Origin of the sequence: Pantoea sp. KPR_PJ, from assembly GCF_041386365.1 — a bacterium.
Taxonomy (GTDB): domain Bacteria; phylum Pseudomonadota; class Gammaproteobacteria; order Enterobacterales; family Enterobacteriaceae; genus Pantoea.
In genome coordinates, this window is record NZ_JABMIK010000008.1 from 114,804 (window position 1) to 172,474 (window position 57,671).

Here is a 57,671-nt window from a genome sequence, read left to right on the forward strand (position 1 = left end):
AAGACTCCCGCATTCTGTATAAAGCCAACCCGGACTTCTGGGGTACCAAACCGAAGATCGATCGTCTGGTGTTCTCCATTACGCCAGATGCGTCCGTGCGTTATGCCAAACTGCAAAAAGGCGAGTGCCAGGTCATGCCGTATCCGAACCCGGCTGACATCGCCAGCATGAAGAAAGATAACAAGATCAACCTGATGGAACAGCCAGGCCTGAACGTGGGCTATCTCTCGTTTAATACCGAGAAAAAGCCGATGGATAACGTCAAAGTGCGTCAGGCGCTGACCATGGCGGTAAACAAGCAGGCAATTATTGACGCCGTTTATCAGGGTGCAGGCCAGGCGGCGAAAAACCTGATCCCGCCGACAATGTGGGGTTACAACGACGCCATTCAGGACTACGCCTACGATCCGGAAAAAGCCAAAGCGCTGCTGAAAGAGGCGGGTCTGCCAGACGGTTTCTCAATCGACCTGTGGGCGATGCCGGTTCAGCGTCCTTACAACCCGAACGCACGCCGCATGGCGGAGATGGTTCAGGCTGACTGGGCGAAGATTGGCGTGAAGGCCAAAATCGTGACCTACGAGTGGGGCGAATACCTGAAGCGCGCCAAAGCGGGTGAGCACCAGTCGGTAATGATGGGCTGGACCGGCGACAATGGCGACCCGGATAACTTCTTCGCTACGCTGTTTAGCTGCGCAGCGGCAAAAGATGGCTCCAACTATTCACGCTGGTGCTACAAGCCGTTTGAAGATCTGATTCAGCCAGCGCGTGCGGAATCTGACCACAACAAACGTATTGAGCTTTATAAGCAGGCCCAGGTCGTAATGCATGACCAGGCACCGGCGCTGATTATCGCGCACTCCACGGTGTATGAGCCGGTCAGCAAAAAAGTCTCTGGCTACGTGGTCGACCCGTTAGGTAAACACCACTTCGAAAACGTCGATATTCAGGAATAATTCCAGCGGTCTGGGCCGAACTCTTCGGCCCATGAGCGGGCGCTTGCCCGCTCAGACACCGCGCATGTTCGGCTAACTTCTTCGAATTACACCCAACATCTTCGCGCTGCAGGAAGGCGGCGAGCTGACCAGTCTCCGACGTTTAGCGGAGAGAAGGTCAGGGCTACCCTGCCTGCACAGTGAAAGATGACGGTTAAACGCATTTTGCGTCGCGTCCGGGCTGTTACCGGATGCGAGTTGTGAGCAATAAATCCCGTGCATGAAAACGGCGGGATACGACTGAGAATCCGGCTTATGCTGCAATTCATACTCCGACGTCTGGGACTTGTCATCCCGACTTTTATCGGTATTACCCTGCTGACCTTTGCGTTTGTCCATTTGATCCCCGGCGATCCGGTGCTGATCATGGCCGGTGAACGCGGGATCTCCCCGGAACGTCACGCGCAACTGATGGCGGCCTTTGGCCTGGATCAGCCGCTGTGGAAACAGTACGTCAACTACATTTACGGCGTGCTGCATGGCGATTTGGGCATATCACTCAAGAGCCGCATTCCGGTTTGGGATGAGTTCGTTCCACGCTTTAAAGCGACGCTGGAACTGGGCATCTGCGCCATGATCTTCGCCGTTGCCGTTGGTATTCCGGTGGGCGTCATCGCGGCAGTAAAACGCGGCTCTGTCTTCGATCACACGGCGGTGGGCATCTCCCTGACCGGCTATTCGATGCCCATCTTCTGGTGGGGCATCATGCTGATCATGCTGGTATCGGTGCAGCTTAACCTGACGCCGGTTTCCGGGCGCGTCAGCGACACGGTATTCCTTGACGACAGCAATCCGCTTACCGGCTTTATGCTGATTGACACGCTGATCTGGGGCGAGCCTGGCGACTTTAAGGATGCGGTCATGCATATGATCCTGCCTGCGATCGTACTCGGGACAATTCCGCTGGCGGTGATTGTTCGTATGACGCGTTCGGCCATGCTGGAAGTACTGGGCGAGGATTATATCCGCACCGCACGCGCGAAAGGCCTGACGCGGACGCGTGTGATTGTCATCCATGCGTTGCGCAACGCCATGCTGCCGGTGGTGACGGTGATCGGCCTCCAGGTCGGCACGCTGCTGGCGGGCGCTATCCTGACGGAAACCATCTTCTCCTGGCCGGGCCTTGGTCGCTGGCTGATTGAAGCGCTGCAGCGCCGTGACTATCCGGTGGTGCAGGGCGGCGTGCTGCTGGTGGCTATCCTGATTATCCTGGTCAACCTGCTGGTTGATCTGCTCTATGGCGTGGTTAACCCGCGCATACGACATAAGAAATAAGGGGCGATCATGTCTGTTGTTGATCCCGCAAGCGTACCCGCTGCACCTAAGCCGATGACCCCAGTTCAGGAATTCTGGCACTACTTTAAACGCAACAAAGGCGCGGTTATCGGTCTGGTCTATGTGGTGCTGATGCTGCTGATCGCCGTTTTTGCTGGCGTACTGGCTCCTCACGCGCCCGCTGAACAGTTCCGTGATGCGCTACTGCATCCTCCAGTCTGGCAGGAGGGCGGCAGCTGGAGCTACATCCTCGGCACTGACGATGTGGGCCGTGATGTGCTGTCGCGCCTGATGTACGGTGCACGTCTTTCGCTGCTGGTAGGCTGTCTGGTGGTGGTGCTGTCGCTGATCCTTGGTGTGGTCTTTGGCCTGATGGCGGGCTATCTCGGTGGCGTTGTCGACGCCACGATTATGCGTCTGGTAGACATTATGCTGGCGCTGCCGAGCCTGCTGCTGGCGCTGGTGCTGGTGGCCATTTTCGGCCCGTCGATTGTGAATGCGTCAATCGCGCTGACTTTCGTTGCGCTGCCGCACTATATCCGTCTGACCCGTGCGGCGGTGCTGGTAGAGGTAAACCGCGACTACGTGACGGCCTCCAGCGTCGCTGGTGCGGGCACGCTGCGCCAGATGTTTGTCAATATTCTGCCTAACTGCTTGGCACCGCTGATCGTGCAGGCCTCGCTGGGCTTTTCCAACGCCATTCTTGATATGGCGGCGTTGGGCTTTCTCGGTATGGGTGCGCAGCCGCCGACGCCGGAGTGGGGCACCATGCTCTCCGACGTGTTGCAGTATGCGCAGAGCGCCTGGTGGGTAGTGACCTTCCCCGGATTGACCATCCTGCTCACCGTTCTGGCGTTTAACCTGATGGGCGACGGTTTGCGCGACGCCCTCGACCCGAAACTTAAGCAGTAAGAGGCACCGAGATGGCGTTATTAAATGTAGATAAGTTATCGGTGCATTTTGGCGACGATAACGCACCTTTCCGTGCGGTTGACCGCATCAGCTATCAGGTTGAACAGGGGCAGGTGGTCGGAATTGTCGGTGAGTCTGGCTCCGGTAAGTCGGTCAGCTCGCTGGCAATCATGGGCCTGATCGATTTTCCCGGCAAAGTCATGGCCGAAAAGCTGGAGTTTAACCAGCGCGATCTGAAACGCATCTCCGAAAAAGAGCGCCGCCAGCTGGTGGGCGCGGAAGTGGCGATGATTTTTCAGGATCCGATGACCAGCCTGAATCCGTGCTACACCGTTGGTTACCAGATCATGGAAGCGATCAAGGTGCATCAGGGCGGCAACCGCCGTACCCGCCGCCAGCGCGCTATCGATCTGCTGACGCAGGTTGGCATTCCCGATCCGGCCTCGCGTCTTGATGTCTATCCGCATCAGCTGTCGGGCGGCATGAGCCAGCGCGTGATGATTGCGATGGCCATTGCCTGCCGACCTAAGCTGCTGATTGCCGATGAGCCGACAACAGCGCTGGACGTGACCATTCAGGCGCAGATTATTGAGCTGCTGCTCGAGCTGCAAAAGCAGGAGAACATGGCGCTGATTCTGATTACGCACGATCTGGCGCTGGTGGCGGAAGCTGCACAGCACATCATCGTGATGTATGCCGGTCAGGTTGTGGAAAGCGGTAAGGCGAACGATATTTTCAAAGCGCCGCGCCACCCCTATACCCAGGCGCTGCTGCGTGCGCTGCCTGAGTTCGCGGCCGATAAAGCGCGTCTGGCTTCGCTGCCGGGTGTCGTGCCGGGCAAATATGACCGTCCGCTGGGCTGTTTGCTCAATCCGCGCTGTCCGTATGCGACCGATCGCTGCCGTAAAGAAGAACCCGCCCTTCGCGACATTCCGGGGCGTCAGTCCAAATGTCACTATCCTCTGGATGATGCCGGGAGACCAACCTATGAGTCTTGATAATACCAGGCAGGATTACCTGTTGCAGGCCATTGACCTGAAAAAACATTACCCGGTGAAAAAAGGACTGTTTGGCCAGCAGCGCCTGGTGAAGGCGCTGGACGGCGTCTCCTTTAATCTGGAGCGCGGTAAAACGCTGGCGGTGGTCGGTGAATCGGGCTGCGGCAAATCCACGCTGGGCCGCCTGCTGACCATGATTGAAACGCCAACTGAAGGCGAACTTTACTGGCACGGGCAGGATCTGCTGAAGCACGATCCGCAGGCGCAGAAGCTGCGTCGTCAAAAGATCCAGATTGTTTTCCAGAACCCCTACGGTTCGCTCAACCCGCGTAAAAAAGTGAGCCAGATCCTCGAAGAGCCGCTGCTGATTAACACCGCGCTGAGCAAAGCGGAGCGCAAGGAAAAGACGCTGGAGATGATGGCGAAGGTCGGCCTGAAAACCGAGCACTACGATCGCTATCCCCATATGTTCTCTGGCGGCCAGCGACAGCGTATCGCGATTGCACGCGGGCTGATGCTCGAACCTGATGTGCTGATTGCCGATGAACCCGTGTCGGCGCTCGACGTCTCTGTGCGCGCTCAGGTGCTTAACCTGATGATGGACTTACAGCAGGAGATGGGGCTTTCTTACGTCTTTATCTCGCACGATCTTTCGGTGGTCGAGCATATCGCTGACGAGGTAATGGTGATGTATCTGGGACGCTGCGTGGAGAAGGGCAGTAAAGAGGCGATTTTTAACAACCCGCGTCATCCCTATACCCAGGCGCTGCTGTCAGCCACTCCGCGCCTTAACCCGGATGATCGACGCGAACGTATTAAACTGACCGGCGAGCTGCCAAGCCCGCTTAATCCGCCGCCAGGCTGCGCCTTCAATGCACGCTGCCGCCGTCGTTTCGGCACCTGCGTGCAGCTACAGCCAAAGCTGAAGCGCTACGGCGACCAGCAGATCGCCTGCTTCGCCGTTGACCAGGATGAGAACCAGCCGGTCGGCGCGGCAGAAGGAATACGCTAAACCCAGAGGCTCCGCACGGAGCCTTTTATTTATTCTCTCCCTGCGCCGTCTGATGTCCCTCAGCGAAAAAAGCACCCGGGCAATTTATCTTATCGCCTGTGTGAAAAGAGGCGTCATTCCCTCTGGCCTGCCGACTTTTCGATAGCCTTCACGCAAGAAAATAGTCTGCCAATAATGGTTAAGTCATTAACAAGAGAAAGGCAAAACAGCAGGCTGGAAACAAGAGAGTAGCTTACACATCGTACTTAAATTGCATTTAACAGATTTATTCATTAATTAACGGCAGTAAGGCATTTAAAACATTATTCTGAATCATAAAGATAAATTTATTTTATTGTGTGCGGCTTTGCGTAATAAGATTTTTCTCACTTTGCCTAAATGAATGTGATATATTTTGGCGAATTTTGCTCCTGTTGCAGGCCATGTCCCGATGAAAAGCTATGACGATTTGCAGCGTTTCAAAGAAAAGACGCAAACGCTCGATATCGCCTTCAAAGATATGTCTGGCCAGCTACAAGAGTCTGCCGGAAATAGCCAGTGGGCGCTTATTCGCCAGCTGGCGAATGACGACGCGTCTACCCCTTTTAGCGGCAGCCAGCGTATCGATCTGCCGCAGCCGCAGCCTTTGCGGGGGGATGAATTCCAGCCGCCAGCCGCATCAACGCTGATGCGCCAGTCAGCGGTAGCCCAGCCTGCAATGGCCACGCGCAGCGCAATGCTTAATAGTCTGGCGGACAGCGCGCCAGCCACCGCCACATCGGTTTCATCACTGTTTCCGCCGCCGCCTGAGACAACGCCATCTCGCGCATCGCAGCCGGTAATGGCCGCGGGGCAGCCCGTCTTCGCCTCTGCGCCTCAGCCTGTCGCGCCTGCCGCGGGGCAGTCTGTTTTCGCCTCTGCGCCTCAGCCTGCCGCGCCTGCCGCGGGGCAGTCCGTCTTCGCCTCTGCGTCTCAGCCTGTCGCGGGGCAGTCTGTTTTTCCCTCTGCGCTTCAGCCTGTCGCGCCTGCTGCGGTGCCGTCTGCCTTTCCCTCTGCCGCACCTGCCACGCATGCCGCGTCACCGCGTCGCTTTGGCGGCCTGTTCCGCACACGTCACAGCGAGCCGGCCAGCCCGCCAAAAGAGACCTTACTGAAACCGTTACTGGAGAAGATTGCGTTATGCCGTTAGTTTGTGTGTGCTCGCCAAAAGGCGGTGTCGGAAAAACCACGCTGGCGGCTAATCTGGCCTGGAGTCTGGCGCGGGCGGGCAGCAAGGTTTTAGCGATCGACTTTGATGTGCAGAACGCACTGCGTCTGCATTTTGGCGTGCCGCTGAATGACGGACGTGGCTTTGTCGCGCGCTCGGAAGAGCAGGCTGACTGGAGCCAGTCAATCCTGACCACCGGTGGCAATATCTTCGTGCTGCCCTACGGCGATGTCACCGAGCCGCAGCGTGAGCGCTTTGAAGAGAAGCTGGCGAAAGATCCCCATTTCCTGCTTCGTGGCCTGGATACGGTGCTGAACTATCCTGGTCTGGTCATTGTTGCCGACTTTCCGCCTGGTCCCGGCCCGGCGCTAAAAGCGATGAGCACGCTGGCGGAAATGCATTTGGTAGTGATGCTGGCGGATACCGCCTCGGTCTCGCTACTGCCCCACATTGAAAATAACCGCATGATTGGCCAGCCGCTGAACAATCAGCTTGGTCACTTTTTTGTGCTTAACCAGAGCGATAACCGCCGCAACATTAGCCGCGATGTCACTGCCTTTATGCAGCAGCGCCTGGGCGACAATTTACTGGGTGTGATCCATCGCGATGAAAGCGTCGCCGAAGCGAATGCTTCCCAGCAGTCCGTTTATGATTTTAGCCCCGCGTCCGCCGCAGCGTTTGATATTGAACTGATTGGGAAACGTGTGGCAAACATCCTGAATATTTCCGTCGGCAATGGCGAAGTTCAGGCATCGATCCGCAGCAGTCATTATTAATTGTCTGGCATTTGCAGGCCATAAAACAGAGCCTTTCCAAAGGTAGATCATGAATAAAATCGGTTTTTACCTGTTGCTGCTGGTGCTTGCGCCAGTTGCAGCAGTCATCGTTATTACGCCGATGGATAGCCAGAAACAATATATATTTGGCTTGATCAGCATTGTAATGATGTTTGTGCTGGGCTTTAGCAAAAGCCGGAAAATAACGGTGGTCATGGTTATTCTCTCTGCGCTGATGTCGACCCGATATATCTGGTGGCGCTCCACTGAAACACTGCATTTTAATTCTGAAACAGAAGCGATCCTGGGCATCGGCTTATATCTTGCCGAACTCTATGTCTGGCTGATTTTAATTCTCGGCTTCCTGCAAACCACCTGGCCATTGAAGCGCACTATCGAGCCGCTGCCGGATGACGTCAGCCTCTGGCCGACCGTGGACGTCTACGTGCCTACTTATAACGAAAGCCTCGATGTCGTCCGCGATACCGTACTGGCTGCGCAGTGCATCGACTACCCGCGCGACAAGCTCAAGATTTATCTGCTCGATGACGGCAAGCGGGCGGAGTTTGCGGTGTTCGCCGCCGATGCTGGCGTTGGCTACATTACGCGCGACGACAACAGCCATGCCAAAGCGGGCAACCTTAACCATGCCATGAAAATTACCAAAGGCGAGCTGATCTGCGTTTTTGACTGCGACCACGTGGCTACACGCACCTTCCTGCAGGCCACCGTCGGTCCGTTTCTGAAAGATCCGAAGCTGGCGCTGTTACAGACGCCGCACTATTTTTACTCACCCGACCCCTTTGAGCGCAACCTGCGCGCTGCGCGCAGCATTCCCAACGAGGGCGCACTGTTTTACGGTCCCGTGCAGCAGGGCAACGACAACTGGAACGCCACGTTCTTTTGCGGCTCCTGTGCGGTGATCCGGCGTTCGGCGCTGGAGGAGATTGGCGGGTTCGCGGTCGAAACGGTCACCGAAGATGCGCACACCGCGCTGAAGATGCAGCGTCGCGGCTGGGGATCGGCATTTCTGGCGATTCCGCTGGCGGCGGGGCTGGCGACCGAGCGTCTTGGCCTGCACGTTATTCAGCGTACTCGCTGGGCGCGCGGCATGACGCAGATTTTCCGCGTCGATAACCCGCTGCTGGGAAGGGGCCTGAAGTGGCAGCAGCGTCTCTGCTACCTGAACGCCATGCTGCACTTCCAGTTTGGCCTGCCGCGCGTGGTGTTTCTCACCGCACCGCTCGCCTATCTGCTGTTCGACCTGAATATTATTCACTCCTCAGCGTCGCTGATCTTCGCCTATGTGTTGCCGCACCTGGTGATGTCGCTCTACGTCAACTCGCGCATGAACGGTCGTTTTCGCTACACCTTCTGGGGTGAAATTTATGAAACCGTCATGTGTTTCCATCTGGTCATCCCGACGCTGCTGACAATGCTGTCGCCAAAGCACGGCAAATTTAACGTAACTGACAAGGGCGGGCTGCTGGATCAGGGCTTCTTCGATTTCCACATCGTGCGCCCGCACGTCATTGTGGCGGTGCTGCTGGGTGCAGGTATTACGGCTGGCGTGGTGCGGGCCGTAATGCACGACTACTTCGGCGTCGATCCCTGGGTAATCGCGCTGAACGTCGGCTGGGCCATTTTCAGCCTGATTATCCTGATGGCGGCGATTGCCGTAGCGCGTGAAACCCGTCAGGTGCGGAAAACTATCCGTATTGAGGTGCAGATCCCGGCGATTATTCACTACGCCAGCGGGATCTCCTCGCGCACCCGCACCAGTGATTTGTCGATGGGCGGCGCGCAGCTGGATGCGCCCGATAACCGCCACGAAACGGATGAGATTGAAGAGATCGATCTGCTGCTCCAGTCCGGAGCGATTACCATTCCGGTGAGTAAAATCTCGGGTGACAAGGCATCCATTCGTCTGCGCTTTGCCGCCATGCCGCTGGCGCGCCGTCGTGAGCTGGTACGCGTGGTGCTGGCGCGCGCTGACGCCTGGCTCCAGCCGGAATATAAAAAAGACAACGCACTGTTGTCGCTGGGCACGATTATTCGCACCGTATTTGAGCTGTTCTGGCTGAGCTGGAAAGATCGCCGCAACAGCCGCAAACAGGGCGCTAACGCACCGGTAAAAGAGGACAGCGCAGCATGAAAAGCCTGAAATACTCGCTGCTGGCCTCCTCGCTGGCGGCGGCGCTGTGGCTGACCGCAGGCTGGGCGGAAATGTCCGATGATGCGGCTGCGCCGGACAATAGCGCCGCGCCCGCCGTACCAGAATCCACGGCATCTGCGTCTGGGTCTGCGGCGCTGCAATCAACTGCGTCCGCCGCGCCATACGTTACCGCGCCAGAGCCAACTGCCTCTGCTGCGCCAGAATCTACAGCATCTGCTGCGCCAGCAGCATCCGCGTCTGTCGTGCTGCAATCAACCGCATCTACTGCGCCAGCATCGACAGCATCTGCTGCGCCAGCAGCATCCGCGTCTGCCATGCTGCAATCAACTGCATCTACTGCGCCAGCATCGACAGCATCTGCTGTGCCAGCAGCATCCGCGCCCGCCGCGCCAGAATCAACCGCATCCGGCACGTCAGAATCCACGACGCCTGCTGCGCCAGCATCCGCTGTGCCCGCCGCGCCAGTGACACAGGAAAGCAGCGCGCTGTCAGATCTCCCGCTGCCCGAGGGACTGGAACAGGCCGACCCGCAGCTGTCCTCTGCGGCCTCCGCTGCGCCATATGTCCCCGGGCAGCCCGTTACTGCGCCTGTTGCCGCGCTGAACCAACCGATCAGCACTGCCATTTCTGTCGCGCAGATGGGTCAACAGCAGGGCATTACCCTGACCGGTGGCCAGCTACAGTCCGGCATTGTCTTCACTCTGCCGGGTGATGAAGTGGTGACCAATGCCCGTCTTAATCTGTCGCTGCGTGTCTCCCAGGCGCTGGCCGCGCGCAACACCTCGCTTCAGCTGATGCTGAACGGCCAGCCGCTCGGCACGCTGCCGCTTGGTGCCAGCGACAGCGATGTCAGCGACTATCAGCTGGAGATCCCCCCGGCGATGGTGGTTGCCAGCAATAATCTCAGCTTCAAAATTAACGATGCGGATAAGCTGCTGTGCGAGAAAGAGCGCGCGCAGAACTATCAGGTGACTATTCTGCCGAAAACCACGCTGAGCCTTGAAGGGCAGCAGCTCAATATCGGCACGCGCCTGCGTAATTTCCCGCGGCCCTTTATTGACCCGCTGCGCATGACGCCTGCCTCTGTCACCATGGGCTTTACCCGCAACCTGACGCCAGATGCCATCAGCGCCGCCGCGCTGGTAGCCTCATGGCTCGGCATTCAGAGCGACTATCGCGGTATTCGCTTTCCGGTAACGCGTGGCGAGCTCCCTGAGCAAAACGCCATCCTGTTCGGTCATCCGGGCGATCGCATTGGCACGCTGACCTTCCCACCCGGCAACGGACCCCAGCTGACGCTGGTGGATAACCCAGACAACCCGGTCTACAAGCTACTGCTGGTTTCAGGAGCAGACGATCTTCAGCTGCGCCAGGCGGCGTTGCGTCTCACCACGCAGCCGTTGACTACCGATGCCAGCACGCTGGCCGTCCAGCCGCAGCAGCTGGCGCGGCGCAAACCCTACGATGCACCGCGCTGGATTAACACCCGTCGTCCAGTACGCCTCAGCGAACTGCTTGACCCCGGACAGAGCCTGACCTCCACCGGGATCTGGCACGATGCTCTGCGCGTTAACTTCCGCGCTGCACCCGACCTCTTTCTGTGGGATGGCGATACCGTGCCGGTGAACCTGAACTACCGTTTTCCGTCAGAGGGCTGGATCGATGAGGAGAACTCCTTCCTGAATGTGACGCTCAATGGCACTTTCCTGCGCAACCTGACGGTGAACAAAGTCGGCATGCTGGAACAGGCCTGGCATCGTCTGGGCGGCGATGCACGTCAGGAGCAGTATCAGCTGCATCTTGAACCCTGGCTGATTTATGGCGACAACCAGCTGGCACTCTATTTCAATATCAGACCGAAGGCGGATGCGCCCTGCGGCGTGCTGCTGAACAACAACATCAAAAGCCGTATTGAAGATGAATCCTGGATCGATCTGAGCCACACGCGCCATTTCACCCTGCTGCCGAACCTCTCCTATTTTGTTGGCGCCTCCTTTCCCTTTTCGCGGCTGGCCGACTTCAGCGAGACCACGCTGCTGATGCCGGAAAAACCGGGCGATGCAGAGATTGCCACGCTGCTCGATCTGGCCGCGCGAGCGGGTAATGCTACCGGTGTCGCGCTGGCACAGAATCAGGTGATCTTTGGCCTGCCGAACGGCGGCACGCATCTGGCGCGGCTGAAGACAAGCGATGTGCTGGCGATCACCACCACTGCTGACAGCGCCTTTAACCAGCTGATGCTGGCGCGCTCGCCGTTTGAAGCCAACGGCAGCACGCTGGGGGTGAAAACACCGACCACCACAGACAAGCTGCGCAGCTGGCTGACGGGCGACTGGTATCGTCAGCCGCTGGACGCCGATCGCTATTTCTCATCGAACGAGGCGTGGCGCGGCTTTATCAGCTATCGCTCGCCCTGGAACCCTGACCGCACGGTGGTGATGGCGGTGGCAACCAGTGACGAGCAGCTGCTACGGCTGCACAGCGACCTGAATTCCGCGCGCATCAATGCGGCAATCCGTGGTGATACCGCCATCATCACCGATGAAAACGGTATCCGCAGCTTCCGCGTTGGCCCGCAGTTTCCGAGTGGCGAAATGCCCTGGTACATGATGGTGGTGTGGTATGCCAACCAGCATTCGGTGCTGATGGCGCTGGCGGCGCTGGTGCTGGCAGCGCTGGCGGGCCTGGCGACCTTTGCCATGCTGCAGCGCCATGCGCGGCGTCGCCTCAACCCGCCGCGCTCAGGTGATTCCGGTAAGACGTCAGGATAAAAACAATGAAAAGAACACGGTTAAGTACCGGTATCCGTCGCACGCTGCTGCTGGGTGGCGTGCTGACCTTCTCTGGGCCGCTACTGGCGGCGGAAAGCGCCAATCCTGCACTACAGGCGCTGTTCGATCAGGCAGCCTACTGGCATCAGAAGGCGCATGATGATTTAGCCAAATCCGCGCTGCAAAAAGTGCTGATGGTCGAGCCGAACAACGCTCAGGCTCTCTATCTGCTGGCACTCTATTCGCAGCAGGGAGGCAATGACGCAGAGGCGACGCGCTATCGGCAACAGCTGAGTAATGCCTCGCCGCAGGATGCACGCCTGAGCGAGCTGGACAACGCACGTCAGCTGCAGACTATTCCACAGGCGCAGCTGTCGCTGGCGCGCCAGCAGGCTCGCAGCGGCAACATCGCCGCATCATTGCAGACCTGGCGTAATACCTTTAACGGCAACACACCGCCTGCCAGCGTGGCGGCCGAATACTACCTGACCATGGCGGGCGATCGCACACTGCTGCCCCAGGCAATCGAGGCGCTGCGGCAGTTTACGGCTTCACATCCGCAGGATACCCACGCGAAGCTGGCGCTGGGTAAAGTCCTGACCTATCAGGACGCAACGCGTCGTGAGGGTATCGAGCTGCTCGGTACGCTGGCGGATGGCAGTCAGGAGGCGGACCGTTCGCTGCGTCAGGCACTACTGTGGCTCAGCCCGCAGGCATCTGATGCTGCTTTTTATCAGACCTGGCAGCAGCGCCATCCGCAGGATGTTGCAGTGATGGCGTATTACCGCAAAAACGCTGGCGGTGCAGAGAAGGGCGCGGGATTCAGTGCGCTAAACAGGGGTGACGTCATTGCTGCACAAAACAGTTTCGAAAAAGTGCTGGGTGCCAATCCGCAGGATGCTGATGCGCTGGCGGGCATGGGTTACGTCGCGCAGCGCGGCGGCCACTACAGCGAGGCGGCAGACTATCTGCAACGTGCGGCACAGCTTGGCGGCGATCGGGGGGCCGAGCGGCAGCAACAGGCCAGTGACGCGCGCTTCTATGCCCAGCTGGCAGCCGCGCAGCAGGCACTGAAAAACGGTGACAGCGCCCAGGCGCTCTCGCTCAGCGAACCCCTGACGCAGGCGGAGGGAGAAAAGGGGACGGCCGCAAAGTTGTTCCGGGCTGACGTGCTGCGCCGTAACAGCCAGTTCAGCGAGGCGGAGCAGGCGTACCGCGCCATTCTGCAAAGCGATGCGGATAACCGCAGCGCGAAAGAGGGGCTGTTCTACGTGCTGCGTCAGCAAAATCGCAGCGGTGAAGCCAGCCAGCTGCTTGCCTCGCTGCCTGACAGCGTGCGTCAGAGCGTCGCGCCGCGCGGCAGCAGCAGCGATCCGGTGCGCCAGCAGGCGAAGCGTGAGCAGCAGGCGGGCAACCGCGAGGCGGCCATCGCGACGCTGCAACAGGGTATTCAGCGCTATCCTCATGACGGCTGGCTGCGGCTTGACCTGGCGCGCCTCTACCGCGCGCAGGGCGATACGCTGCAGGCTGCCAGCGTGATGGAGACTTCCATGCGCAACGGCGCGGGTGTCAGCGAGCTTTATGCCGCTGCCATCAACGCCAGCGAAAGTAACGGCTGGCAGCAGGCCAGTGCGCTGCTGGCGCGTATTCCCGCCAGTGCACAGACGCGCGATATGCGCGAGCTGGCACAGCGCGTTAATTTCAATCTGCAAATGGCGACCGCCGACCAGTATCTGTCGCAGGGCGCGAACGCGGCGGCGGCCAATACGTTGAAGGCGCTGGCACAGACGCCACCGGCCAATCCGGTAGATGCGGGCAATCTGGCGCAGAAGCTGCTTCGCGCAGGCGACGTCACCACTGCCGTGGCCATCGTGCGCGGTAACATGCAGCGTGGCGTACAGGGCAACGCGGGCGATTATGCGTCGCAGGTCGCGGTACTGAATCAGGCCGGGCTGGGCAACGAAGCGCAGCGCTTTCTCAGCGATCCCGCCTTGCAGGCGCGCAGCACGCCGACGCAGCTGGCAGGCATTCGCAACGGCTACGTGATTAACGAGGTGGATCGACTGCGCGAGCAGAAGCAGTATGCCGCCGCTTACGACAAGCTGATTGGCGCATTGCAGCACGATCCACAAAACCGTGATCTGATGTTTGCCATGGCCCGTCTTTACCAGGACGGCAAGATGAACAAAGAGGCGGGCGTGGTCTACGACTATCTGATGACCCAGGATACCGCCACGCAGGACGCACGCGTCGGCGCCATTAACGTGGCGCTGGCGCAGAACAATCTGCAACGCGTCAACGATCTCGCGCGCGGCCTGCAGGCACAGCACACTCCGGAGCGCTTGCTGCTGATGGCGCGCGTTGCCGATGCCAATGGCGATCGCGCTCAGGCGCTGAGCTATCTGCGTGGCGCACGCGGTCAGCTTATCGGTTTGCAGGGCGTGCAGGACGGCGAGACGCCGACCATCGGCGGCCTGGCGCTGACTGACAATCCGTTTATCAACCGCAATACCTCACCGGTGGGGCGCTCGCCATCTCGCTACGGCACGATCCTGCCGTGGCAGCGTGCACCGGCCGGCATCAGCAGCAGTGCTGATGGCGTCACTCTGGCGAGCGGTGACACGTTGCCGCTTCAGCAGGCGCGCACGCTGCGTCAGATAGAGAGCATGATGGAGGGGCTGGAAGAAAAAACCGGCACCTGGCTACAGGGCGAGGTGGCGATACGCGGGCGCGATGGCGAATCGGGTCTCAGCAAGCTAACGGAAGCCAAAGCGCCACTGACCTTCTCCACCGTCCCCTTTGGCGATGCGCGTTTTGACTTCACGATGACGCCGCTTTCCCTCACGGCGGGCAGCGCAGCCGGAGAGGCGTGGCGCCGCTTTGGCAGCAACGCGCTGGAACAGGCAAAGGTAGTTGCGGCGGGCGGTGCCAACGTTACCGATGTCCCGAGCGCCTCTACTGATTCGCAAACGGCCTCGGGCGTTGAGTTAAATCTGGCGCTGAAAGGGGAAAGCTACAAAATTGACCTGGGCAGTACGCCGCTGGGCCAGGATCTCAGTACGCTGGTAGGCGGTGTGCAGTGGTCGCCAAAGCTGACCGATTTCCTGACGCTTATTCTCACCGGCGAGCGTCGTGCGATGAACGACAGCCTGCTCTCTTATGTCGGCGCGCAGGATAAAGCAAGCGGCAAACGCTGGGGTGGAGTAACCAAAAACGGCGGCAATGCGCTGTTGAGCTACGACAATGGTGATGCCGGTTTCTACGTGGGGGGCGGTGCCTACAGCTACCAGGGCGAGAACGTCGCGAACAATAACAGCCTGAACGCCACGGCGGGTGCCTATGTGCGGCCCTTCCACACGGACGATCGCGAGCTGAAGGCGGGCATGAGCCTGTCGTGGATGGATTTCTCAAAAAACCTTAGCTATTTCAGCTACGGCCAGGGCGGCTACTTCAGCCCGCAAAACTATGCCTCCGTCTCTTTTCCGATTGATTTTACGCGCAAGTTTAGTGACCTGAGCGTGAAGATTGGCGGCGCGGTGGGCTACCAGTCCTACAGTCAGGACCGAAGCGCCTATTTCCCGAACGATCCTTCCCTGCAGGCACAGCTTGAGTCTTATGCGGCGAGCGGGGCGGTGAAGAGTGCTTACTATAGCGGCGACAGCAAAAATGGCATTGGCTACAACCTGCATGCCGGCGCGGACTACAAAGTGAATAAAGATGTGACCATCGGTGGCCAGCTCGGTTACGACACCTTTGGCGATTACAACGAAAGTACGGCGCGGCTCTACTTCCGCTACCTGTTTGGAGAGAACGAATGAGTGAGCTTTCGTGCACAGTCAGCCATACGCATCAGCCTGGCTGGTTCGATTTAGTCAGCGTGATGATAGAGGGTATGATCGCCAACGCGGGTAAAGAGGAGGCCGAGGCTTTTCTCATCAGCATGGGCGATTCGCTTGCCGGGCGCTATCCTTTGCCTGAAGCGCGTACCGTGCAGGATCTGGAGCGTGAATGTAACCTGCAACTGGCCCGTTTTAACTGGGGCTTTGTGCAGCTACAGCCGCAGGATGCGGCTATTTTACTGAAGCATCATGCCCTTCCGGCAGGCGACAGCATGCTGGAGAAAGAGAGCTGGCAACGGGCGCTGGCGGCTGTGCTGGCGGGTCTGTATAGCGGCTGGCTACGTGCCCAGGGCGGCGGCGCTGCCGTGGCGGTAGTGCTGGAACGTAATGACGGTCATACCCTGCATTATCGATATTAACGGAGCGACGAGATGATAAAGCCAGCCTGGCTACGATGGACGATGTTTTTTATGGTGATGATGGTAAGCGTGCAGGCGTCGGCGGACGGCTGGAGCACCTTCAAAAGCCGTTTTTTTACTCCGGAAGGGCGCATTGTCGATAATGCCAATAACAATGTCAGCCATACCGAAGGGCAGGGCTACGGCATGCTACTGGCGGTGGCAAACGACGACCGTGTGACCTTTGATCAGCTGTGGAGCTGGACGCGGCAGCATCTGCTCAACACGCAGAACGATCTTTTTTACTGGCGCTATACGCCAGGGGCGAGCGATCCGGTGGCGGACAAGAACAACGCGTCTGATGGCGACGTGCTGATCGCCTGGGCACTTCAGCGCGCCGCCAGCAAGTGGTCAGCGCCAGGCTATCAGCAGGCATCGGATCGTATTCAGCGCGCCATTGTGAAGCACAACGTGGTGACATTTGCCGATCGCACGGTGATGCTGCCTGGCGCGCAGGGATTCAACAAGAGCAGCTATGTCGTGCTCAACCCCTCCTATTTTATTTTTGAGGCCTGGCACGATTTTGCCGCGCACAGTCATCTCAAAGTCTGGAATGCTTTGATCAATGACGGCATGGATCTGCTGGGCGAGATGCATTTCGGCAAAACCGGCCTGCCGCTCGACTGGGTGGCGCTGAATGCTGACGGCTCGGTGGCACCCGCGGTGGGGTATTCAAACCGCTTTAGCTATGACGCGATTCGCGTGCCGCTTTACGTCTGGTGGTATGACCCGCAGAGCCTGCGTCTGGTGCCGTTTCAAAACGTCTGGCAGCGTTACGGTCGCCTGACAACCCCCGCCTGGTTTGATGTGCTAGGCAACAGTCCTGCGCCGTATAACCTTGATGGCGGGCTGCTGGCGATCCGCGATCTGACGCTGAATGAGACGGGCTATATCAGCGATCGGCTCGCGCCGGACCAGAATTATTTTTCTGCCAGTTTGCAGCTACTGGTGTGGCTGGCGTTTCAGGAGAAACGCTAACGGGCAGCTCTGCTGCGCAGCGGATGTTGAGCGTTTGACTGCGCAACGGGCGGCGGGCGCGAACGCCCGGCTGGCTTAACCTGTTTACAGCGCTGTGCAGCAGGTTAAGCCTGTCGGTGCGGGAATAACGCCATCTACTGCGGATAAGCGACCCAGTCGCCGCCGTTCAGGCGGATCCAGGGCTTGCCCTGATACATCATCACTACCGCATTGTCATTCTCTGACACCACTGGCGTCTGTGGTAGCTTGTCCGCCAGCACCGACATATTCACGTTTGGCGCATTGAACACCTGTCCATCCACCACGCGCGAAACCAGCTCAGAGATTGCCAGCAGGCTGGTTGGGGCATCAATGGTCAGCGGCTGCCCCTGATAGGGCGCTTTCATTCCGACAAATTTAATGCCGACCGGCACATGGGTTATGTTCGGGCTGGGAATATCGCGCAGGCCGGACATCTGCATTTTATCGCCCTGTAGGGCCGCGCCGTGCTCCGGCACGACCAGCACCATAACGCGGCGGCCTGATTTCTCAAGGTTAGTCAGGAAGGCGTCAAGCTGATCGAACAGCAGCTGAGCGCGCGGCTTCCACGGGGCGGTTTTGGTGCTGCCCAGTTCGCGCGTGCCGTCGTGCAGCGGGATCAGATTGTAGAAGGTCGCACTGCGCGCATCGCTGCTCTTGCTGCGATCGTCCAGCCAGCGCTGCATCAGCTGTGCATCGTTAAACACTGGCGAGCCGTCAAACGAGGTCAGCTCCGGGGCAATCCCCGCCTGCGACATCAGTGGAGCCTGAATATTGCCATCTTCACGCAGCTCCTTGAGATAGTCACCAAATACGCCGGTATGGTCCATCATCAGCTGCTGTTTAAAGCCAAGCTTTGCCAGGTTATCAAACAGATAGCAGTGCGCATCAGTGGGCTTATAGAGATCGCTGTGCGAGGTCTGCCCGCAGCTGGCGCGCAGCAGACGAATACCTGCCGGACCGCTGTAGCCGGTCGCCGAGTTGTAGTTGTTCAGCACAATATCAAAGTGCTGCCACAGCGGATGGCTGCGCAGCTGGGAGGCATCGACATCGGCCCAGGCAAGTGAGCAGATATTTACCACCAGAATATCGAACGGCTGTGAATCGGCGGGCAACGTGTCGGGAAAATGCGTGACTCGCTGGCGTTCGCTGGCGTAAAAGCGATTCAGCCAGGCGGTAAGGTTAGCGCTGGTGGGAGGCGCGGACTGGTCAAGCCCCTCGGGTGCGCTGGCCGCCTGCGTCTGACCAGCGGCTGGTGTCTGGTTCAGCACCACTTCCGGCGTAGCGGCTTTAGTCGGCAACAGCGACAGCGCGGGGCCCGCGATAGTCAGCACGTTAAGCCAGATGAGCATCAGCGACACCAGCACCGTAACGCGGATCCACTGCGACACAAACAGATAGAGCACCAGCAGCACAAAGGCTGCGCCAATCATCTGCCAGTTAATAAAACGCTCAACCAGATCGAGCAGGTAAGCCGTGGAGAAACCTGCCACCTGGCTGCCCTGGCTGAGAATACTCTCCGGGCCAGGCAGCCAGGTATCATGCCAGAACAGGGCAAAGCCCACCGGGACAGAGAGCCAGCTGCGCAGGCGGTGCAAACGCGGCGAGGGCAGCGGAAAAAGTAGCCAGGCGAGAAAGACCAGATTGCTCAGAGCATGAAAATTGAGATAGCCATACCACAGCAGGCCAAACTTGAGCAAAAAGTAGAAATTCCAGCCGCCCAGCCCGCGCCAGTAAGACCACAGGCGGGAAGCGTGGGCGGAAGTCGGTTGATCGTTATTCATTAATGATTTGCATCCGTTTTCGAGGATTGACGCTGCCAGTAACCTTCAGACTTCAGCGCGCGCGCGGGCAGCAGGCGATTCAACATGCCGTTCCAGCGGCGCGGCAGCCACTGACGATATAACGGCTTTAAAAACAGCAAAATAACCAGTATCAGAAGCGCAATTTGCACCCAGTCCATCAGATTCATGGCGTTTTTCCCTCAGGCAACAGGGAGAAAGGCTGGGGTGACTGACGCTCGCGCACTTCGGCCGGTGCCGCAGCGGCGGGCACTGGCTGAAGCGGTAGCGTCACATCCTGAAGAGCATTCGGCGTCAGATTTTTTATATTGTTGATTTCTGAAAGAATTTGCGTGTCCTCAAACCAGACCAGCCGGTTAGCAAAGAGTTCGTCATGCGGTAGTGAAAAGATAAATTTCAGTGCCTTATTGAGATCGTTATAGCGGCAGGAGGAGAGAAACAGGATTATGCGATCGTCCAGTACCGTAACCAGATCGCCAAAGCGACGCGGCTTACACAACGTCAAAATCTGCTGCGGTTTCAGCTGCGGCACCGGGCGCAGCGCGACCAGCAATCCTTTATCGTTTTCGGGCAGCAGCGTATTACCGATCAACTGGCCCACCGCCTGACAAAAGGCATCAAGACGCAGATAGCCTTTTTGCTGCAGGGGCTGCAACGCGGCGGTCAGCGCATCCAGGCTGGCAGGCACGTGCCGCTTAAACATCTGACCCTGAACGCCCTCCAGCATGGTAAGCAAACGCGACATCGGTGCTGCTGCCGGAACAACGGTATTTGCTCCGCAGGCCATCAGCAGGCGTTCATCGTTATGACGCAGTGCAGTGCCGGTTTCACGTACCACAATTTTTAATCCGTTGCCGCGTCCACGCCGCAGGCTGTGCGTCATTTTAGCCAGCTCGCCAATCTCATCGCTGCGAGAGAGGCTAAAAATGACCGTGGCTGAGTTTGCCTGCTGGGCACGTGCATAAACCTGTGCATTGCCCTCAAAAAGATGCCACTGCCGCGAAAGAGGAGGCGCGCCTTCCAGCACTATTTTATCGGCAAGATAATCGTGCTCATCGTTAAGGCTGAGAGGTTCATGATTTTCATTTTCATTTAAAGTATAAAAGCCGCTGTCGCCACAGCCAAAGCGAATCGCGCGATCGGCAAGTAAGCGATCCGTGGCGTACCACCAGTTAATTCGGTATTGCCAGCTGTCCTGCTGAAATGTTAAATCTGCCAGTCCATCAAGCTGGCGAAAATAACGCTGAAGATTATTTCGCAGGGTAATTATTGTGGCACCAGAGGTAACGATTAAAAGCGTCATCTCTTTTTTATTTAGCAAGCGCCGCATACGCTTCAGCCAGTCGGTTAACTCTGGCTGACTGAGTTTATCCCACTGTGTCGCGCTGCTGTTAAAAATCACCAGCCCATTTTTACTGCTGAGCGAACGGGAAAAATCGCTGTCGAGATGGAGCAGGCCTTTTTTGTTTTTGGGTAATGAAAACAGGGGGATACGGTCTGGGCCGCCCACGGGGTCGGGCGTCAGCAATTCGCGCGGGGTTTCAGCGTTGCTGATAAGCGTTACAGCCTGCTGCTGCGCAATTACCTGACGAATAAAGGCACGGGCGTCTTCCTGCCGTGCGCAGGTCAGCCAATAACAGCCAGGGGTTTGCAATGCCGTTAATTCAGGCTGAACCTGTAACAGCCCTAGCGCAAAGGAATTTTTCATGTTGAATTCGCGATTTGTTCAGTCCAGGCTAGCTTATTATAGACAGGGCAGGATGCAACCTGCGAAATTTAAAAAATACGTTATGACAGACGGGTTCACATTGTTCTATCATCGCGCCGATTGAATGGGAACGCTTTAATACCCGCACAAATATCACCGCCTTTTATCTGACGTTGTTTTATCCGTGGCGAAAAGTAATGAAAAAAGAGAATGCTTACACTCTGGTCGCGTCCGACGGGGAACGTCAGGATGATATTAGCGCCCTGCGCGATGCCTTTTCCTTACGGGCTTTCCGCTATACAGATATTGCCCGCGAAGAGCGTCTGGCCGCGATCATCGCGCGCTGGCCGCTGCTGGTGGAAACGGCGACTGAACAGCCGGGACGGACGCGCTAATGCCCGTTATTGCCCTTCAGGGCGTGCGTGGAGGTACCGGTGCAACGTCGCTTAGCGCAGCGCTGGGGTGGGCGCTGGCGAGGCTGGGCGAAAGCGTACTGCTGATTGACGGCACGCCGGCCAGCCAGCTTGGTACACATTTTAATATGCCCACCCGATCGGAAAAGGGGTGGATGCAGGCGCTGTGCGACGGCGATGCCTGGCAAGCGGCCGCACTGCGTTATCCGCATGGTCCTGATCTGCTGCCGCATGGCCAGCTTTCTCATCAGCAACACTTCACTGTGCTGCGGCAAAGTGCCGCGCTCGCCGCCCCTCTGCTTGATGCCCTGCCGGATCTAACGGGCCGCTATCAGTGGATAATCTTTGACCTTCCGGCAGAGTTGCAGCCCTGGCATGACGCGCTGATGGCGCACATTGATAACCTGCTGTGCGTGCTGACGCCAGATGCAAACTGCCATCTGCGCCTGCAACAGCAGCGTTTTTTGCCCTGCACACGCTTCCTTATTAACCAGTTTAATGCCAACAGCCAGCTGCAACAGGATCTCCATCAGCTCTGGATTGCCTCGCTGAACAATCTTATTCCGCTGCTTATCCACCGTGATGAAGCGCTGGCGGAAGCGCTGATGATGAAGCAGCCGGTAGGGGAGTATCGACCGCACGCGCTGGTCAGCGAAGAGATCACCACGCTGGCGAACTGGCTGATGCTGCACCTGAACGGAGATCGCCCGTGAACCCGCTGCGCTGGCTGTTGACTACCACGGTGTGGCAGGCGCTGCATCAGCGCTATGTGACGGCGCACGGCAACGGCGCGTCCCGCTTCGCCAGCGGCCTGAATCTGATCTGGTGTACGCTGGGCTGGATGCTGCTGCGTTTTGAAATGCCGGGCTGGCAGCGCATCATTCAGGATCGTCGCCGACTCTATCCGCATATTTCGCCGGAGCGTCCGCGGCCACTCGATATTGTGCGTTATCTGATTCAGACTTTGTGGCTGGTCGTGATGCTGCCGCTGGATGAGAGCGGCCGCAGCGAGCGCCAGCGCTTCAGAGGATTTCAGGCCCTGTTTCGCTGGCGTCAGCAAGGCTACCAGTGGCTCGATAACCTTGCCTCGCGCGTCCAGGCGGGTCATGTCGATGTACGCGTAGAACAGCGGCTACAGCGGCTATCACCGCTGGCGCGCCGCCTGATCTTTACCGGCGTCGCGCTCTTCGCCTCTGTGCTGGCGCTGCTCTGTATTAGCCAGCCGTTTGGACTGATGACGCAGTTTATCTTTGTGGTGCTGCTCTGGAGCCTGGCGATGCTGGTCAGACGTATTCCGGGCCGCTTTCCAACCATGATGCTGATTGTTCTGTCGCTCACCGTATCGTGCCGCTATTTGTGGTGGCGCTACACCTCAACGCTGAACTGGGACGATCCGCTCAGCCTGGTGTTTGGTCTGCTGCTTATCGCGGCTGAAACCTACGCCTGGGTGGTGCTGGTACTGGGCTATTTCCAGACGCTGTGGCCGCTAAACCGCCAGCCTGTCTCCATGCCCGAAGGACTGGATTTAGCACAGTGGCCAAGTGTTGATCTGCTGGTGCCTACCTACAATGAGCCGCTTAGCGTGGTGAAGCCGACCATTTATGCGGCGATGGGCATCGACTGGCCAAAAGACCGACTGAATATCTATCTGCTGGATGACGGCAGTCGTGAAGAGTTTCGCGAGTTTGCCGCCAGCGTCGGCGTTAACTATGTGGTGCGCCCGACGCACGAGCACGCAAAGGCGGGCAACATCAACCATGCGCTGAAAACGCGCTGCCGCAGCGATTTCGTCGCCATCTTTGACTGCGACCACGTGCCGACGCGTGCCTTTTTGCAGATGACCATTGGCTGGTTTATCAAAGATCCCAAACTGGCGATGCTGCAAACGCCGCACCATTTCTTCTCGCCCGATCCCTTTGAGCGCAACCTGGGTCGCTTCCGCCGCACCCCCAACGAAGGTTCGCTCTTCTATGGCCTGGTGCAGGATGGCAATGACACCTGGGATGCCACCTTCTTTTGCGGCTCCTGCGCCGTGCTGCGCCGCAGTGCGCTCGATGAAATTGGCGGGATTGCGGTAGAAACCGTTACTGAAGATGCCCACACCTCACTGCGCCTGCACCGGCGCGGCTACGCCTCGGCCTACATTCGTATCCCGCAGGCGGCGGGGCTGGCAACCGAAAGCCTGTCGGCGCATATCGGCCAGCGTATCCGCTGGGCGCGCGGCATGGTACAGATCTTTCGTCTCGACAACCCCCTGTTTGGCAAAGGGCTGAAGTGGGTGCAGCGCCTCTGCTACGCCAACGCCATGCTGCACTTTCTTTCAGGCATTCCACGCCTGATCTTCCTGCTGGCGCCGCTGGCGTTTCTGCTCTGCCACGCCTACATCATCTATGCGCCCGCGCTGGCCATCGCTATCTACGTACTGCCGCATATGCTGCATACCAGCCTGACTAACTCCCGTATTCAGGGACGCTGGCGGCACTCCTTCTGGAGCGAGGTGTATGAGACCGTACTGGCCTGGTATATCGCCCGGCCAACCACGGTCGCGCTGTTTAACCCGCACAAGGGGAAATTCAACGTCACCGCAAAAGGCGGGCTGGTTGAGGAGCATCACCTCGACTGGGTTATCACCAGGCCCTATATGTTCCTGGTGCTGCTTAACCTGGCAGGTGTCGGAATGGCGTTCTGGCGTATGCATCATGGTCCGGCCAACGAAGTGCTGACGGTGTGGGTCAGCCTGATTTGGGTGATATACAACATGATTATCCTGGGTGGTGCGGTAGCCGTCTCCGTTGAGGCGCGGCAGATCCGCGAGGCGCATCGCGTAGAGATCGCTATGCCTGCCGCCATCGCACGTGAGAATGGCCATATGTTGCCCTGCACGCTGCGCGACTACTCTGACGGCGGCGTCGGCGTAGAGATGCGCGAACCGGATGCGCTGAATGAAGATGAAAAAGTCTGGCTGCTGTTACGTCGTGGTCAGCAGGAGTTCAGTTTTCCGTGCCGCGTGCAGCGCGTATTTGGCCTGCGCGCCGGGATCCGTCTGCATCAGCTGACCACTCAGCAGCATATCGAATTTATCCAGTGTACTTTTGCCCGCGCCGATACCTGGGCGCTGTGGCAGGACGGTTTCCCGGAAGATAAGCCAGTGCAGAGCCTCGCCGATATTATGATCCTTGGTTTCAAAGGTTACCTGCGCCTGGCGGAGTATGGTCCGCCGCAGTTACGTCGGCTGTTTAACCTGCTCACCACGGCGGTGAGCTGGCTGGCCTCGCTGTTGCCACAGGGCATCGGACGGACGCCAGCTTCAAAAAACGCATTGAGTTGATGATATGACGATAAGAAGAGTGAACGGTTGGTTTACCGCCCTGCTGCTGGGCACTGTAACGCTGAGCTGCAGCGCCGCCGCTGATCAGGCTGCGCCAGTCACTGCTGGCGAAACGGCTCCGCTGCAGGCCGCGACGCCGATTCCCGGCGCACCAGTGCGCAACAGCCAGCTCGCCTTTACCCGGCTTGCGCCGCCGCCGGGTAGCATGACGCTGCGCGGCACGCAGCCAACTGGCCAGATTGAGTTTGGCGTACGCAGTGATGAAGTGGTGACGCGTGCGCTGCTTAATCTCAGCTTCCGTCCGTCGCCCGCGCTGCTGCCGACGCTGTCGCAGCTTAAGGTCTATCTCAACGATGAGCTGGTCGGACTGATTACCGTTACGCCAGAGCAGTTAGGTAAAGAGACCCAGACGCAGCTGACGATCGATCCGCGCTTTATTACCGACTTTAACCGCGTGCGTTTTGAGCTGGTAGGGCACTACGCGAACCTGTGTGAGAATCCAGCCAACAGCACTATCTGGCTCGATATTGGCAAAGAGAGCGGTATCGACCTGACGCTGCAAAAACTACCGCTGAAAAATGATCTGTCGCATTTCCCCGAGCCGTTTTTCGACGAGCGTGACAAGCGTCCGCTCACGCTGCCGATGGTCTTTGCCGCCCAGCCGGATGTCACGCAACAGCGTGCCGCCGGGATGCTCGCCTCCTGGTTTGGCAGCAAAGCGGCCTGGCGCGGCCAGAATTTCCCGGTACTGTATAACGCGCTACCGGAGCAGCAGCACGCCATTGTGTTTGCCACTAACGACGCGCGCCCAGACTTTCTGAAAGACCTGCCGCCGGTGAATAAGCCAACGGTGGAAATAGTCAGTCAGCCCGATAACCCTTATGAAAAAATGCTGCTGGTGCTGGGACGCAATGACGAAGATTTGCTGACGGCGGTGCAGGGGATTGCGCAGGGTGAGCTGCTGCTGCGTGGCGATACCTCAACCATCGACAGCGTTAAATCGGGTGCGCCGCGGCAGGCCTACGATGCGCCAAACTGGGTGCGTACCGATCGCCGTACCACCTTTGCTGAACTGACGCAGTATGAGAATCAGCTACAGTCTGACGGCCTGCAGCCGAATCCGGTGAGCCTGACGCTGAATCTGCCGCCCGATCTTTTCATGGTGCGCGCGCGCGGTATTGATATGGATGTGAGCTACCGCTACACCGCGCCGTTTCAGCAGGATGGCTCGCGGCTGGCGGTAAATCTCAATAATCAGTTTATCCAGGACTATCCGCTACCGCCGAAGAACACCGTCGGTCAGCAGCTGCTGCATATTCCGCTGATCCAGGGCTTGCAGGATAACAGCCGTCAGCTCACCATCCCGGCGCTGCGCCTGGGCGTGGTGAACCAGCTGCGTTTTGACTTCGACTATGCCAATACCTTTATAGGCGGCACGTCAGACGGACGCTGCGAAACCGTGACGCCGGTCAGCCATCATGTGGTCGTGGACGAAAGCTCCAGCGTCGATTTTTCCGGCTACCGTCACTATATCGAGATGCCTTCACTGCGCGCCTGGTCTGGTGCGGGCTTCCCGTTCAGTCGCTATGCGGATCTGGCTCAAACGCTGGTGCTGGTGCAGTCGAAGCCGAACGCGCAGCAGGTCAGTACCCTGCTGAATGCACTGGGCAACATCGGCGCACAAACCGGCTACCCGGCGCTGAGCGTGCAATTTAGCGATGACTGGAGCAAGGCGAAGTCGCAGGATGCCGATCTGCTGATGATCGGCAACATTCCAAAAGATCTCCAGGATGATCGTCGGATTGGTGCGCTGGTGGATGCCGCCGCCAGCTGGATAAATACCCCGGTACGTCAGGCTTCCTCCGAGGATCGACAGCTTAACGACCGCGATCGCGCGGTGGAGAGCACCACAACCATTAGCTCCCGCGGCCCGCTGGCGACGGTGATTGGCTTCCAGTCGCCTTTTAACGATCAGCGCAGCGTAGTGGCGCTGCTGGCGGACGGCACGCCGCGCGCGTGGCAACTGCTGAATGAGGCCCTGACCGACAGCGGCAAGCGCAGCGCCATTTTTGGCTCTGCGGCCATTATCCGTGAGTCAGGCGTTAACAGCCTGCGCGTTGGCGACACCTACTATGTTGGCCACCTGCCGTGGTGGGAGCGACTATGGGCAACGCTGGCAACGCATCCGTTCTGGCTGGCGCTCTGTGCGGTGATTGTCGTCGTGCTGTTTGCATTAATCACCTGGCGTCTGATGCGCATCATCACCCGCCGTCGTCTGCTTGATGATGAAGATGAATAAGCCTGTTGCACTGCGCGCAGGCCTGTTGCTGAGCAGCGTGCTGGGCGCGCTGCCGCTGCTGGCTGCACCCGGGCCGGAAGTCTCCCCGGTGGAGTGGTTGCTGACGCAGGTGCGCGCTGGTGAATCCACCAGCAAATATGACCTGGTGCAGCAGTCGCTTTATCGGCTGGAAAAAATCGATCCCGATAATCCGCAGGTTATCGCAGCGCGCCTGCGTCTGGCGCTGCATCAGGGCGACACGGCGGCCGCGCAGACGCTGTTCGAGCGCCTGAAAAAGGTGGCCCCCGATTCGGCGGCCGCGCGTGAATCTGCCATCGGGCTGGCGCTGGCCTCCCCTGACGGACGGCAAAAGCTGCAGGAGGCGCGCCTGCTCGCCACCTCGGGCCGGCTGGCGGAGGCAAAAAACGCCTATGATGCGCTGTTTAACGGCGTCTTTCCCGATGCCAACAGTGCGCTGGAGTACTGGCGGCTGCTGGCACGTATACCGGGCCAGGACGGCGTAGCGTATCAGCAGCTCCAGGCGCTGGAGCAGCGCTATCCCGGCAATACTGGCGTTGAGCTGCAAATCGCCCGTATGGCGTTTGAACGTGAGCAGCCCGCGCTGGCGATTGCACAGCTAAAACAGCTGGCGAACAGCAGTGCCGGACGCGACCCCGCGGCGCAACTCTGGCTGCAACAGATCAACAGCCAGCCGGTCAGCGACAGCAGCGTGGCGCAGCTGAAAGATTATCTCAGCGTCTTTACCGAAGGGGATGCGCAGAAACAGGGACTGGATGCCCTGGCGAAGCAGCAGACGCTGCTCGCCGATCCCGCTTACCGCAAGCGTATGCGCGGGCTGGCGCTGGTGGATGCCGGCGGCGGTGCTAACGCTATTGCGGCGCTGGATGTGGCGCTGAAGGCCAACCCTGATGATGCCGATTTAATGGGCGCGATGGGTCAGGCGCAGGCGCGCGCAGGTCATCGCGCCGCGGCTGTTCTCTGGCTACAGCGTGCGATTCAGGCGGGCCAGCAGAGCATCCTGCTCGGCAAGTGGCAGTCGCTGTTACAAACCAGCCGCTACTGGCAGGCAATAGACGAAGGAGATAAAGCGCTGGCGCAGCATGACCTCGAGGGTGCAGAGCAACACTACCGCGAGGCGCAGACGCTGGACAATACCGACAGCTATGCACTGATTGGCCTCGGCGATGTGGCGATGGCGCACGGTAATGCACCACGTGCCGAACAGCTCTGGCTGCGCGCCCGACAGCTTGACGGCAGCAATACCACCGCGATTCGTCGTCTGGCAACACTCTATCAGGCAGAGTCACCCGCACGCGCCATGCAGTTTATTAACACCTTGCCCGCCTCTCAGCAGCGCGAACTGGCGGAGACGCTGCGCGCCCTGCGCAGTGACAGTCTGCGCGCCGAGGCGGATGCGCTGGCCCAGCAGGGGCGCTGGACCGCCGCCGCGGATAAATATCGTCAGGCGCAGGCGCTCTCGCCAGAGGATGTCTGGCTCAGTTATCGGCTGGCGGGTGCGCTGCGCAACGGCGGTGCGCCGCAGCAGGCTGATGCGGTGATAGCCGCGCTGCTGCAACAGCACCCACAGGATGCCACCGCGCTGTATGCCTCGGCGCTCTATCTTTCGGGTCAGGACGACGACGACGCGGCGCTGGCCGCGCTGCACCGGCTGCCTGAGGCGCAGTGGAGCAGCAACATGCGTGAGCTGTCCGCACGCCTGGAGCAGGATAAGCTGTTTGCACGCGCGGAGGCGCTGCGGGCGGCAGGGCAGGAGCGCGCGGCCATTGCCCTGCTGCGCCAGCAGCCCGCATCTGTTCGTCGCGATCTGACGCTGGCGGACTGGGCGCTGGCGCGTGGCGATGCCTCGCAGGCGCTGAATGCCTATCAGCAGGTGCTTGAGCGGGAGAGCCGCAATGGGGACGCGGCGCTGGGACGTATTGAGGCGCTGGTGGCGCTGAAGCGTAACGGTGAGGCTCGCCAGGCGCTGAAAACCTTACCGCCTTCACCGGCCAGCCTGAATGCCGATCGCCGCGTGGCGCTGGCGTGGCAGTCGGTTGGCGAGACGACCCAGGCCGCCGCGCTGTTTGCGGGTCTCAGGCAGCGCGCGGCCGTGCAGCCGCCGTCGCAGGATAAAGCGCTGGTGTTTCGCGATGCAGCGCGGCTTGAACGCGCACAGCAGCAGCCCAGCGCCGCGCTGGCGGACTACCAGCAGGCGATGATCGCCAGCGGCATTGGCGGCAGTGATAATCTGAGCCGGTTAACGCGCAATAATGCGCAGGACGACTGGCTAAAACGCAGCATCCGCAGCGATACCGCCGATCTCTATCGCCAGCAGGACACCACGCTGATGCTGGAACAGGACTACTCGCGTAACAAGGGCACCGGCGGCATTTCCGATTTTACTGCTCATACCACGATGTTACAGGCAGATACGCCGCTTGCCGACGGACGCGGCTTTGTGCGCCTCGATCGCGTTGAGGTCTCAGCAGGCACCTTCTCCACCAGTAACGGCAGCTTCAGCGAGCAGTTTGGCAGCTGTAATGACGCTAACGCTGGCGGGTGTAGTCGCGACGCTAACCAGCGTGACGAAGGGACTGCGCTGGGCGTGGGCTGGCACAACGACGTCTGGTCAGCGGATCTCGGCACAACGCCGCTCGGCTTTGACGTCACTAACTGGGTGGGCGGACTGAGCTGGGAAACGGACGTCCAGCAGGTGGGCGTCACGCTGACCGCCTCGCGGCGGCCTATTTCCAGTTCGCTGCTGGCTTATGCAGGCGCGCGCGATCCGGCGACCAACGGCGGGAAAAGCTGGGGCGGCGTGGTGGCCACCGGCGGCAGTATCGGGCTGAGCTTCGACCGCGGCGGGGCGCACGGTGTCTGGGCTGATATCAGCGCGCATCAACTTACCGGTAAGAACGTGGCAGACAACAGCCGCGAGCGCCTGATGGCAGGCTATTACTATAAGCTGATTAACAGCGATAATCGCCGTGCCACCGTTGGGCTTAACTCTATGCTGTGGCACTATCAGAAGGATCTCAGTGATTACACCTTTGGCCAGGGCGGCTACTACAGCCCGCAGCAGTACCTGTCGTTCTCCGTACCGGTGACCTACCGCCAGCGCACTGACAACTGGTCATTCGATCTGGGCGGCTCGGTCTCCTGGTCACATTCGAAAACCCGTGCACAGCAGCGCTATCCGGTTAACCCTGGCTTTGCCCTGGCCAGCAATCGTGCTTCCGACAGCAGCAGCGGTGGTGGCGTGGGTTACACTTTACAGGCGGTGGTTGAGCGCCGCATTACGCCGCACTGGTTTATCGGCGCGGGCATGGATATCCAGCAGGCGAAGGACTACACCCCCAGCCATGGACTGCTCTATATACGCTATTCTGCCGCAGGCTGGGATGGCGATCTGGATATGCCGCCGCAGCCGCTGGTTCCCTATGCGGATTTTAAATAAGCAGACCGCGTAAAACTCAGACTCCAGCAGGCAGTAAAAAAAGCGAGTTCCAGGATATACTTGCTGCGCATTGCCCTGTCTGATAGCTCTGCTTTTTAAGTCTGGAGAAGATTTTGCGCGTAAGTCGTTCGCTTACGATAAAGCAAATGGCGACGGTATCAGCTGTGGCGCTGATTACGGTCTCTGTCTTTATCGTCATTCAACTGTTTCATTTTGTGCAGCAGCGCAGGATTGACTACGCCCAGCAGATGGAAAATATCGCACATACCGTGCGCCAGCCGCTTTCTGAGGCCGTACTCAAAGCCGATATCGCCCAGGCCGAGCGTATTCTGCAAACCCTGAAGCCCGCTGGCGTGCTGTCGCGCGCTGACGTGGTGCTGCCTAACGCTTTTCAGGCGCTGCATGCCAGTTTTGAAAATGAAAAGCCTGTTCCGCGCCTGATTGCCCGCGTGTTTGAACTGCCGGTGCAGATCACGCTGCCGCTCTATTCGGTGGAGAGCAGCGGCTCGCCTAAGCCGCTCGCCTATCTGGTGCTCCAGGCCAACTCAACGCGCGTTTATCAGTTTATCCTCAGCACCGTTTCTACCATGATCACCACCTATCTGCTGCTGGCGCTGATCCTGTCAATTGCCATCAGCTGGTGCATCAACCGGCTGGTGGTGCATCCGCTGCGCAATATCTCACGTGAACTTCAGGAGCTGCCGCCGCAGGCGATTCTGACGCACAAGCTGGCGCTGCCCGCGCGCCATCGCGATGATGAAATCGGCATGCTGATCCGCAGCTATAACCGTAATCAGCAGGTGCTGGAATCGGTTCACGATGAGATGAGCCGCCTGACCACGCACCATGCCGTGACCGATTTGCCTAACCGCGCGCTGTTCCTGGCGCTGCTGGAGCAGCATCTTCGCAGCCACAGCAAAGGCTTTGGCCTGATGGTGATCCGTATTGAAACCCTCCAGGAAGCGAATGGCGTATTGAGCGACGAGCAGCGCGACATTTTGATGCTGACCCTGGTGGAGAAAATTCGCAGCACCGTTGATGAGCATACGCTGCTGGCGCAGACCGGCGTGAGTGACTTTGCGCTGCTGATGAAGCGTGCCAGTACACCGTTTCGTGCGATGCGTCTTGCGCGCAACCTGATGATACGTCTTAACCAGCCGGTAACGCTGCAGCAGCTTCAGCTGCGCCCCAACGCCAGCATAGGTCTTGCGCTAAATAATGAAGAGCATCTCTCTGCCAGTGAGCAGCTCGATCGCGCCACCTCAGCCATGATGTCGGCACGTCACTCAGGTAAAAATCAGATTCTGTTTTTTGACGCGGCGCTGACCGAGCGTGCGCAGAAACGCCTGACGCAGGAGCATGACATTCTTCAGGGATTGCAGGATGAGCAATTCCGGCTCTATCTGCAGCCGCAGATCGATATGCAAACCGGCGAGCTGGCCGGCGCGGAAGCGCTGCTGCGTATGCGCCTGCCAGACGGCAGCTATGGCCTGACGGAAGAGTTTATCGCCAGCGCGGAAGAGCTTGGCGTCATTGCCGCTATCGGGCGCTGGGTATTTGAAGAGGCGTGCCGCATTCTTGCAGGCTGGCAGAAGCGAGGTATTACTATCCCGCTGAGCGTCAATATCTCTGCAGTACAGCTGCGTGACGCCAGCATGGTCAGCCATTTGCAGGGGCTGCTGGAGCGTCACCATATTGCGCGCGGCAGCTTTGTACTGGAAATTACCGAAACGGCGCAAATCGGTGACGCTGAGAGTGCGATGGCGCTGCTGCGCTCGCTTCAGTCTGCGGGCGTGGCGGTCGCGCTGGACGATTTCGGCATGGGCTACTCTAATCTCAACTATCTGCACCAGTTTAAAGCGCTGCCGGTAAACAAGCTGAAGATGGACCGCAGCTTCGTTGCCGCTCTGCCAGATGACGACACTATGGTGCGCATCGTGGCGGCCATTGCCGAGATTATCGATCTTGACGTGATCGCCGAAGGAGTAGAGACGCCGGAGCAGCGCGACTGGCTGCTGGCACGCGGTATTCATATCGGACAGGGCTACCTTTATGCCGAGGCGCTGCCGCTGGAACGTTTTACTCAAACCTGGCTTCCTGAACTCGCATCTGATGAAGAAAGCCTCTGATTCTTTGATTTCCTGCGTTTTTTAGTTACAAAAGCCGGGGCTGAAGCGTTTCAGTTCATAGTTGCGTTGGTCAGAATACCTTAGCCTTTGTGAGCCTGTATTAATCCCGTTAACAGGGTGTTATTTTTTGCCAACCAGCAGCAGCGCCCCCGCTGCGCTGGCAGAAATATTAAAAACGACAACCTCACAACCCTGTTGTAGTGGACACCTGTTATGAAAACCTCACTCTTTAAAAGCCTCTATTTCCAGGTGCTGTTAGCCATCGGCGTCGGCGTCCTGTTAGGCCATTTCTACCCTGAGCTCGGCACGCAAATGAAGCCGCTAGGGGATGGCTTCGTCAAACTGATCAAGATGATCATCGCGCCCGTGATTTTCTGTACGGTCGTGACCGGGATTGCCGGCATGGAGAGCATGAAAGCAGTGGGGCGCACCGGTGCGGTCGCGCTGCTCTATTTTGAAATCGTCAGTACCATCGCGCTGATCATTGGCCTGGTGGTGGTTAACGTACTGCAACCCGGTGCAGGAATGAACGTCGATCCCGCCACGCTGGATGCGAAAGCGGTCGCGGTCTATGCCCAACAGGCGGAACAGCAGGGCGTGATTGCCTTCCTGCTCGACGTGATCCCCGGCAGCGTGATCGGCGCGTTTGCCAGCGGTAATATTCTGCAGGTACTGCTGTTCGCCATCCTGTTCGGCTTTGCCCTGCATCGTCTTGGCAGCGCCGGTACGGTGATTTTCAATGTGATCGAGAGCTTCTCGAAGGTCATTTTCGGCATCATTAACATGATCATGCGTCTGGCACCTGTTGGGGCTTTCGGCGCCATGGCCTTCACCATTGGTAAATATGGCGTCGGCTCGCTGGTGCAGCTTGGACAGCTGATTGCCTGCTTCTACATTACCTGCGTGCTGTTTGTGGTGATTGTGCTGGGGCTTATCGCACGCGTAGCCGGATTCAACATTTTCCGCTTTATCGCCTACATCAAAGAGGAGCTGCTCATCGTTCTTGGCACTTCATCCTCTGAATCTGCCCTGCCGCGTATGCTGGATAAGATGGAGAGACTGGGCTGCAAGAAATCCGTGGTGGGTCTGGTTATTCCTACCGGCTACTCGTTTAACCTGGACGGTACCTCTATCTATCTGACCATGGCGGCGGTCTTTATCGCGCAGGCCACCAATGCCCACATGGACGTTTTCCATCAGATTACCCTGCTGGTGGTGCTGCTGCTCTCTTCAAAAGGGGCAGCGGGGGTGACCGGCAGCGGCTTTATCGTGCTGGCGGCCACGCTCTCAGCGGTAGGCCATCTGCCGGTGGCGGGTCTGGCACTGATTCTGGGGATCGACCGCTTCATGTCAGAGGCGCGTGCGCTGACCAACCTTGTTGGTAACGGCGTGGCGACAGTGGTGGTGGCGAAATGGGTAGGCCAGCTGGATGAACGCCAGATGAAAGCGACCCTTTCAGGTGACGTAAAGGCGAAAAAACTGCCGGAAACTTCCGTTTAAATACTGCTTTACAGTTAAATCCTCACAAATGCCCGCTGTCACTTGCCCTGACAGCGGGCATTTGCATAATAAAGCCCACTTATTTTTTTCATGGTTTTTCACTTCGTTGCGCGACATCCTGGCCTTCCCGTGGTCAAAGACTCTGTTGTCGAAAAACGACGCGGCTAAAACGAAAAAATTCACCGCGTATGACAACGGCGAAATCTGCCGGTGATTACGACTTTTTGATTAGAGGTTCACATGCAGGGCACCAGAATTCGGCTTTTGGTTGGCGGTTTGGCCTGGGTAGCCGCCAGTTTTGGCGTGTATGCAGAAACGCTACAGCCTGATCCCGCCTGGCAAGAAGGGAAACTCGATAACGGACTAAGCTGGCAGCTGCTGACGACGCCGCAGCGCCCCAGCGACCGCATTGAACTGCGCATGGTGGTAAATACGGGCTCGCTGGTAGAAACCACCCAGCAGAGCGGGTTTAGTCATCTTCTGCCGCGTCTGGCGATGGTACATAACGCCGCGCTAGATACTAACCAGCAGCGAGCGCTGTGGCAGCAGGCGATTGACCCGCAGCGTCCGCTGCCGCCCGCCATCGTCTCTTACGACTATACCCAGTACAACCTTAGCCTGCCTAACAACCGCCCAGAGCTGCTGAAAGAAGCGCTAAACTGGCTGGCCGCAACGGCAGGTAAGATGTCAATTAACGAACAGGTGGTCAGCACGGCGCTGACGGCTTCCGATCCCACCGCCACCTGGCCTGCCACAACGCAGGATGTCTGGTGGCGCTACCGTCTGAAAGGTTCTGCCTTGCTGGCGCACGATCCGGCTGAACAGCCGCGTACACCGGTCGATCTCGCGGCGCTGAATGACTTTTATCAGCAATGGTATACGCCCGATGCCATGACGCTCTACGTGGTCGGCAACGTGGAAAGCCGCAGCCTGGCGGAGCAGATCAATAAAGCCTTCTCTTCGCTGTCGGGCAAGCGCAGCAGTCCTGCACCGCTGCCGACGCTCTCGCCGCTGCCGCATCAGCCCGTTAACCTGGTCAACGGCGCAATGAGCCGGGATCGGCTGGCGCTGGTGTGGGATACAGCCTGGCAGCCCATCCGCGATTCGCAAAATCTGCAGCGGTACTGGCAGAGCGATCTGGCGCGTGAGGCGCTGTTCTGGCATCTGCAGCGCACGCTGGGTGACAGTAAAGCGCAGAACCTCCAGGTGGGTTTTGACTGCCGTGTGCTTTACCAGCGCGCCCAGTGCTCAGTTAATCTTGATGCGCGCAACGACTCGCTTGAGCCAGGCCTGAACATGGTGGCGCGTGAACTGGCGAACGTGCGTGACAAGGGCTTGCCGCAGGAGGAGTTTGACGCGCTAATGGCGCAGAAGCTGCTGGAGCTGAATAAACTCTTCGCAACCTATGCGCGCACCGATACTGACGTACTGATGAGCCAGCGTCTCCGTTCGCAGCAGAACGCGGTGGTTGATATTGCGCCTGAACAGTACCAGAAGCTGCGCCAGGCCTTTCTGGGTAGCCTGACGCGTGAGCAGCTGAATCAGGAGCTGCGTCAGCAGCTAACGCAGGAGCTCACGATGGTGTTGATGCAGCCGGAAGGCGAAGCAGAAACCAACGTGAAGAGCCTTCAGGCGATCTGGGATAAGATGATGGCTCCGCCTGCAACGGCAGCCAGCGATGCCGCCCCGCAGGAGAGCAGCTCCAGCGACAGCCTGCCGCCTTCTTCCTGACCCGTCAGGTTTTTGCCCTGAGCCATTCGGTCACCAGCATCGGCCAGCTGGCAAGGGGCAGATCCGCTACGCCACGGATACCAAATCCGTGGCCGCCTTTCTGGTAAAAGTGCAGTTCGGCGGGCACCTTGTGTTCGCGCAGCGCGCTAAAGAACGCCATGCTGTTATTTACCGAAACCGTTTCATCATCCGCCGCGTGGATCAGCAGCGTGGGCGGCGTCTGTGCGTGGACGCGCGTCTCCAGCGAATAGGCATCCATGGTTTTCTGATCGGGCCAGGCGCCCAGCAGGCGCGTGCGCGAACTCTCGTGGGTGATGCCGTCGCGCATGCTGATGAGCGGATAGAGCAGCACCATCGCGTCGGGACGCGGTGACATGGCATCGGTGCGATCCTGCACCGGATAGATCTTTTCGGCAAAGCGTGTGCCCAGGCTGGCCGCAACGTGCCCGCCTGCTGAAAAGCCTGTCATCACAATATATTTGCCATTTAGCCCGCGCTGGGCGCGCTCGCGCAGTACGCGCACCGCACGCTGTGCATCGGCCAGTGGCGCATCTGCGCCTTCATGATGGCCGTCGTAGGGCAGGCGATAGGTCATCACCGCCAGCGTGTAGCCCATGGCGGTAAAGAAGGTGGCCAGCGCGCTGCCTTCACGATCAATCAGCACGCGCTGATAGCCACCGCCCGGCGCGACCAGCAGCGTAATGCCGTTGGACTCTTCAGGATACCAGAGCGCAATTTCCGGGCAGCGCACGCCAGTGGCTGCGCGGTCGTAAGGTTCATACTCTTTAGCCAGATCAACAATCTGCGGCTGCGCGCGCGAATCGCTGGCGCCTGGCGCGTCACCATTTGGCCAGATATTGATAATTTCTGTGTGCATAAAACGGTCCTGATGCGAGGGGTATTGTCGTTGTTTTTTCGCGGCCGGATAAACAGCGTCCTGCTGTTATTGAGGAAAAGATGGTCTTTTTTCAGGCGGTCGTCCATCCGAAAACCGTCTGCTGAGAAGGATTCAGACTATGCCTGGCGTGACGGCGCTGACAGGGTTTGCGCACAAAAACAGGCTCTGCTGACGGCGAAAAAAACCGTACCAGCGACAGCGCTGTTGCTAAGGGGAATTCACCGTTTAATGTCGCGCGCTAACGCAAATGCAGGGGATTTTAATTCGCTCTGTTATGCCGAAACGGTTTGCCCCGCCTGGCGCGGGGCCTGTTTTTATTCGGGCATTGCGTCGAGCGGAATAATTGCACCGCGATGCTGAATCACCGTGCTGGCGGTCAGATGACCGCGTTCGGCTGATGCCTCCGCCGAGCCGCCGGTCAGACGCCGTGACAAATAACCGGCGCTGAACGAGTCGCCTGCGGCAGTGGTGTCAACCACGCGCGCAGCATCGAGACGAACAGCGGGCACATCAATCAGCGCATCATCACCGAGCGCGACCAGACAGGATGCTGCACCACGCTTGATCACGATTTCACGGGCACCCGCCTCACGGGTGCGCTCAATTACCGCACTGACCGGATGGTCGCCCCACAGCAGATTTTCATCATCCAGGGTCAGAAAGGCGATATCGGTGCGCTGTAGCATGGCGCGATAGGCCTGCTGCGCGCTCGCGCTGTCAGCCCAGAGGCGCGGACGATAGTTGTTGTCAAAAATCACCTGGCCGCCATGGGCGCGGCAGCGATCCAGCAGCGTCATCAGCTTTTCACGGCTGTCGGCCGGCAGAATTGCCAGCGAGATGCCGCTCAGGTAGAGATAGTCGTAGCGAGCCAGCTCATCGACTATCGCGGCGGCTTGCGGGCCATCGAGCCAGTAGCGTGCAGCGGCATCGCTGCGCCAGTACCAGAAGGTGCGCTCGCCTTTATCGTCTGTTTCGATGACGTAGAGGCCGGGCATTTTATTCTCCAGCCGCTGGATCAGCCGGGTACTGATTTTTTCCTGCTGCCATGCGGCAATCATCTGTTCACTGAACGAATCGGTGCCCAGCGCCGTCACGTAATCCACGCTCAGCTGGGCGTCATCGACCTGGCGTGCCAGATACACTGCCGTATTCAGCGTGTCGCCGCCAAAGCCGCGTTTGATGTTCTCACCTTTTTCGGACAGCTCAATCATGCACTCGCCAATAATGGCTATTTTTTTATGCGTCATGGTGTTTGGCCTGTGGAGAAATAGTGCCTTAGTCTCGCGTCTGGTATGGCAGACGTCAACGTTTTTTAAAACGGCGTTTTAATTCCACTTAAAGGCAAAAAACGCTTTCTTAGCGGCGATTTAACGGGAAAAGGCAGGCTTTTTTTCACGATTGTGTCTTATTCGGGTTGGTACACTCTGTAGTCTTATGTGACCAGAAAATGGATAAAGTAATAACGGCAATAGCCGATACTTGCCGCTGAGTTGTCACATGGCTCTCGCCACCAACCAGGAAAAAACCATGATGATGAAGAATATTAGTCATCGGCTACCTTCTTCAACTGATATCAGCCCACAGCAGAAAGCGCATCTTTTCTGGCAGCAGTGCCAACGACTCTATACTTTTCAGCCGATATATCAGGTTTCGGGTCGGTTGCTGGCAATCGAGATCCTGACCGCAGTATCCCACCCGACCGCGCCCGAGAAGCGTTTATCGCCGGAGTCCTATTTTGACGCGCTGGAGATTCATCAGCGCCTGCATGTTGTTCACGAGCAGCTCAGGTTACTGAAAGAGTGGCAGCCTTTCTTCTGTGATAACAAGGTGGTGGCATCGGTCAATATTGACGGGCCTACGCTAATGGCGATTCAGCAGCATCCCCCTGTTCGCCGCCTGATTACCGAGCTTCCATGGGTACGTTTTGAGCTGACCGAGCACCATGCGCTGCCACAGGAGGAGATGATTGCGCAGATGCCTGAGCTGGGCCCGCTGTGGCTGGACGATTTTGGTTCCGGCATGGCGAACTTTTCCGCGCTTACCGAACTGAAATATGACTATATTAAGCTGTCGCGCGAGCTCTTTATCCTGCTGGGGAAAACCGATGAGGGCAGAGCGCTGTTTTCTGTGCTGCTGGCCCTGATCAATCGTTACTGCAACGGCGTCATCGTCGAAGGCGTTGAAACAGAAGAGGAGTGGAAACAGGTCTGTTCCTCACCTGCAATGGCAGCTCAGGGCTACTTTTTTTCACGCCCGGTCTCTTTTTCACAACTTATTCATTTACCGCTTCAGCTTGCCTGATGTCCTTCCATCGCGTCTCGACTATCTTTAACGGAGACGGTGGAAAGGCAAGGAGTAAGCGAGATGTCACGTACGGGGAAAATAGTCAGCTGGGTCGTTGGGATTTTTTTATTGCTGGTTGTGGTGCTGGTTGTCGTCATTGCGACATTTGACTGGAATCGCCTGAAGCCAACCATCAACCAGAAAGTCTCAACGGAACTTAACCGCCAGTTCGCTATTCGCGGCGATTTAGGCATCATCTGGGAACGTAACCGTGATGAACCGGGCTGGCGTAGCTGGATCCCCTGGCCGCACGTTCACGCTCAGGACATCATAGTAGGCAATCCGCCCGACATGGCGGAAGTCACGATGGTGCATCTGGAGCGCGTTGACGCTACGCTGGCACCGCTGGCGCTGCTGCATAAAGAGGTTTATATCCCCTGGATTAAGCTCCAGCAGCCGGATGCGCGCCTGATACAGACCGCCAACAAAAAGAACAACTGGACCTTCAATCTCGCCAACAGCGACAACCCCGATCCCAATACGCCGCCTTCTGCCTGGTCATTCCGCCTCGATAATATCTTGTTTGACCAGGGGCAGGTTCGCTACCGCGACGCGGTAAATAAGGCGGACGTAACGGTGAAAATTAATCCGCTGGGCAAACCCGTACCCTATGCGCAGATCGCTGGCGGTGATGACGCACAGAAAGGCGCGGGCGATTTTGTCTTTGGCTGGGAAGCCCGCGGCACCTACAACAATGAACGTCTGACAGGCGAGGGCAAAACCGGCGGCATGCTGTCGCTGCGTAGTAAAAACACCCCTTTCCCGGTGCAGGCCGACGTGCGTAACGGTACTACCCGCGTGCAGGTGACGGGCGGTATTCAGGATCCCATGAATATGGGGGGACTTAATGTACGGCTGCGTTTCTCTGGCGACACGCTTGCCAACCTCTATGGCCTGACGGGTGTACTGCTGCCCGACACGCCGCCGTATGAAACCGACGGTCACCTGATTGCCCGCTTTGCCGGGAAAAAAGGGCCTGAATACCGCTATGAAAACTTTAACGGTCATATTGGCGACAGTGACATCCACGGTTCACTCACCTATACGCAGGGCAAACCCCGGCCAACGCTGGTGGGTGAGCTGAGTTCGAAACAGCTGCGCATGGCGGATTTGGGGCCGCTGATCGGCGTTGACTCAGGTAAAGGCAGTGCAAAAACCGAGCAGGCAAAGGCGAAGCGCGGCGATAAAACGACGCAGCCGGCCGACCGCGTGCTGCCGCATGACAGGTTCGATACCAAAAGCTGGGATGTTATGGACGCTGACGTGAAGTTTAGCGGTAAGCGTATTGAACATGGCAGTTCACTGCCGTTAAGCGATCTTTATACCCATTTACAGCTGAAAAACGGCGATCTGCTGCTCGATCCGCTGCGCTTCGGTATGGCAGGCGGGTCGCTGAACAGCACGATTCGTCTTGAAGGGAACCGAACGCCTATGCGTGGCCGCGCTGATATTCACGCGCGTCGGCTGCATCTGCGCCAGCTCTTTCCGAATGTAGAAGCGATGCAGCGCAGTCTGGGCCAGCTTAACGGCGATGCCAGCTTTACCGGTACCGGCAATTCCGTCGCGGACCTGCTGGCAACCAGCAACGGCCAGTTGAAGCTACTAATGAACAATGGCCTGATTAGCCGCAGTCTGATGGAAATTGCCGGACTTAACGTTGGTAACTATCTGGTCGGCAAACTGTTTGGTGATGATGAGGTGCGTATTAACTGTGCCGCCACCGATGTGAAGCTGCAAAACGGTCTGGCGACGCCAAACCTGTTTGTGTTTGATACCGAGAACGCGGTGATCAATGTGAGCGGCAACGTTAACTTCGCTAATGAGCGCATGGACCTGTCAATTAACCCAGAGAGTAAGGGCATCCGCATCGTCACGCTGCGCTCGCCGCTCTATGTACGTGGAACGTTCAAAAACCCAGACGCAGGCGTGAAGGCCGGGCCACTGCTGGCACGCGGCGCGGCTGCGGTAGCACTGGGTGCCGTGGTCGCTCCGGCTGCCGCGCTGCTGGCGTTAATTAGCCCAAGCGATAACGACGAGAACCAGTGCAGCAATGTGTTGCAGCAGATGAAGAACAGAAAGTAATCAGTTGCGGTAGAGCACTTTGATAATGTGATAACCAAACGCGGTTTTCACCGGCCCGTAAGGTTTCAGCAGCGGACAGGTGAAAACCGCTTTGTCAAAGGCCGGTACCATCTGGCCCTGACGGAACTCGCCTAAATCGCCACCGTTGCGCCCGGAAGGGCAGGTTGAGTGTTTCTTTGCCAGCTGTTGAAAACTGGCACCCTTTTCCAGCTTCGCCAGCAGGTCTCTCGCCTGCGCTTCCTCTTTCACCAGGATGTGTAAAGCCGCCGCAGTTTTCGCCATGATAGTCTCCCGATTGTGTATACTGGCGGCCCATTATTTCATCCCCTTCTCTTTTTACTGAGCGATTTTTTACGATGCGTTTAAACCCCAGCCAACAACGTGCCGTCGAGTTTGTCACCGGTCCCTGTCTGGTGCTGGCCGGGGCGGGATCGGGCAAAACCCGCGTGATTACCAACAAGATTGCCCACCTGATCCGCGAGTGCGGCTATCAGGCTCGTCATATTGCGGCAGTGACCTTCACCAACAAAGCCTCACGCGAGATGAAAGAGCGCGTGGCGCAGACGCTTGGCAAGAAAGAAGCGCGTGGCCTGATGATTTCTACCTTCCACACGCTGGGACTGGAGATTATCAAGCGCGAGTACGCCGCGCTGGGTATGAAGTCGAACTTTTCGCTGTTCGATGATACTGACCAGTTGGCGCTCCTGAAGGATTTAACCCAGCCATGGCTGGAAGAGGATAAGACGCTGCTGCAGCAGCTGATCTCTACCATCTCTAACTGGAAAAATGACCTGGTTGACCCGCCGCGTGCCGCCGCGCTGGCGCGCAGCGAGCGCGACAACATTTTTGCCCACTGCTACAGCCTGTACGATCAGCATCTGAAATCCTGCAACGTCCTCGATTTTGACGATCTGATTCTGCTCCCGACGCTGCTGTTGCAGCGTAATGAAGAGGTTCGCGAGCGCTGGCAGCAGCGCATCCGCTATCTGCTGGTCGATGAGTATCAGGACACCAACACCAGCCAGTATGAGCTGGTAAAGCTGCTGGTGGGGCACCGGGCACGTTTTACCGTGGTAGGGGATGACGATCAGTCTATCTATTCGTGGCGTGGTGCGCGTCCGCAAAACCTTGTGCTGCTGAAAAAGGACTTTCCAGCGCTCGAAGTGGTGAAGCTGGAGCAGAACTACCGTTCGTCGCAGCGCATTCTAAAAGCGGCGAATATCCTTATCGCCAATAATCCGCACGTGTTTGAGAAGCGGCTCTTCTCCGAGCTGGGCCTGGGGAGTGAGCTGAAGGTCGTTACGGCTAATCATGAAGAGCATGAGGCGGAGCGCGTGGCGGGTGAGCTGATAGCGCATCATTTTATCAACAAAACCCAGTACAAAGATTACGCCATTCTCTATCGCGGCAATCACCAGTCACGGGTATTTGAAAAGCTGCTGATGCAGAACCGTATTCCCTATCGTATTTCTGGTGGCACCTCCTTTTTCTCACGTCCGGAGATCAAGGACTTACTGGCCTATCTGCGCATACTGACTAATCCGGATGACGACAGCGCGTTTTTGCGTATCGTTAACACGCCGCGCCGCGAAATTGGCCCGGCGACGCTGCAAAAGCTGGGAGAATGGGCGAACCTGCGTAATAAGAGCCTGTTCAATGCCAGCTTTGACGTAGGGTTAGGGCAGACGCTAAACGGCCGTGGTCTGGAGCACCTGCAGCGTTTTACCCACTGGCTAAATGAGATCGTACAGATGACCGAGCGCGAGCCGGTCAATGCGGTGCGCGATCTTATCCGCGGCATCGATTACGAGAGCTGGCTGTTTGAAACCTCGGGTAGCCCGAAAGCAGCCGAAATGCGCATGAAGAACGTTAACACGCTGTTTCAGTGGATGACCGAGATGCTGGAAGGCAGCGAGATTGACGAACCGATGACGCTGACTCAGGTGGTCACGCGCTTTACCCTGCGCGATATGATGGAGCGCGGCGAAAGCGATGAAGAGCTCGATCAGGTGCAGCTGATGACGCTGCACGCCTCAAAAGGACTGGAGTTTCCCTACGTCTTCTTAGTGGGTATGGAAGAGGGACTGTTGCCACATCAGAGCAGCATCGATGAGAACAACATTGAAGAGGAGCGCCGCCTGGCCTATGTCGGCATCACGCGCGCGCAGAAAGAGCTGACCTTTACGCTGTGCCGCGAACGCCGACAGTATGGCGAGCTGGTGCGGCCGGAGCCGAGCCGCTTTTTGCTGGAGCTGCCGCAGGATGATGTGGTCTGGGAAACGGAGCGCAAGGTGGTGAGCGCAGAAGAGCGCATGAAAACCGGACAGAGCCGTGTAGCGGGATTACGTGCAATGCTCGATAAGGCGAAAAAGGGCTAATCGCCCTTTTTAAATTAAGCAACCGCTAGCGGCCAGTGCACGTAGGACTGGTAGTGGCTCTCTTGTTCAAGCAGTTCAGAGCGCAGAGGATGAGCGTCAAGCCAGCCTGACGGCAGCGTCAGACGCAGTTCATCCTCCGTGGCCTGCAGGCGCACCGCAGGCAGCGTGTCATCGCGACGGCGGCTGGAGAAGATTATCGCCAGCCGCAGCAGACGGCATAAGCGTTCGGCAAGACGCGGCGGCACGGCGTTCTGCTGCGTCAGCAGCGCCAGGTCAATGCTGCCACTCTGGTTCTGTAGCAGGCAGGCCAGCAGTTTCTTTTGTGCCGGGGTAAAGCCAGGAAGATCGAGGTGACGTACCAGATAGGCGGCGTGCTGCGGAGCCTGGCGGAAATCGACGCTGAGGCCGATTTCATGTATTGCGCAGGCGCTAAGCAGTAACTCCCGACAGCGATGATCCAGTTTCCACACGCCATTGACCTGACGAAAAAAGGCGTCGGCCATCTGACGCACGCGTACTGCCTGCTCCACATCAATGGAAAAGCGGCGCTGTACGTTCTGTAGCGTGCGGGTGCGAATATCGCGATCGACCGGCAGATGCAGCATGCCGTAGACCAGCCCTTCACGCAGTGCGCCGCCGGCCAGCGTCATACTTTCGATCGCCAGCTCCTGGAACACGGCAATCAGAATCGACAGGCCGCTGGGAAAGACCAGCGCACGTTCCAGCGTTAATCCTTCAATCTCCAGCTCTTCCAGCTTGCCGCACTGGATGGCGCGCTGCTTGAGTTGCTGCAGCTTGCTCAGCGTAATACGCTCATCCATCCCCTGTGCCACCATGATCTCTTGCAGCGCCTGCACAGTGCCGGAGGCACCGACACACGCTTCCCAGCCGTGTGCACGCAGCGGCGCGACAATCGGTCGAATCATGTCGCGTGCGGCTTGTTCCGCTGCCGCAAAGTTCTCTTTTGCCAGATGGCGATCGCTAAAAAAGCGTTCCAGCCAGGTAACACAGCCCATTGACAGGCTGAAGAGTACAGAAGCGTGTGAGCCGTCGCCGGTCGCCAGCTCGGTGCTGCCGCCGCCGATATCAACAATCAGCCGCTTGTCTGAGCCGCCAGTGGTATGCGCCACGCCCTGATAGATGAGACGCGCTTCCTCTTCACCGCTGATAACGTTAATCGAGCAGCCGAGGATTTGCTGTGCAGTAAACAAGAATTCGGCTGCGTTAGCGGCAAGGCGCAGCGTAGCCGTCGCGACAACGCGAATCTGTTCAGAAGGGATATCCTGCAGCTGTTCAGAGAAGAGCTTTAAACACTCCCAGCCGCGCGTCATGGCCTCGACTGAGAGATGATTATTTTTATCCAGCCCGGCAGCCAGACGTACCTTGCGTTTGATACGCGCGACGGTCTGGATACTGCCTGATACTTCGCGCACCACCAACATATGAAAGCTGTTGGAGCCCAGGTCGATCGCAGCATAAAGTGACGATGCGCTTAGCATGTGTGGATTAACCTGAACGTTTACGGTTGTTGTTACGCGGTGCGCCACGGCGGTTCGCGTTATTGCCACCGCGACGCGGACCATTACCGGTGCGGCTGCGCGCCAGACGTTTTGGCGGCGGCAGATCGCTCATCAGCGCATCGCTGTTATACTTGCTCACCGGAATGCTGTGGCCAATATACTCTTCAATTGCAGGCAGGTTCAGCGCGTACTCTTCGCACGCCAGGCTAATTGAGTGCCCACTGGCGCCCGCGCGCCCGGTACGACCGATGCGATGAACGTAATCTTCGCGATCGTCAGGCAGATCGTAGTTAAAAACGTGCGTAACGGCCGGAATGTGCAGACCGCGCGCGGCCACGTCGGTCGCAACCAGAATATCTACGTCACCCTTGGTGAAGTCATCCAGAATGCGCAGACGCTTCTTCTGTGCCACGTCGCCGGTCAGCAGGCCAACACGATGACCATCCGCCGCCAGATGGCCCCAGATGTCTTCGCAGCGATGTTTGGTATTGGCGAAGACAATAGCGCGATCTGGCCACTCTTCTTCCAGCAGCGTTTGCAGCAGACGCATCTTCTCGTCGTTAGAAGGGTAGAAGAGCTCTTCTTTAATACGGTGACCCGTTTTCTGCTCTGGCTCGACTTCAACGTATTCTGCGTTGTTCATGTGTTCGAACGCCAGCTCGCGCACGCGCCACGACAGCGTCGCGGAGAACAGCATGCTCAGGCGCTGCGTAGCAGGCGGCATGCGGCGAAACAGCCAGCGGATATCTTTAATAAAGCCGAGATCGAACATGCGATCGGCTTCGTCCAGAACCAGGACTTGGATTGCACCCAGGTTAATGTGGTTCTGTTTCGCGTAATCGATCAGACGGCCCGTGGTGCCGACCAGAATGTCAACGCCGTCGGCCAGCACTTTCAGCTGCTTGTCGTAGCCGTCGCCGCCGTAAGCCAGACCCAGCTTCAAACCCGTTGCCTGTGCCAGCGGTTCAGCATCAGCATGGATCTGCACAGCCAGTTCTCGTGTCGGTGCCATAATCAACGCGCGTGGTTGATTGATCTGGCGGCCTTCTTGCGCCGGGTGAGAGAGAAGATGATGAAACGTCGACGTCAGGAACGCCATCGTTTTGCCGGTACCGGTTTGCGCCTGGCCTGCAACATCACGCCCGGAAAGCGTAAGGGGCAGAGCTAACGCCTGAATAGGCGTGCAGTGATGAAAGCCTTTTTTATCAAGGGCTTCCACGACCTGAGGGTGCAGGGCGAAGTCGGAAAACTTCTTTTCTGTTAAGTGTGTTTTGCTCATAGTGTGGTAGAATATCAGCTTACTATCGCTTTACGAAAGCGTATCCGATGAAATAAAGTCAACCTTCGTTGGCAAACTTTACGCCAATTCGCCAGGCATAATCTTGTGGAGTAATACATGAGCAGCGATAAAATCGTTCACCTCACCGATGACAGTTTCGATGCAGACGTTCTGAAAGCAGAAGGTGTCACACTGGTTGATTTCTGGGCTGAATGGTGTGGTCCTTGCAAAATGATCGCCCCGATTCTCGACGAAGTTGCTGAAGAGTACGACGGTAAGCTCACTATCGCCAAGCTGAACATTGACGATAACCCGGGCACCGCGCCGAAGTATGGCATCCGCGGCATCCCAACGCTGCTGCTGTTCAAAAACGGTGAAGTGGCCGCCACTAAAGTGGGCGCGCTCTCTAAAAGCCAGCTGAAAGAGTTCCTGAACGCCAACCTGGCGTAATCAGGGCAGAACGTTCGGTAGTGGTGATTTTTCTTCCACTGCTGGACGTTCGCATTTTAGCGTGCTAAGTTACTTTCACTGCATTACGCACTTACCTTGTAGTTTGCATCTTAAAGATTTCCTTTGTTAAACCCTGAAGCACGTTCCGTATACAGCGTTTAGCAATTCTGACGGTTATAGCACCACTTTTTGGCATCGCATTTCAACCGTCTCTCTCGCTTCCAGTCGCCATCCCTGACGATGATCGTCGAGAAGAGTTGAAAGCGCTATTAACAGGCATGGAATATTAAGCCATACCATTCACGACCAACATTTCGAGAATTACCCCGAGTTTAAGAACCCATCACTATGAATCTTACCGAATTAAAGAATACGCCGGTTTCTGAGCTGATAACCCTCGGCGAAAATATGGGGCTGGAAAACCTGGCGCGTATGCGCAAACAGGATATTATTTTCGCCATCCTCAAACAGCACGCGAAAAGCGGCGAGGACATCTTCGGTGATGGTGTGCTGGAGATATTGCAGGATGGATTTGGTTTCCTCCGCTCTGCAGACAGCTCCTACCTCGCCGGTCCCGACGACATCTACGTTTCTCCCAGCCAAATTCGCCGCTTTAACCTTCGCACTGGTGACACCATTTCCGGCAAAATCCGTCCGCCGAAAGAGGGTGAGCGTTATTTTGCGCTGCTGAAGGTTAACGAGGTTAACTACGATAAGCCGGAAAACGCGCGTAGTAAGATTCTGTTTGAAAACCTGACGCCGCTACACGCCAACAGCCGTCTGCGTATGGAGCGCGGCAATGGTTCAACGGAAGACCTGACCGCTCGCGTACTGGATCTGGCTTCACCCATCGGTCGCGGCCAGCGTGGTCTGATTGTTGCACCACCGAAAGCCGGTAAAACCATGCTGCTGCAAAACATTGCGCAGAGCATCGCCTATAACCATCCAGACTGCGTACTGATGGTGCTGCTGATCGACGAACGTCCGGAAGAAGTAACCGAGATGCAGCGTCTGGTCAAAGGTGAAGTCATTGCCTCTACCTTCGACGAACCTGCTTCACGCCACGTTCAGGTTGCTGAGATGGTCATCGAGAAAGCGAAGCGTCTGGTTGAGCACAAGAAAGATGTGATCATTCTGCTCGACTCCATTACCCGTCTGGCACGTGCCTATAACACCGTGGTTCCGGCGTCAGGCAAAGTACTGACCGGTGGTGTGGATGCGAATGCTCTGCATCGTCCTAAGCGCTTCTTCGGTGCAGCACGTAACGTAGAAGAGGGCGGTAGCCTGACCATTATCGCGACCGCGCTGGTAGACACCGGTTCAAAAATGGATGAAGTGATCTACGAAGAGTTTAAAGGCACCGGTAACATGGAGCTGCATCTCGCGCGTAAAATCGCTGAAAAACGCGTCTTCCCGGCGATCGATTACAATCGTTCTGGTACGCGTAAAGAAGAGCTTCTTACTTCTCAGGAAGAGCTGCAAAAAATGTGGATCCTGCGCAAAATTATTCACCCGATGGGCGAAATCGACGCGATGGAATTCCTCATTAACAAACTGGCGATGACCAAAACCAACGACGAATTCTTCGATATGATGAAACGTTCGTAATCCTGTTCGGGCTAATCGGCACGGCCAGACCGACTTTTTTAGCCTAAATGATCAGGAAATCGCACTAACGCCACGTCTTAACGTGGCGTTTTTTATTTGTGCGCATTAGGATTACCGCTGGCAGGAGCATTTATAATGACTGTGGCGTCAGTGCGCAAAAAACAACCGTTCGCACGCTGGCGGAAGCAGAATTCGGACTCGGGATGAAAGGCAAAAACATGCAGTTTGTTTATCCTCTCCCTGTTTTTAGCTGAGAGCGTTTAACGTGAATTTACTCACTATGAGTACTGAGCTGGGCCTTACTTTTCTGTTTTCTTTAGTTTTCCTTTTTTTTGCTCGTAAGGCGGCTAAAAAAATTGGCCTGGTCGATACGCCTAATTCCCGTAAACGCCATCACGGTGCTATTCCACTGGTCGGCGGTATTTCGGTCTATGCCGGCATCTGCTTTATGTTTCTGATCACCCGCTTCTATCTGCCCCACGCGACGCTCTACCTGATTTGTGCCGGGCTGCTGGTGCTGGTGGGCGCGCTTGACGACCGTTTCGACATCAGTGTGAAAATCCGCGCCGTGGTGCAGGCCGCCGTCGCGGTAGCGATGATGGTCGGGGCCAAACTCTATCTGCTCAGCCTCGGTTTTATTATCGGTCCGGTAGAGCTGGTTGTCGGGCCGTTTGGCTATGTGCTGACGCTGTTTGCCGTCTGGGCCGCCATCAACGCCTTTAACATGGTGGATGGGATTGATGGCCTGCTGGGCGGACTCTCCTCTGTCACCTTTGCTGCGATGGGCATTATTCTCTGCTTTGATGGCCAGTACAGCCTCGCGATATGGTGCTTCGCGATGATCGCCGCCACCATCCCCTATATCTTGTTGAATCTGGGCTTTCTTGGCCGTCGCTATAAAGTCTTTATGGGCGATGCAGGCAGCACCATGATTGGCTTCACCATTATCTGGATCCTGCTGGAAACCACCCAGGGTCTTAGCCATCCAATTACGCCTGTTACCGCCCTGTGGCTGATCGCTATCCCGCTGATGGATATGGTGGCGATTATGTATCGCCGTCTGCGCAAAGGCATGAGCCCCTTTTCCGCCGATCGTCAGCACATCCATCATCTCATCATGCGCGCCGGTTTTACCTCACGTCAGGCGTTTGTGTTAATTACCGTGGCGGCCGCGATTCTCGCGGGCATTGGTGTGCTTGGGGAATACCTCGCCTTCATTCCTGAATGGATGATGCTGGTGCTGTTTTTGATGGCATTTATGCTCTATGGCTACTGCCTGAAACATGCCTGGCGCGTGGCGCGCCTGATTCGACGTCTAAAACGCCGCCTGAATGCGCGTGGCGACACTAAGAAAAAATTACCCTGATAAGGATTGCCCTGTTATGACCTCTGAGGTTGTAGAGAACGAACTGGATATTCGCGGCCTGTGCTGTACGCTGTGGCGCGGTAAACGCTGGATCATTGGGCTGGCGCTACTTTTTGCGCTGGTCGCCTGGCTCGCCTCGCTGCTGATGAAACAGGCGTGGAGCACCACGGCCATCACCGATCGCCCGACGGTGAATATGCTCGACACCTATTACGCGCAAGAGCAGTTCCTGAACAATCTCGACGTGCGTAACAACACGCTCAATCTGGCGACACCGTCTCCGACCATTATGGATGAGGTTTACCAGGAGTTCGTTATGCAGTTGGGAGCCTGGGATACGCGGCGCGACTTCTGGCAGCAAACGGAGTATTACAAAAGCCGCCGCTCCGGTAATGCGCATAACGATGCGGCGCTACTGGACGATATGGTCGCTAATATTCAGTTTCTGCCCGCTGATACCGCGCGCAATACGCGCGACAGCGTAAAGCTGATTGCGGAAACCGCCAGCGACGCTAACAACCTGCTGCGCCAGTATATCGCCTTCGCCAGCGAGCGTGCGGCACGCCATCTTAATGGTGAGCTGAAAGGCGCATGGCAGGCACGCAGCGAGCAGCTACAGGCACAGGTAAAGCGCCAGGAGGATGTGGCCAATGCCGTTTTCCAGCGTCAGCAGCATCGTTTGCAGCAGGCGCTGAAAGTGGCCAGCCAGCAGGGTATTCAGGAAAACCGCTCGCGCGACGCGCGCGAGCCTATCGCCGACAGCGATCTCTTTCTGCTGGGCGAGCCGCAGCTGCGGGCGCAGCTGGAGACCCTTCAGGCCACCGGACCGACTTACGATATCAGCTATGATCAGAACAGAGCGATGCTGACAACCCTCAGTGCCGGGCCAACGCTGAACCGTACCTTCCAGACTTATCGTTATCTGCGTACGCCAGAGGAGCCCGTATCGCGCGACAGCCCGCGTCGTCTGTTTATGATGATTATGTGGGGCGCATTGGGTGCATTAACGGGTGCTGGCGTTGCGCTGGCGCGTCGTTCTGGCGTTCAATCAGTGAGAGATACCGCGTGAAAGTGCTTACTGTATTCGGGACTCGCCCGGAAGCGATAAAAATGGCACCGCTGGTACAGGCACTGGCGCAGGATCCTGATTTTGACTCCCGACTGTGCGTAACGGCGCAGCATCGCGAGATGCTTGACCAGGTTCTTCGCCTGTTTGCGTTACAACCGGATTACGATTTAGATGTCATGCGTCCGGAACAGGGCCTGACGGAGATTACCTGCCGCATTCTGCAGGGCATGAAAACCGTGCTCCTCGACTTTAAACCTGATGTGGTGCTGGTGCATGGTGACACCACAACGACGCTGGCCGCCAGTCTGGCCGCCTTTTATCAGCAGATTCCGGTGGGCCATGTGGAAGCAGGACTTCGCACCGGTGACCTCACTTCACCCTGGCCGGAAGAGGGCAACCGCAAGCTGACCGGCCACCTTGCTCAGCTGCACTTTGCACCCACAGAACGCTCACGCCAGAATCTGCTGGCAGAAAACCTGCCCGATGCGCGCATTTTTGTCACGGGCAATACGGTGATCGATGCGCTGCTCTGGGTACGCGATCGGGTTATTGCTGAGCCCAGCCTCAACGCGCAACTTGCCGGACGTTATCCGTTTCTCGACAGCGAGAAAAAGCTGGTGCTGGTCACAGGTCATCGCCGTGAAAGCTTTGGTGAGGGATTTGAGCGAATCTGCAGCGCGCTGGCGCGTATTGCGCGACAGCATCCTGAGGCACAGATTGTCTATCCGGTGCACCTTAATCCCAACGTCAGCGAGCCGGTTAATCGCATTCTCAGCGGTATCGATAATGTCGTGCTGATCGAGCCGCAAGAGTATCTGCCTTTTGTCTGGCTGATGAACCGGGCCTGGCTGATTCTCACCGATTCCGGCGGGATTCAGGAGGAAGCGCCTTCGCTGGGCAAGCCGGTGCTGGTGATGCGTGACGCCACCGAACGGCCTGAAGCGGTTGATGCGGGTACGGTAAAGCTGGTTGGCACCAGCGTGGAAAAAATCGTAGCTGAAGTCAGCCTGCTGCTGACTGACGAGTCAGCGTGGCAAGCCATGAGCCGCGCGCACAATCCATACGGTGATGGCAACGCCTGTCAGCGCATATTACAAGCCTTGAAAGATATCCGAGTTAACCTATGAGTTTCGACACCATTTCCGTTATTGGTCTGGGCTATATCGGCCTGCCTACCGCCGCCGTATTTGCGTCGCAGAAGAGAAAGGTCACAGGCGTGGATATTAACGCCCATGCGGTAGAGACCATCAATCGTGGGGCAATTCATATCGTCGAACCTGCACTCGACAAGGTGGTGCATGAGGCCGTTTCGCAAGGGTTTTTACGTGCCACGACGCAGCCTGAAGCAGCCGACGCCTTCCTGATCGCGGTGCCGACACCCTTTATGGCCGATCACCAGCCCGATTTGCGCTTTGTTAAGGCGGCCGCTGAGTCGATTGCACCCGTACTGAAAAAAGGCGATCTGGTCATTCTGGAATCGACATCGCCGGTTGGTACCACTGAGCAGATGGCGGAGTGGCTGGCGGTGACGCGCCCGGATCTGCGTTTTCCGCAGCACGGCGGAACGCCAGATATTTTTATTGCCTACTGCCCGGAACGCGTGCTGCCTGGCAAAATTATGCAGGAGCTGATTCATAACGATCGCGTCATTGGTGGCATGACACCGGCGTGTTCAGCGCAGGCCAGCGCGCTCTACCGCATCTTTCTGCAGGGCGAATGCGTAGAGACCAATGCGCGGACGGCTGAACTGTGCAAGCTAACAGAGAACAGTTTCCGTGATGTTAATATCGCTTTTGCGAATGAACTATCGCTGATCTGTGCCGATCAGGGCATTAACGTCTGGGAACTGATCGCGCTGGCGAATCGCCATCCACGCGTCAATATTTTGCAGCCTGGCCCTGGTGTAGGTGGACACTGCATTGCGGTCGATCCCTGGTTTATCGTGGCGCAGAATCCATCGCTGGCGCGCCTGATCCGAACCGCACGCGAGGTCAACGACAGCAAGCCGCACTGGGTACTGAATCAGGTAAAAGCGGCGCTGGCTGACTGCCTGACCCAAAGCGGCAAGCGAGCCGATGAACTGGTTATTGCCTGTTTTGGCCTGGCGTTTAAACCCAATATTGACGATCTGCGCGAAAGCCCAGCAATGCATGTCGCCCAGATGATTGCCGAATGGCATCGCGGGCAGAGCTGGATAGTGGAACCGCATATCAAGGCGCTACCCGGCGCGTTTGGCAACAGCGCTGAGCTGGTGTCACGCGATCAGGCGCTGGCGCAGGCTGATGTGCTGGTCATGCTGGTGGATCACGATCAGTTTCGTGCCGTTGATGCGTCTCAGGTGACGCAAAGCTGGATCGTGGATACGCGGGGAGTGTGGCGGTGAACAAACTTCAACAGGATTTACTGCATGCCCGTCCGCGTCAGTATTAATCCCCTTGCGTGGGAAAGCGCCTTTTTCGGCTTGACGACGGCGCGTCTCGAGCTGGATGGCGAGCTGCCGCTGGACGAAGCGCTACGCCATCCGGCCAGCCTGTGGCAAATCAAAGTTCCTGCCGATCGGATCGACGTCACGGATGATCTCTGTCAGTACGGTTTTCAGCTGGCAGAGGGTGAAGCCGATCTGGCGATGAACATTACACGCACCGAACGACAGTCCGGTATTCGCATCGCACGTGAGTCGCAAATCGACGAGCTGCGCACGGCGGCGGCGCAGCTGTTTGTACAGAGCCGCTTCCGTGCACCCTGGTTCGCGGCAGGCGACAGCGGCCGGTTTTACGCGCAGTGGATTGAAAACGCGATACGCGGCACCTTCGATCATCAGTGCCTGATCGCCAGCGACCCGTTCGGTGCGCTACAGGGATTTATCTCTCTGCGCGAAACAGAAGGCGACGTGCGCGTTGGCTTGCTGGGCGTGCTGCCGCATGCGCAGGGCCAGGGTATCGGCCAGCGCCTGTTGCTGGCAGGGGCTGACTGGGGCCGGGTGCGTCAGCTGAAACAGCTACGCGTAGCAACGCAGCTCAGCAATCTGACGGCAATGCGACTCTATTTACGCAGCGGTGCCAGGCTGGAAAGCACCGCCTACTGGTTTTACAGGAAAGGTCATGATCCCATTTAATGCGCCGCCGGTTGTCGGCAGCGAACTTGAATATATGCAGTCGGCAATGGCCAGTGGAAAATTGTGCGGCGATGGCGGCTTTACCCGTCGCTGCCAGCAGTGGATGGAGCAGCGGTTCGGCAGCAAAAAGGTTTTGCTGACGCCCTCTTGTACCGCCTCGCTGGAGATGGCCGCGCTGCTGATCAATATTCAGCCCGGCGATGAAGTTATTATGCCGAGCTACACCTTTGTTTCCACTGCGAATGCTTTTGTACTGCGTGGAGCAACCATCGTTTTTGTGGATATCCGTCCCGACACGCTCAATATTGATGAAAGCAAAATTGAAGCGGCGATTACCGATAAAACGCGCGCTATCGTGCCGGTGCACTACGCAGGCGTCGCCTGTGAAATGGATACCATCATGTCGCTGGCGGCAAAGTATCAGCTCTATGTGATTGAGGATGCGGCACAGGGCGTCATGTCACGCTATAAAGGACGCGCCCTGGGCACCATCGGCCATATTGGCTGCTTTAGCTTCCATGAGACCAAAAACTACACCGCAGGCGGCGAAGGCGGCGCAACCTTGATCAACGATGCTGCACTGGTGGAGCGTGCCGAGATCGTTCGCGAGAAAGGCACTAACCGCAGCCAGTTTTTCCGCGGCCAGGTTGATAAATACACCTGGCGCGACATTGGCTCCAGCTATCTCATGGCGGATTTACAGGCGGCTTACCTGTGGGCGCAGCTGGAGGCGGCCGATCGGATTAATCAACAGCGCTTACGACTGTGGCAGCGCTACTACGACGCCTTACAGCCGCTGGCGGTGAAAGGGCGCATCACGCTGCCGTCGCTGCCTGCCGAGTGCGAACACAATGCGCATATGTTCTATATCAAGCTGCGCGACAGTGACGATCGCCAGGCGCTGATCAACTGGATGAAAGAGGCCGAGATCCTGACGGTTTTCCACTATATTCCGCTACACAGCTCGCCTGCGGGCGAACAGTTTGGCCGCTTTCATGATGAGGACCGCTTCACCACCCATGAAAGCGAGCGGCTGCTGCGGCTGCCGCTGTTCTATAACCTGACGGACAATAACCAGAACACGGTTATCAGCTCCTTGCTGAGCTTTTTCGCCTGATGTCGCTGGCAAAAGCGTCAGTGTGGACGGCATCGTCCACGCTGGTGAAGATTGCTGCCGGGCTGCTGGTGGTAAAACTGCTGGCGGTCAGTTTCGGCCCGGAAGGCGTGGGGCAGGCGGGAAATTTTCGCCAGCTGATCACCGTGCTGGGTGTGCTGGCGGGAGCGGGCATCTTCAACGGTGTCACCACCTGTGTGGCGCAATATCAGGATCAGCCGGGACCGCTACGTGCCATGCTGGGGACGGCATCGGCAATGGTGCTGGGATTTTCGGCGCTGCTGGCACTGGTATTCCTGCTGGCCGCTGCGCCGATTAGCCAGGCGCTTTTTGGCCACACGCGCTTTGAGAATGTGGTGCGCATTGTTGCCTTTCTGCAGTTTGGTATCGCCTGGGCTAACCTGGCGCTGGCGCTGCTGAAAGGCTATCGTGACGCGCGCGGCAATGCGCTGTCGCTGATTGTCGGCAGTCTCATTGGCGTGGCCGCTTATGTGCTGTGCTGGTGGGTTGGCGGCTATGCAGGTGCGCTGGTGGGCTTTGCACTGGTACCCGCGCTGGTGATCGTTCCGGCGATGACCATACTCAAGCGGCGAGCACCGCTGCCGCTCAGCTGGCTCACACCACAATGGCATCCCGAACATGCACGCAGCCTGGCAAAATTCACGCTGATGGCAGCGATCACGTCAGTTACGCTGCCGGTGGCCTGGGTCATGATGCGTAATCTGCTGGCTGAACATCAGGGCTGGGCGCAGGTTGGGTTATGGCAAGGTGTCACCAGTATCTCTGATGCCTGGCTACAGTTTATTACCGCAACCTTTAGCGTCTGGCTGCTACCCACGCTGGCGCGGCTGGAACAGAAGCGCGACATTGCGCGTGAGATCGGACGGGCATTGCGCTTTGTGCTGCCCACGGTGGCGGCGCTGGGTTTTTGCGTGTGGCTGCTGCGCGATGTGGCGATCTGGCTGCTGTTTTCTCCCGCCTTCCACGCGATGCGCGATCTTTTCATCTGGCAGCTGTGTGGCGATGTGTTTAAGGTCGGTGCCTACGTTTTCGGTTATCTGGTCATTGCTAAGGCATCACTGCGTTTTTATATTCTTGCCGAAATCAGTCAGTTTGTGTTGCTGACGGGTTTTTCCCGCTGGCTGATTCCGCTGTCAGGCGTCACTGGGGCGGCCCAGGCCTATATGGCGACCTATATCTGTTATTTCGCGCTCTGCTGCAGCGCATTTATGATTTATTGCCGGAAAAAATGACGTTAATTCACGTTCTGGGATCGGATATCCCGCATCACAATCAGACGGTGCTGCGCTTCTTCAATGACGTGTTAAGCATTGAACTGCCTGTAGCACAACCACGTCATTTTATGGTGGTGACGCAGCAGCCTGCTGCGTTTTCTGCGTTTACTCATCTGCATATTGAAACCTTTCCCAGTAAAAAAGCGCTGGCCCAGACGCTGACAGGGCGGGCAAAAAACCGTGAGCAGCGCTTTTTCTGCCACGGGCAGTTCAATCCAGGCATCTGGCTGGCGTTACTGAGCGGTAAAATCCGCCCCAGCCAGCTTTACTGGCACGTCTGGGGCGCAGATCTCTATGAAGAGTCGCGCAGCCTGAAGTTTCGCCTGTTCTATCTGCTGCGCCGAATCGCGCAGGGCCGGGTGGCGCAGGTTTTTGCCACGCAGGGCGATCTGCACTATTACCAGCAGCGCCATCCACGCGTACCAACCGCCCGGCTTTACTTCCCGACCAAAATGCCTGCTACTGCGCCGCAGAGCACGCCTGACGAACGCTTTACGATTTTGCTGGGCAACTCTGGCGACGCCAGTAATCGGCATATAGAAGGACTGAAAGCGATCCGCAGGCAGTTTGGTGAGGCGGTGCGCGTTGTTGTGCCGCTGGGCTATCCGCCCAACAATGAGAGCTATATTAGCGAGATTGCGGTGGCAGCAGAGAAGCTGTTTCCTGCCGGACAGACAGAGCTGCTGCGAGACAATATGGCTTTTGATGACTATCTGGCACTGCTGAGTCGCTGTCATTTGGGTTATTTTATGTTCGAGCGTCAGCAGGGGATTGGCACGCTTTCTCTGTTGATTCAGGCCAACGTGCCCTTTGTACTCAATCGTCTTAACCCGTTCTGGCGTGATATCAGTGAGCAGGGACTGCCGGTGCTGTTTAGCGGGGATGCGTTGAACCACGAGAGCGTGGCGGAAGCTCGCCGCCAGCTGGCGAGCTGCGACAAGCAGGCTATCGCCTTTTTTGCGCCTGGCTATATGACGGGCTGGCGCGACGCATTGCGTCATTGTGAAGGGGAGTCTTTATGAACCTCATGCAGTTCAGCGGTCTGCTGGTGGTTTATCTTTTGTCTCTGGGTTTTATTCTGACCCTGACCTGGCGTGAGTTCAGACGTGAGCGTTTTAATTTTCACCTCTTTTTCACGCTGCTGTTTTTACTCACTTTCTATTTCGGATTTCCGCTAAGCTGCGTGCTGGTGTTCCGTTTTAACGTTGAGATTGTGCCGCCGGAATATCTTCTTCAGGCCCTGCTTTCGGCAACGGCTTTTTACGCGGTCTATTACGTCAGCTATAAGGTGCGACTGCGCCCCAGGAGCGTGCCGCGTGCTAAACCCTGGCTTCAGATGAACCGGGTCGAGACGCATCTGACCTGCCTGTTGCTGGCTTTAGTGGCGGTGGGGACG

The 57,671-nt window shown here is 57.6% G+C and carries 42 protein-coding genes (2 of these 42 cut by a window edge); 34 read left to right on the forward strand and 8 right to left on the reverse strand.

From position 1 onward, the window contains the following. The 12 genes from dppA to HP564_RS16455 form a co-directional block, all read left to right on the forward strand. Positions 1 to 953, forward strand: partial view of a dipeptide ABC transporter periplasmic-binding protein DppA gene (gene dppA, locus HP564_RS16400; protein ID WP_371244817.1) — the 3' portion only. The gene continues 658 nt to the left of window position 1, outside the view; the window shows 953 of its 1,611 coding nt (coding positions 659–1,611); its start codon lies off the left edge, out of view; its stop codon occupies positions 951 to 953. 294 nt (positions 954 to 1,247) lie between these two features. Beyond that, on the forward strand, positions 1,248 to 2,267 hold the full coding sequence (gene dppB, locus HP564_RS16405; RefSeq protein ID WP_371244819.1) for a dipeptide ABC transporter permease DppB: 1,020 nt from the start codon (positions 1,248 to 1,250) through the stop codon (positions 2,265 to 2,267). 9 nt (positions 2,268 to 2,276) lie between these two features. Next, on the forward strand, positions 2,277 to 3,179 hold the full coding sequence (gene dppC / locus HP564_RS16410) for a dipeptide ABC transporter permease DppC (RefSeq protein ID WP_371244821.1): 903 nt from the start codon (positions 2,277 to 2,279) through the stop codon (positions 3,177 to 3,179). Positions 3,180 to 3,190: 11 nt separating this feature from the next. After that, a complete protein-coding gene (gene dppD / locus HP564_RS16415; protein ID WP_371244822.1) occupies positions 3,191 to 4,177 on the forward strand; it encodes a dipeptide ABC transporter ATP-binding protein in 987 nt (328 codons plus the stop codon). Next, positions 4,167 to 5,189, forward strand: coding sequence for a dipeptide ABC transporter ATP-binding subunit DppF (dppF, locus tag HP564_RS16420; protein ID WP_371244823.1), 1,023 nt, complete (start codon positions 4,167 to 4,169; stop codon positions 5,187 to 5,189). The genes dppD and dppF overlap by 11 nt, the downstream gene beginning before the upstream one ends. Positions 5,190 to 5,619: 430 nt before the next feature. Then, positions 5,620 to 6,357, forward strand: coding sequence for a cellulose biosynthesis protein BcsO (gene bcsO, locus HP564_RS16425; protein ID WP_371244824.1), 738 nt, complete (start codon positions 5,620 to 5,622; stop codon positions 6,355 to 6,357). Next, the gene (bcsQ, locus tag HP564_RS16430; RefSeq protein ID WP_371244827.1) at positions 6,348 to 7,151 is read left to right on the forward strand and encodes a cellulose biosynthesis protein BcsQ; all 804 of its coding nucleotides are present in this window, start codon (positions 6,348 to 6,350) and stop codon (positions 7,149 to 7,151) included. The genes bcsO and bcsQ (HP564_RS16430) overlap by 10 nt, the downstream gene beginning before the upstream one ends. A 49-nt stretch (positions 7,152 to 7,200) precedes the next feature. Then, positions 7,201 to 9,306 (forward strand): UDP-forming cellulose synthase catalytic subunit, encoded by a 2,106-nt coding sequence (gene bcsA, locus HP564_RS16435; protein ID WP_371244828.1) that lies wholly within the window; start codon positions 7,201 to 7,203, stop codon positions 9,304 to 9,306. Beyond that, positions 9,303 to 12,098, forward strand: coding sequence for a cellulose biosynthesis cyclic di-GMP-binding regulatory protein BcsB (gene bcsB / locus HP564_RS16440; protein WP_371244830.1), 2,796 nt, complete (start codon positions 9,303 to 9,305; stop codon positions 12,096 to 12,098). Before bcsA (HP564_RS16435) ends, bcsB (HP564_RS16440) begins: the two co-directional genes overlap by 4 nt. Positions 12,099 to 12,103: 5 nt before the next feature. Continuing rightward, positions 12,104 to 15,916 (forward strand): cellulose synthase subunit BcsC-related outer membrane protein, encoded by a 3,813-nt coding sequence (locus HP564_RS16445; protein WP_371244831.1) that lies wholly within the window; start codon positions 12,104 to 12,106, stop codon positions 15,914 to 15,916. Then, the gene (gene bcsD / locus HP564_RS16450; RefSeq protein WP_371244832.1) at positions 15,913 to 16,356 is read left to right on the forward strand and encodes a cellulose biosynthesis protein BcsD; all 444 of its coding nucleotides are present in this window, start codon (positions 15,913 to 15,915) and stop codon (positions 16,354 to 16,356) included. The genes HP564_RS16445 and bcsD overlap by 4 nt, the downstream gene beginning before the upstream one ends. Before the next feature lie 12 nt (positions 16,357 to 16,368). Beyond that, entirely contained in the window at positions 16,369 to 17,373 is a 1,005-nt protein-coding gene (locus tag HP564_RS16455) for a glycosyl hydrolase family 8 (protein ID WP_371244834.1), read from the forward strand. A 134-nt stretch (positions 17,374 to 17,507) separates the two neighbouring features. Here the strand turns inward: HP564_RS16455 and bcsG are convergent, their stop codons facing one another. Genes bcsG through bcsE form a run of 3 tightly spaced genes read right to left on the reverse strand, consistent with a single transcriptional unit; the run spans position 17,508 to position 20,901 of the window. Further along, positions 17,508 to 19,175, reverse strand: coding sequence for a cellulose biosynthesis protein BcsG (gene bcsG / locus HP564_RS16460; RefSeq protein ID WP_371244836.1), 1,668 nt, complete (start codon positions 19,173 to 19,175; stop codon positions 17,508 to 17,510). Further along, complete coding sequence (gene bcsF / locus HP564_RS16465) at positions 19,175 to 19,363, reverse strand: cellulose biosynthesis protein BcsF (RefSeq protein ID WP_371244838.1); 189 nt, start codon at positions 19,361 to 19,363, stop codon at positions 19,175 to 19,177. The genes bcsG and bcsF overlap by 1 nt, the downstream gene beginning before the upstream one ends. Then, positions 19,360 to 20,901, reverse strand: a complete 1,542-nt coding sequence (gene bcsE / locus HP564_RS16470) for a cellulose biosynthesis protein BcsE (protein WP_371244840.1) — start codon at positions 20,899 to 20,901, stop codon at positions 19,360 to 19,362. Before bcsE ends, bcsF begins: the two co-directional genes overlap by 4 nt. A 197-nt stretch (positions 20,902 to 21,098) precedes the next feature. Between bcsE and bcsR the strand changes: the two genes are divergently transcribed. The 8 genes from bcsR (at position 21,099) to HP564_RS16510 (ending at position 35,758) form a co-directional block, all read left to right on the forward strand. Beyond that, complete coding sequence (gene bcsR, locus HP564_RS16475; protein WP_371244842.1) at positions 21,099 to 21,296, forward strand: cellulose biosynthesis protein BcsR; 198 nt, start codon at positions 21,099 to 21,101, stop codon at positions 21,294 to 21,296. Then, positions 21,296 to 22,027, forward strand: coding sequence for a cellulose biosynthesis protein BcsQ (gene bcsQ, locus HP564_RS16480; protein ID WP_371244844.1), 732 nt, complete (start codon positions 21,296 to 21,298; stop codon positions 22,025 to 22,027). Before bcsR ends, bcsQ (HP564_RS16480) begins: the two co-directional genes overlap by 1 nt. Continuing rightward, complete coding sequence (gene bcsA, locus HP564_RS16485) at positions 22,024 to 24,642, forward strand: UDP-forming cellulose synthase catalytic subunit (RefSeq protein ID WP_371244846.1); 2,619 nt, start codon at positions 22,024 to 22,026, stop codon at positions 24,640 to 24,642. Before bcsQ (HP564_RS16480) ends, bcsA (HP564_RS16485) begins: the two co-directional genes overlap by 4 nt. 4 nt (positions 24,643 to 24,646) lie before the next feature. Further along, positions 24,647 to 26,941, forward strand: a complete 2,295-nt coding sequence (gene bcsB / locus HP564_RS16490) for a cellulose biosynthesis cyclic di-GMP-binding regulatory protein BcsB (RefSeq protein WP_371244849.1) — start codon at positions 24,647 to 24,649, stop codon at positions 26,939 to 26,941. Further along, entirely contained in the window at positions 26,934 to 30,398 is a 3,465-nt protein-coding gene (gene bcsC / locus HP564_RS16495; RefSeq protein ID WP_371244852.1) for a cellulose synthase complex outer membrane protein BcsC, read from the forward strand. Before bcsB (HP564_RS16490) ends, bcsC begins: the two co-directional genes overlap by 8 nt. Positions 30,399 to 30,511: 113 nt before the next feature. Next, on the forward strand, positions 30,512 to 32,527 hold the full coding sequence (hmsP, locus tag HP564_RS16500; protein ID WP_371244854.1) for a biofilm formation regulator HmsP: 2,016 nt from the start codon (positions 30,512 to 30,514) through the stop codon (positions 32,525 to 32,527). Positions 32,528 to 32,740: 213 nt separating this feature from the next. Further along, complete coding sequence (locus HP564_RS16505; protein WP_371244857.1) at positions 32,741 to 34,027, forward strand: dicarboxylate/amino acid:cation symporter; 1,287 nt, start codon at positions 32,741 to 32,743, stop codon at positions 34,025 to 34,027. Between the two features lie 240 nt (positions 34,028 to 34,267). Next, positions 34,268 to 35,758 (forward strand): M16 family metallopeptidase, encoded by a 1,491-nt coding sequence (locus tag HP564_RS16510; protein WP_371244859.1) that lies wholly within the window; start codon positions 34,268 to 34,270, stop codon positions 35,756 to 35,758. A 4-nt stretch (positions 35,759 to 35,762) separates the two neighbouring features. On the opposite strand, the gene HP564_RS16515 is transcribed toward HP564_RS16510, so the two are convergent. Both HP564_RS16515 and HP564_RS16520 read right to left on the reverse strand, forming a co-directional pair. Next, positions 35,763 to 36,635 (reverse strand): alpha/beta hydrolase, encoded by an 873-nt coding sequence (locus HP564_RS16515; protein ID WP_371244861.1) that lies wholly within the window; start codon positions 36,633 to 36,635, stop codon positions 35,763 to 35,765. A 335-nt stretch (positions 36,636 to 36,970) separates the two neighbouring features. Continuing rightward, complete coding sequence (locus HP564_RS16520) at positions 36,971 to 37,903, reverse strand: sugar kinase (RefSeq protein ID WP_371244863.1); 933 nt, start codon at positions 37,901 to 37,903, stop codon at positions 36,971 to 36,973. Between the two features lie 280 nt (positions 37,904 to 38,183). Between HP564_RS16520 and pdeH the strand changes: the two genes are divergently transcribed. After that, positions 38,184 to 38,957, forward strand: coding sequence for a cyclic-guanylate-specific phosphodiesterase (pdeH, locus tag HP564_RS16525; RefSeq protein WP_371244865.1), 774 nt, complete (start codon positions 38,184 to 38,186; stop codon positions 38,955 to 38,957). A 63-nt stretch (positions 38,958 to 39,020) separates the two neighbouring features. Further along, on the forward strand, positions 39,021 to 41,081 hold the full coding sequence (locus HP564_RS16530; RefSeq protein WP_371244867.1) for an AsmA family protein: 2,061 nt from the start codon (positions 39,021 to 39,023) through the stop codon (positions 41,079 to 41,081). Here the strand turns inward: HP564_RS16530 and ppiC are convergent, their stop codons facing one another. Next, entirely contained in the window at positions 41,082 to 41,363 is a 282-nt protein-coding gene (gene ppiC, locus HP564_RS16535) for a peptidylprolyl isomerase PpiC (RefSeq protein ID WP_371244869.1), read from the reverse strand. 74 nt (positions 41,364 to 41,437) lie between these two features. Here ppiC and rep point away from each other — a divergent pair, with 74 nt between their 5' ends. Continuing rightward, positions 41,438 to 43,459, forward strand: coding sequence for a DNA helicase Rep (gene rep / locus HP564_RS16540; protein WP_371244871.1), 2,022 nt, complete (start codon positions 41,438 to 41,440; stop codon positions 43,457 to 43,459). 14 nt (positions 43,460 to 43,473) lie between these two features. Here rep and gppA read toward each other — a convergent pair whose 3' ends face one another. Together gppA and rhlB are read right to left on the reverse strand one after the other, a co-directional pair. Next, entirely contained in the window at positions 43,474 to 44,958 is a 1,485-nt protein-coding gene (gene gppA, locus HP564_RS16545; RefSeq protein ID WP_371244873.1) for a guanosine-5'-triphosphate,3'-diphosphate diphosphatase, read from the reverse strand. Between the two features lie 7 nt (positions 44,959 to 44,965). After that, complete coding sequence (gene rhlB, locus HP564_RS16550) at positions 44,966 to 46,258, reverse strand: ATP-dependent RNA helicase RhlB (RefSeq protein WP_371244874.1); 1,293 nt, start codon at positions 46,256 to 46,258, stop codon at positions 44,966 to 44,968. 117 nt (positions 46,259 to 46,375) lie between these two features. Here rhlB and trxA point away from each other — a divergent pair, with 117 nt between their 5' ends. The 11 genes from trxA to wzyE form a co-directional block, all read left to right on the forward strand. Continuing rightward, positions 46,376 to 46,708, forward strand: coding sequence for a thioredoxin TrxA (gene trxA, locus HP564_RS16555; protein ID WP_033754540.1), 333 nt, complete (start codon positions 46,376 to 46,378; stop codon positions 46,706 to 46,708). 348 nt (positions 46,709 to 47,056) lie between these two features. Next, the gene (gene rho / locus HP564_RS16560) at positions 47,057 to 48,316 is read left to right on the forward strand and encodes a transcription termination factor Rho (protein ID WP_081142750.1); all 1,260 of its coding nucleotides are present in this window, start codon (positions 47,057 to 47,059) and stop codon (positions 48,314 to 48,316) included. 280 nt (positions 48,317 to 48,596) lie between these two features. Then, positions 48,597 to 49,682 carry a UDP-N-acetylglucosamine--undecaprenyl-phosphate N-acetylglucosaminephosphotransferase gene (wecA, locus tag HP564_RS16565; protein WP_371244877.1) on the forward strand — a complete coding sequence of 362 codons (1,086 nt, stop codon included), beginning with the start codon at positions 48,597 to 48,599 and terminating at the stop codon, positions 49,680 to 49,682. A gap of 16 nt (positions 49,683 to 49,698) precedes the next feature. Continuing rightward, positions 49,699 to 50,751: an ECA polysaccharide chain length modulation protein gene (wzzE, locus tag HP564_RS16570; RefSeq protein WP_371244879.1), complete on the forward strand. Its 1,053-nt coding sequence runs from the start codon at positions 49,699 to 49,701 to the stop codon at positions 50,749 to 50,751. Next, entirely contained in the window at positions 50,748 to 51,878 is a 1,131-nt protein-coding gene (gene wecB, locus HP564_RS16575; RefSeq protein WP_371244881.1) for a non-hydrolyzing UDP-N-acetylglucosamine 2-epimerase, read from the forward strand. Before wzzE ends, wecB begins: the two co-directional genes overlap by 4 nt. Next, the gene (wecC, locus tag HP564_RS16580; RefSeq protein ID WP_371244883.1) at positions 51,875 to 53,134 is read left to right on the forward strand and encodes a UDP-N-acetyl-D-mannosamine dehydrogenase; all 1,260 of its coding nucleotides are present in this window, start codon (positions 51,875 to 51,877) and stop codon (positions 53,132 to 53,134) included. The genes wecB and wecC overlap by 4 nt, the downstream gene beginning before the upstream one ends. Positions 53,135 to 53,158: 24 nt before the next feature. Beyond that, positions 53,159 to 53,866 (forward strand): dTDP-4-amino-4,6-dideoxy-D-galactose acyltransferase, encoded by a 708-nt coding sequence (rffC, locus tag HP564_RS16585; RefSeq protein WP_371244885.1) that lies wholly within the window; start codon positions 53,159 to 53,161, stop codon positions 53,864 to 53,866. Next, positions 53,853 to 54,983 (forward strand): dTDP-4-amino-4,6-dideoxygalactose transaminase, encoded by a 1,131-nt coding sequence (rffA, locus tag HP564_RS16590; protein ID WP_371244887.1) that lies wholly within the window; start codon positions 53,853 to 53,855, stop codon positions 54,981 to 54,983. Before rffC ends, rffA begins: the two co-directional genes overlap by 14 nt. After that, a complete protein-coding gene (gene wzxE / locus HP564_RS16595) occupies positions 54,983 to 56,233 on the forward strand; it encodes a lipid III flippase WzxE (protein WP_371244889.1) in 1,251 nt (416 codons plus the stop codon). The genes rffA and wzxE overlap by 1 nt, the downstream gene beginning before the upstream one ends. Then, the gene (locus HP564_RS16600) at positions 56,230 to 57,297 is read left to right on the forward strand and encodes a TDP-N-acetylfucosamine:lipid II N-acetylfucosaminyltransferase (RefSeq protein WP_371244891.1); all 1,068 of its coding nucleotides are present in this window, start codon (positions 56,230 to 56,232) and stop codon (positions 57,295 to 57,297) included. Before wzxE ends, HP564_RS16600 begins: the two co-directional genes overlap by 4 nt. Beyond that, on the forward strand, positions 57,294 to 57,671 hold the 5' portion of the coding sequence (gene wzyE, locus HP564_RS16605; protein WP_371244893.1) for an ECA oligosaccharide polymerase. It continues 966 nt past the right edge of the window; only the first 378 of its 1,344 coding nucleotides appear in the window; it begins with the start codon at positions 57,294 to 57,296; the stop codon falls past the right edge of the window. The genes HP564_RS16600 and wzyE overlap by 4 nt, the downstream gene beginning before the upstream one ends.

Excerpts from the sequence above, each read along its gene's own strand:
- dppB (WP_371244819.1), top strand. The coding sequence starts at position 1,248 with ATGCTGCAATTCATACTCCGACGTCTGGGACTTGTCATCCCGACTTTT.
- dppC (WP_371244821.1), top strand. The coding sequence starts at position 2,277 with ATGTCTGTTGTTGATCCCGCAAGCGTACCCGCTGCACCTAAGCCGATG.
- dppD (WP_371244822.1), top strand. The coding sequence starts at position 3,191 with ATGGCGTTATTAAATGTAGATAAGTTATCGGTGCATTTTGGCGACGAT.
- dppF (WP_371244823.1), top strand. The coding sequence starts at position 4,167 with ATGAGTCTTGATAATACCAGGCAGGATTACCTGTTGCAGGCCATTGAC.
- bcsO (WP_371244824.1), top strand. The coding sequence starts at position 5,620 with ATGAAAAGCTATGACGATTTGCAGCGTTTCAAAGAAAAGACGCAAACG.
- bcsQ (WP_371244827.1), top strand. The coding sequence starts at position 6,348 with ATGCCGTTAGTTTGTGTGTGCTCGCCAAAAGGCGGTGTCGGAAAAACC.
- bcsA (WP_371244828.1), top strand. The coding sequence starts at position 7,201 with ATGAATAAAATCGGTTTTTACCTGTTGCTGCTGGTGCTTGCGCCAGTT.
- bcsB (WP_371244830.1), top strand. The coding sequence starts at position 9,303 with ATGAAAAGCCTGAAATACTCGCTGCTGGCCTCCTCGCTGGCGGCGGCG.
- HP564_RS16445 (WP_371244831.1), top strand. The coding sequence starts at position 12,104 with ATGAAAAGAACACGGTTAAGTACCGGTATCCGTCGCACGCTGCTGCTG.
- bcsD (WP_371244832.1), top strand. The coding sequence starts at position 15,913 with ATGAGTGAGCTTTCGTGCACAGTCAGCCATACGCATCAGCCTGGCTGG.
- HP564_RS16455 (WP_371244834.1), top strand. The coding sequence starts at position 16,369 with ATGATAAAGCCAGCCTGGCTACGATGGACGATGTTTTTTATGGTGATG.
- bcsG (WP_371244836.1), bottom strand. The coding sequence starts at position 19,175 with ATGAATAACGATCAACCGACTTCCGCCCACGCTTCCCGCCTGTGGTCT.
- bcsF (WP_371244838.1), bottom strand. The coding sequence starts at position 19,363 with ATGAATCTGATGGACTGGGTGCAAATTGCGCTTCTGATACTGGTTATT.
- bcsE (WP_371244840.1), bottom strand. The coding sequence starts at position 20,901 with ATGAAAAATTCCTTTGCGCTAGGGCTGTTACAGGTTCAGCCTGAATTA.
- bcsR (WP_371244842.1), top strand. The coding sequence starts at position 21,099 with ATGAAAAAAGAGAATGCTTACACTCTGGTCGCGTCCGACGGGGAACGT.
- bcsQ (WP_371244844.1), top strand. The coding sequence starts at position 21,296 with ATGCCCGTTATTGCCCTTCAGGGCGTGCGTGGAGGTACCGGTGCAACG.
- bcsB (WP_371244849.1), top strand. The coding sequence starts at position 24,647 with ATGACGATAAGAAGAGTGAACGGTTGGTTTACCGCCCTGCTGCTGGGC.
- bcsC (WP_371244852.1), top strand. The coding sequence starts at position 26,934 with ATGAATAAGCCTGTTGCACTGCGCGCAGGCCTGTTGCTGAGCAGCGTG.
- HP564_RS16505 (WP_371244857.1), top strand. The coding sequence starts at position 32,741 with ATGAAAACCTCACTCTTTAAAAGCCTCTATTTCCAGGTGCTGTTAGCC.
- HP564_RS16510 (WP_371244859.1), top strand. The coding sequence starts at position 34,268 with ATGCAGGGCACCAGAATTCGGCTTTTGGTTGGCGGTTTGGCCTGGGTA.
- HP564_RS16515 (WP_371244861.1), bottom strand. The coding sequence starts at position 36,635 with ATGCACACAGAAATTATCAATATCTGGCCAAATGGTGACGCGCCAGGC.
- HP564_RS16520 (WP_371244863.1), bottom strand. The coding sequence starts at position 37,903 with ATGACGCATAAAAAAATAGCCATTATTGGCGAGTGCATGATTGAGCTG.
- pdeH (WP_371244865.1), top strand. The coding sequence starts at position 38,184 with ATGATGATGAAGAATATTAGTCATCGGCTACCTTCTTCAACTGATATC.
- HP564_RS16530 (WP_371244867.1), top strand. The coding sequence starts at position 39,021 with ATGTCACGTACGGGGAAAATAGTCAGCTGGGTCGTTGGGATTTTTTTA.
- ppiC (WP_371244869.1), bottom strand. The coding sequence starts at position 41,363 with ATGGCGAAAACTGCGGCGGCTTTACACATCCTGGTGAAAGAGGAAGCG.
- rep (WP_371244871.1), top strand. The coding sequence starts at position 41,438 with ATGCGTTTAAACCCCAGCCAACAACGTGCCGTCGAGTTTGTCACCGGT.
- gppA (WP_371244873.1), bottom strand. The coding sequence starts at position 44,958 with ATGCTAAGCGCATCGTCACTTTATGCTGCGATCGACCTGGGCTCCAAC.
- rhlB (WP_371244874.1), bottom strand. The coding sequence starts at position 46,258 with ATGAGCAAAACACACTTAACAGAAAAGAAGTTTTCCGACTTCGCCCTG.
- trxA (WP_033754540.1), top strand. The coding sequence starts at position 46,376 with ATGAGCAGCGATAAAATCGTTCACCTCACCGATGACAGTTTCGATGCA.
- rho (WP_081142750.1), top strand. The coding sequence starts at position 47,057 with ATGAATCTTACCGAATTAAAGAATACGCCGGTTTCTGAGCTGATAACC.
- wecA (WP_371244877.1), top strand. The coding sequence starts at position 48,597 with ATGAGTACTGAGCTGGGCCTTACTTTTCTGTTTTCTTTAGTTTTCCTT.
- wzzE (WP_371244879.1), top strand. The coding sequence starts at position 49,699 with ATGACCTCTGAGGTTGTAGAGAACGAACTGGATATTCGCGGCCTGTGC.
- wecC (WP_371244883.1), top strand. The coding sequence starts at position 51,875 with ATGAGTTTCGACACCATTTCCGTTATTGGTCTGGGCTATATCGGCCTG.
- rffC (WP_371244885.1), top strand. The coding sequence starts at position 53,159 with ATGCCCGTCCGCGTCAGTATTAATCCCCTTGCGTGGGAAAGCGCCTTT.
- rffA (WP_371244887.1), top strand. The coding sequence starts at position 53,853 with ATGATCCCATTTAATGCGCCGCCGGTTGTCGGCAGCGAACTTGAATAT.
- wzxE (WP_371244889.1), top strand. The coding sequence starts at position 54,983 with ATGTCGCTGGCAAAAGCGTCAGTGTGGACGGCATCGTCCACGCTGGTG.
- HP564_RS16600 (WP_371244891.1), top strand. The coding sequence starts at position 56,230 with ATGACGTTAATTCACGTTCTGGGATCGGATATCCCGCATCACAATCAG.